This is a genomic window from Rhizobium aethiopicum, assembly GCF_900094625.1.
Lineage (GTDB): Bacteria > Pseudomonadota > Alphaproteobacteria > Rhizobiales > Rhizobiaceae > Rhizobium > Rhizobium aethiopicum.
The window spans coordinates 115,343-170,543 of sequence record NZ_FMAJ01000004.1 but is presented as its reverse complement, the minus strand read 5'-3'; the positions used below and the strand labels follow the sequence as shown (position 1 = coordinate 170,543).

Here is a 55,201-nt window from a genome sequence, read left to right as displayed (position 1 = left end):
TTCGGCTCCATCAGACCGCCGGCTGCGAGCGCCTCATCGAGTTTCTCCTGCGGCCAATCGCTCAGAAGGGCGGTAACGACAGGGCCGGGCGCGACGGCGCCGACCCGCAAGCCATGCTTGGCGACCTGGCGCCGAAGGGTATGGACGAAGGCCTGGACCGCGTGTTTGGAAGCCGTGTAGATTGGTTCCCAGACCACGGGGATCATCCCGGCAACCGAACTCGTCAGAATGATATCACCGCTCTTGCGTTCGACCATATGCGGCAGGACGGCATGCACCGAGCGGAACGCCGCGTTGATGTTGAGGTTGAGCATGCGATCCCAGGCGTCAGGGTCGCCGTCAAGCACTTCCCCACCGATATAGGATCCGGCATTTGCGTGGAAAATATCCAACTGGCCAGTCTTCTCCAGGATTCCAGGCATCATCCCAGCCACGCTTTTGGGATCCAGGAGGTCGACGACCAACGGAACAGCCTTTTCGCCGAGCTGCGCGCAGAGTTCCCTCAATGCCTCTTCGTTGCGATCGATCAGCACGACGCGGGCGCCTGATGTAAGCATGGTCCTGGCGCATTCCAGGCCGATACCCGACGCCGCTCCGGTGACGGCCGCGACTTTTCCAGACAGATCCTGTCCCATTTTCTTCCTCTGCTTTCCTGGTTTATTAGGCTCTGCCGTGCGAAATCCGCGAGCGGCGTGCCAGGGAATCGACGATGACGGCGACGGCAAGCACGGCGCCGGTGATCATGTAGCGAAGCGACGACGACAGATCGAGCAACGTCAGCCCGCTGGCGATCGACTGGATGACGATGATTCCGAGAAGGGCTGAGTAGGCGCTGCCGCGCCCGCCGAACAGGCTCGTGCCGCCGATGACCGCCGCAGCGATGGCATTGAGATTGACGTCCCCAGTGCCGGCCTGTTGGCTGGCGGTCGCCAACCGCGCGGCGGAAAGCACGCCGCCGGTCGCCGCAAGCAAGGCGCACATGATAAAGGCGCTCGCATAGATACGCGGCACGTTGATGCCCGAGCGACGCGCGGCCTCTCTGTTGCCGCCGACGGCCTGCATCGAGCGCCCCCATTTCGTGCGCGTCAGCGCATAGTTCATCGCTGCGACGAGGCCGACGAAGAGGCCGAACATCCAGGGAATGCCGCGCGACTGGTTGAGATAGAAGGCGACTGCTTCCAGGACGACCGTGATGATGACCGCGCGCAGAAGGAGGCCGCTGGTCGATTTCGACGACAGGCCGGCTGCCCGCCGGCGCGCCGCCGTGCGGTAGCTCGCGAGGAAGAAGGCAATGCCGGCCAGCGCAATGAGCGCATAGGAGATGGGATCCGGCATGACCATGATCTGCCCGAAATTCACGAGCCACGAGCCATAGGTCAAATTGATCGAGCCGGTCGATCCGAGGATATAGAGCTGCAGGCCGAGTACAGCGAGGAGCCCTGATAACGTGGAGACGAAGCTTGGCATGCCGAAGCGGTTGAACAGAAACGCGTAGAGCGAGCCGATCAGGGCGCCGACAGCCAGGGCGGCGAGGATGGCGAGCACCACCGGCCAACCCTGGTTGATCCAGAAGACGCCGGTGAGTGCCGAGGCGAAGCCGCTGACGGAGCCAACGGAAAGATCGATCTCTCCCACCATCAGAATGCAAACGATGCCGAGCGAAATGACGCCGACCGTCGAACAGTCGAACAGCATGTTCACGAGGTTGGCGCTGGAGAGAAACACCGGATTGAGCGCCTGAAAGACCGTCCAGATGATCACCAGGCCGACGATGACAGGCAGCGAGCCGAGGTCGCCGGAGCGGATGCGATCCCAGAACGCGCGGACCCAGCCGGCAAGGCTGTCGTCATGGCGCACTCTCTCGTCGCGCCGGTCGAGAAGCGCGGGTGCTGCCGGCTCGTTCTGAATGGTCTTCATCATGGCCTGCCCTCCTCGTTCTGCTGGCCTTGCGCCTTGCGGCGCATTGCACGGCGGGACACGGAATTGTTTGATGCGCCGGTGATCGCACTGACCAGCTCTTCGTTGGATGCGTCCGGCATGAAGGTGCCGTTGTTGCGGCCGAGGCGAAGTACGACGATGCGGTCTGCCACCGCCCGCACATCCTCCATATTGTGGCTGATCATGATGACGCCGAGGCCGCGTTCACGCACACGTTCGATCAGATCCAATACCTCGGCGGTCTGGGCGACGCCGAGCGCGGCGGTGGGTTCGTCGAGCATGATCAGTTTCGGCTCGAGCAACAGCGACCGGGCGATCGCGACGGTTTGACGTTGGCCCCCGGAAAGCGAGGCGACGGGCTCGCGCACGCTCGGGATCCGCGCGGAAAGTTCGTTCAGCAGCTTCCAGGCGCGGATCTCCATGGCGACCTCGTCGAGCTGGAAGGGGTTGAGTTCTTTGCCGAGAAAAATATTGGCGACGACGTCGAGATTTTCGCAAAGCGCCAAATCCTGAAAGACGGTTGCAATGCCAAGATTGAGCGCAGCGCTGGGGCTCGACAAATCTGCCTGTCTGCCCTCGAACAGAATGGTGCCTGAACTCGCCTGGTGCACGCCGGCGAGAATCTTGACCAGCGTCGATTTGCCGGCGCCATTGTCGCCCACCAGAGCCACGACCTCGCCGGCATGCACGTCGAGTTCGATATCGGTCAGCGCCGACACAGCCCCGAAATTCTTCCAAATTCCGCGCAGGCTAAGGACGGGCTGGTCGGAGTCAAATTGATGAGAGTTTTCGGACATCGCCTGGCCTTTCGGAAACAGCGAAATGGGAAACGCGACCGATGGCCGCGCTTCTTATTGGCATTACTTGGTGATGCCGAGCTTCTTGCAGCCCTCGGCGTAACGGCCGGTGCAGAGCTCCTCGGCGGTATTGATCTTCTTATCGATGATCTCGGCCTTCAGGTTTTCGGCAGTGACGACGGCCGGCACGAAAAGCTGGGCGGGCGTGTCGTAGAGCGTCATCTCGGCTTTGATCGTCTCGCCCGCCAAGAGCTTCACGGCGACATTGGCAGCGGCAGCGGCGACAATTTCGCTCGGCTTTGAGATCGTGTTGTATTGATCGCCCGCTATGATCAGCTGCAGCGCGGCGATCGTTGCGTCATTGCCGGTCACCGGCGGCACGGGATCGACACCAGCGGCCTTGAAGGCTGCGATCGCGCCACCGCCGGTGCCGTCATTAGCAGCGACGACGCCGACGATCTGTTTGCCGAAGCGGGTGATCTGTCCGGCGGCCCATTGCTGGGCATTCGCCGGCTGCCAGTTCGGCGTGTCGAATTCAGCAAGCGTCTTATATCCTCCGCTTGCCAGACCCTCGTGAATTCCGTCCTTGATCAGCCCGGCGGCGGCATCGGTTGGGGAACCGTTGATTTGCAGAATGCCGCCGCCATCGGTCGGCACGTTCTTGGCTTTCAGGTGCTGGACGAGCGATTCCGCGATTGCCTTGCCGATAGCCTTGTTGTCGAAGGAGACATAGAAGTCGGCCTTGCCCGTCGGAATCGGACGATCATAGGCGATGACCTTTACACCCTGGCTCTGGGCGAGCTGGACGAGCGATGCGGCCGCAGCCGAATCCACCGGGTCCAGCACGATGACTTTGGCGCCCTGGGTGATGGCCGAATTGAACTGTTGCTGCTGTTTGGCGATATCGGCATCGGCATTCTGATAGATCACCTTGCACGACGCGCAAAGCTTCTTCATTTCCGCGACGAAGCCCGGATGGTCGTGCTCTTCGTAACGGGTCGAGCCCTGGTCGGGCATGAGGAACGCGACGGTTGCATCCGCAACAGCGCTTTGTGCAAGGGCGGAAGTCCCGCCGAGCAAGGACAGCATAAGTGCTGCCGCGCCCGCTGCTTTTATCGAAAATTTCAACATTTCCATCTCCTCCCATTGGAAAAAATCGTGTAGTTCGTGGTTGCAGTGTCCTGCTGTGCCGTTCGGCTGAATGAGCGGCTGTGCCTGTCCCGGCGATTTGCTGTTCTGAGGACAAGCGTCTCCTCTCGCGAGCCGCTCGTCGCGCGCTCACGTTAAGCCTGCTCGGTTTTCCTTCCTCCTCCTTACCCTCCCCTATTGCCGTCTTCGGCGGACCTTATGCCGCCTTCGCCACGTTGATATTGTCGCCGAGCAACCGTCGGAAGCGCGAAGGCGTCATGCCTTTTTCCGCAAGAAACTGCCGGTTGAAGTTGGACAGGTTGTTGAAGCCGACCTCGAAGCAGATATCGGTGATCGAAGCGTGTTCGTCGCTCATCAGAATCTGGCAGGCGAGATTGATCCGCAGGCGTTTCACATACTGCACGAGAGACATGCCGGTATGGCGGCGGAAGGCGCGTGAGAAGGCGCCTGTGGACTGTTCCGCAATCCTCGCCAAGTCGGCTTCGTCGAAGGACTTCGTCAGGTTTTCCCTGATATAGGCGAGTGCCTTGTTGATGCCGGCCGACATATAACCGGACGGGTCGGGCAGATAGCTCGGGCTGGCAAGCAGCTGCGCATCCTGCGCCCGGCTGAGAAGGCCGACGATCATCATGAAGAGTTCGATACGACGCACGCCCTGTGCCTGCTGCACTTCGTCCATCAGGGGCGCCACCTGCCCGCTGGTCTCGGCCCCGAAGAGCACACCGCGGCGCGACGCTTCGAGGACCGGCTCGAAGGGACCGAGCTCTGGCAGCACCTTCATCGTGTCGCTGATGAAAGTCTCGCTGAACTGGATAAGCTGGCATCGAAGCGGAATGCTCGACCCCTTCGGGACGTCACTGATCCAATTGTGGGGAAGATTAGGGCCGGCAAGCACCAGATTGCCCGGTTCGAACTCCCCGATGAAATCGCCGACGAAATAACGTCCGGTAGTCGCCACGACGAGATGCAGTTCGTATTCTGGATGAAAGTGCCAGCGAACGGTGTGATAGGGATAACCGTGCGCCTTCGTTGCGAAGGACTCGCCCGGTCTGATCTGAACGACTTCCAAGTCAGGTTCCATTGTTCCTCCTCCGAGGACGGGTCCCAGGCCCGCATGCCAAATTCCCTTTTTGGCCTTCTTGTTAGAAGCAAGTGTAGTGGGCTCATTTCAAGCGCGCCACCACGATTCCCGCTCAAAACCGATACTTTTTTGACGATTAAGTCTGCACAGGCGGCGCAAAGGCGACAGCAATCCGGCTTAGAGATCGTCCAAGGATATGTCTCAGGCGGCCAGGGCGGCGATGACGTTTCTGACCAGTGCAGACGAAGACAGCCGGCTCGTGGCGCAGCTCGGGGCACCTATGGCGCCGACACGCACGGAAACGCCGCCACGTGCATTGGCGATCGCAAACATCGACTCGTCGGTCAAATCATCGCCGATGGTGATGGGAACGCGATTCTTGAAAGGATCGGACTGGAAGAATCGCTCCAGCGCATCGCCCTTGCTCGACCGTGCCGGTCGCAGCTCGAATACCCTTTTGCCGAGCTGCAACGCCCAGTTCGGTCCGGCGAGCTCCGCATAATGATGCATGCGCTCCTCGAGCACTTTTTCATATTCGGGTGCCAGCCGGTAGTGAGCGGCAACGGCCGCACCCTTATCCTCTATCAGAACCCCAGGATAATGTTCGGCTTCGGCGGTCAATGCATGTTTCAGCGCCTGAAACTCGGGCGTCGCCTCGAGCGTGTGCATTCCAGCGGCGCTCCTGATCTCGGCGCCATGCAGGCCTGCCGTTGGAAATGCAAAGGGTTTGAATAGCGCGTCGGCATAGGCAAGCGAGCGCCCGGTGACCAGCGCCAAGGCACCGCCGAGCTTGTTCGAAAGGCGGTGAAGTTGTCCGGGAAGGGCTTCCGGCACCTCGATCGCATCCGGCGTTGGCGCAAGGTTGAGCAGCGTTCCATCGATGTCGAGAAACATCGCCCAGCGCTCCGGTTCATCCAGCACCAATGAAAGCATTTCCTGCGTAGCGGTATCGTCCTGCACGGCATTCTCCAAACTCTGCAATCATTGAAGCTAGGTCGCCAGCCGGTTAGGACAAGATGACGTGGCCGGCACGGGAACATCCAGAGGCGGGTTCGCGTTTAATCTGGCCGCCCGTTCAAGCACTCGCGCCGTAAAGGTAGATTGATGGCCAAAAGCAGTTCCAAGAATAGCGAGGAGGTCACCGCGCCGTTGGCGCATGGCGCGACTGTTTTGCCGCTGGTGACGATCGACGACTACAACAATGAACTGCGTGACAGGAACGGCTTTATTGGCGACAACGCCAACAAGAAGACTTTTCAGCAGAAGCTCGACGATTGGAGAAAACATGTCCGCAGGTTCGGAGACGACCCGATCGGCAAGGTTCCGACAGCGAAGCTCTCCAAGAAAAAGATCGAGTCTCTGCTGAAGGGAGACGATATGGAGGCCGCTGCCCTGATCGTGGGGGCGGTGGAGGACTTTGCGCAGGACTTTGCCGAGGTCATCGAGAAGTTCCTCGAGGACGAGCGCTGGTTCAAGACCGAGCGCATCGTCGTCGGCGGCGGCTTCAGGCAAAGCCGCTTCGGGGAGCTGGCGATCGCCAGGACCATGGTTCTTCTGAAGGCGGCCGGCATCAATATCGAGGTCGTTCCGATCGTCCACCATCCCGACGAGGCAGGATTGATCGGGTCCGTTCATCTCATGCCGCCCTGGATGTTCAAAGGCTACAAAGCGATGCTCGCCGTCGATATAGGCGGCACGAACGTTCGTGCCGGTGTCGTCGAGTTCGGAAAGGAAAAGAGCCCGCATTTTGCCGATGCGAGCGTCTGGAAATCGGCCATCTGGCGTCACGCCGACGACGAGCCGAGCCGCGGTGCGACCGTAGAGAAGCTGACGGCGATGCTACAGGAGCTGATCGATAAGGCCGAAAAGGCCGATCTGAACCCTGCCCCGATCATCGGGATCGGCTGTCCCGGCATCATCAAGGCTGACGGCTCCATCGAACGCGGCGGGCAGAACCTGCCCGGTGGCAATTGGGAAAGCGACAGCTTTAATCTTCCCGCCGCGCTGATGAAGGCCATTCCCGAAATTGGCGATCACGGGACATTCGTGATGATGCACAATGACGCCGTCGTGCAGGGCTTGTCGCAGATCCCTTTCATGAACGACGTGTCGAGATGGGCGGTACTGACCATCGGCACGGGCTTGGGCAATGCGCATTTCACTAATCGCGAGGGAATGAAGCGCGATAGCGCCTGACATCCATCCGCCGCCATTGCCTGGCCGAGACTTGGGGGGCGTAGCCTTGCCTTAGTGCCAACAATCCTTCGCAAGCGACGATGACGGGCTGCCGCAGGGCTTATGGTAAATAGTCGGTAAATAAGGAGGAATTTGGCACACGGAAGTGAAGCAGCTCATAAGTTCCGCTAGAGATGACCGCACACTAGGCCTAGTTATCTGGATCTCACTGGGGCTGGCAGACTGGCCGTTATTCAGTTGGCCCATGGATGTTGAGCATATCAATCGGCACCTGATTCGCCTAGCGGGAGCGTCTCTCGTCCTTCTCCGTGGCCAATCCTGCCATGTTGCGTGCGTCCCCTCCCCTCCCTCAGCGTCAAACCGAAAAGATGGTGATAACGTCGGCGGGAGGTTCTCCGCGGGTTCAAATTGCGCTTATCTCTCCTTCACGAAAGCTCATACGCAGACGAAAGACAGAAGATGAACTTCAAGGGAATAAGCGCTCCGCTCAATGCCGGCCGCCTCGAACAAATGCTCGGCCTTGCCCCAGCGCGCCGCGATCCCGAATGTCAGGATGAAAATGACAAGTCTTCCGGCACCGAGCCCGTCCGCGGCTTGGAGGCCGAAAACCTCTACCGTTCGTCTTCCTATAAATGAGAACGGCTTTGACGGAGCCCTCCGGTTCTGAGTGACGAAGCGACTCCGCAATGAAGTTCGGCAGTTCGGTTGCTTCCATGGAGTCGAATATCGCCACGATTGTCAGCTGACAATTGGGTTAAGATTCCGGAATTCCATGTATTTTTTTGTCGAGTCCTCATTGTTACCTGTTGGCTAACCAAGAAACCGCTTGACGGAATCGCCAGACTCACGATCATTTGCGCAAAATTACCCGATTTATCAGGATTTGCGTGAATGCCGACCAAGGCCGCGATTGTTGAGAAAGCCAAGAGGGCGAGTCAAGTCTCGATCGATGAGACGATTGCGCAGGACTCGACCATGCTTAGCAGCCAGCTTCAGGTGCTGTTCGAGCGATTGTTTTCGCCCAATGCCCGCAAATCGTTGCGGCGGTTCAGCAGCACCGAGGCCGCCAAGCTGCTCGGCGTTACCGACAGCTATGTCCGCCATCTTGCCGCCCAGGTGGAAAGCATCAACCCCGAAAAGACGGCCGCCGGCCGCCGTGTCTTCTCGCTCGAGGAAATCCATGCGATGCGGCAGCATTTGGGGCGAACCAAACCCTCCTATCTGCCGATGCGCCGGCCGGGCGACCATCTCCAGGTTATTGCCGTCACCAATTTCAAGGGCGGCTCCGGCAAGACGACGACCTCGATCCATCTGGCGCAGTTCCTGGCGCTACGCGGCTACCGCGTCCTCGCGGTCGACCTTGACCCGCAAGCGTCAATGTCGGCGATGCTCGGATATCAGCCTGAATTCGACGTCGGCGAGAACGAGACGCTTTACGGCGCTATCAAATATGACGAGACGCGGCGTGATGTTGGCGACATCGTCCGCCAGACTTATTTCCCGGGTCTCGATCTCATTCCCGGCAATCTTGAACTGCACGAGTTCGAGCACGACACCCCAAGGGCGCTGGCCGACACCAATCGCGACGACAAGGACATGTTCTTCATGCGGGTCGGCAATGCGCTGCATTCGCTGGAGCAGAGCTACGACGTCGTCATCATCGATTGCCCCCCTACCCTCGGCTTCCTGACGCTGTCTGCTCTCTGCGCTGCGACTGCCGTTCTGATCACCGTTCATCCGCAGATGCTTGACGTGGCATCGATGAACCAGTTCCTGACGATGACTTCCGACCTTTTGGCCGTCGTCAAGCAGGCAGGCGGCAATCTCGATTATGACTGGATGCGCTATCTGGTCACTCGCTATGAATCCAATGATGGCCCCCAGGCGCAGATTGTCGCCTTCCTGCGCAGCCTGTTCGGCGAGCGCGTGCTGACCTCTATGATGGTCAAATCGACCGCTGTCTCGGACGCGGGCCTGTCCAAGCAGACGATCTACGAGGCGGGGCGCGAGACGATGCATCGTCAGACCTATGACCGCGGCGTCGAATCCGTCGACAGCGTCAATGCTGAGGTCGAGCAACTCATCCGAAGTGCATGGAGCAGGACATGAGCCCAAAAGGTCGCGATATCCTGAAGAGCATGGTCGGCTCGGTGGAGCCGGCCCGACCGGAGGCGCAAAGCGCGCCGCCGCCGCATCGGCCATCCGGCGCGGTCAAGGCGATGAACCTGTCGCTTGGACGGCTGGGTGAGGAAGCTGCTGCTGCCAAGGCGTTGCGTGAATCGCTCGCCTCAGGCGACAGGGTGCTGGAGATTGATCCGGGTGCCGTCGAAATGTCCTTTATCCGCGACCGCATCCCGGTCGACAGGGATCCCGAGTTCGAGCGATTGAAGCAATCGATGCAGGAAAGTGGACAGCAGGTCCCGATCCTGGTGCGGCCGGATCCTGTTAAACCCGGACACTACGAGGCCGCTTATGGTCACCGGCGCCTGCGTGCGGCCGCCGAGATCGGGATTCCGATCAAGGCTGTGGTGCGCAAGCTCACGGATGAAGAGCTGATTCTGGCACAAGGCCAGGAAAACGGTCCACGCGTCGACCTGAGCTTCATCGAACGGGCGCTCTTCGCACGGCGCATGGATGAGCACGGCTTCAATCGCGACATGATTGCCCAGGCGCTGGCCACGGATAAGCCGGAAACGTCGAGGCTGCTACAGGTGGCGCAGACGATCGATCCCGAGATTATTCTCGCTATCGGGCCGGCGCCCAAGGTAGGGCGTCCGCGCTGGCTGGCCTTTGCCGAAAAATTTAGGGAGACGGGCGGACAAAAGAAGGCGCAGGCCGCCATCCGTGCCGGCGGGTTCCAAGCATTGGAGACCAACGGTCGCTTCGATGCCGTCTGGAAGACTTTGGAGGAAGAGGGGGCGCCGCAGCGTGCCGAGCAGACGCTGCGGACGCAAGAGGGCAAGACGCTTGCCTCCGTGTCCCGCTCCGGCAAGACCTTTCGCATTGCCGTCAAATCGGCGGCGTTTTCAGAATTCCTGGCTCGGCGGTTGGTTGGCCTCGCCGCTGAGTTCGAAGAGGAAAATGAGGGAAAATGAGGCAGTTAGACCGGTTGTCAGCTGACAATTCGGATAGGAGACAACCCGCAAAAGAAAAAAGCCCCCGAACGTCACCGTCACGGAAGCTTTCCTCGTAGTCTTGAACACCTCCGAGAATCGCACTTCCGAGAATCACTGTCAAGAGTTTTTGGCGCCGTTTTGGTGAGCGGATTTCTTTTGCCTCGTTGAGGTGGAAGAGATGGAAACCGGAAGTATAACGACGCCCTTCGGGCGGCGGCCGATGACGCTTGGGATGCTCGCCAACCAAGTCATGGCAGCTGAGATCAAGCCTGATCAGTCGGTCGACAAATGGAAACTGTTTCGTGCGCTGTGCGAAGCAAAGCCGCTGCTCGGCATCGGCGATCGCTCGCTTGCCGTACTCAATGCGCTGTTGAGCTTTTATCCGAAGAACGAGCTAGCCGAGCAAAATGGCCTGATCGTCTTCCCATCGAATACCCAGCTTTCACTGAGGACGCATGGCATGGCCGAACAGACCGTCCGGCGCCATCTCGCCGCGCTCGTCGAGGCGGGGCTTCTGCTGCGCAAGGATAGCCCCAACGGCAAGCGCTATGTCCGCAGGGACAGGGCAGGGGAGATCGACGAGGCCTTCGGCTTCTCGCTGGCGCCGCTGCTTGCCCGCGCCGAGGAGATCGAGCAGCTCGCCGCCGAGGTGATGGCCGAGCGTCTGCACGTCCAGCGCCTGCGCGAACGCATCACGCTTTGCCGCCGCGATGTCGCAAAGCTGATCGAAGCGGCTATCGAGGAAGAGGTTCACGGGGATTGGCAGGGGCTATGCCAGGAATTTCGGGACCTGGTTGAGGGTCTACCGCGGTCGCCGACGACAGCGCAGCTCGAGCAACTGCTGGACGAATTGACAGCGCTTCGGGTAGATACCCTTAACCGGCTGGAAATTCGAATTAAATCGACAAAACAAAGCGGCAATGCCTATTATACCAAGCGTCACATACAGAATTCAAACCCCGAATCCCCCTCTGAACTTGAACCAAGCTTCGAAACGAAGCAGGGCGCGACGCCGGAGCACGATAACGGCAGAGTGGGCGTGACGTTGGAAATGGGGAGGGATGAGACGGCCCGGCCGATCCGACAGGAGGAGCAGCAAAGGCGACGCGCCGGCGACGGCCGCGATGATGCCGGCGGCCTGAAACCCTTCCCGCTTGGCTTGGTTCTGCAGGCCTGCCCGGAAATCCTGGCCTACGGGCCAAATGGGGTGATCCGCAACTGGCGCGAACTGATGAGCGCAGCCGTCATGGTTCGATCGATGCTGGGCGTCAGCCCATCAGCCTATGAGGAGGCGGCAAGTGTGATGGGCGCTGAAAATGCCGCGACCGTGATGGCGTGCATCCTGGAACGCGGGGGCCACATCAATTCCGCCGGCGGCTACCTTCGCGACCTCACGCGGCGAAGCGAAAAGGGAGAATTTGCGATCGGCCCGATGCTGATGGCGCTCCTGCGGGTAAATGCGCCGACCGGCCGAAAGGCTGGATAGGTCTAAGGCGGCTGCCGACCGTCGGGTGGATACCGGCGAGTTCCGCGCAAACGGGGAAGGGACGATGTGCGGAATTTCAGCGGATAAGCCTTCGCTCGAGGAAAGCCTGCATATCTCGGCGTCCGTCCACCACGCAATAGACAACGACGTCGTTACCGATGATGCGGTAGATCATCCGCGAGGGTTTATGGTGCAGTTCCCAGCATTCGGAGATGCCGACGCCAGCAAGTTCCTTAGGATATTTACGCGGGCGGAGAATTCTTCCAAATCGGCGCAGGCACTCTCGATTTCCGCCGGGATGCGTTCTGCCGCCTCGGAGCCATCGCGACCGGCGATGTAACGATAGAGATCCTCGACATCGCGCTCCGCGTCTTCGGCGAAAAGAACACGATAAGACATCAGGACTGGCTGTCGGCCAGACATTTGCGAATGTGCGCGAAGGATTCTGCCGCGGGGCGCGTCTTGCCTTCCTCGACTTGCCGATTGGTGAGCGCCAGCACCTTCAGGAGCGCCAGCGTTTCTTCATACTGGCCGATCCTGAGGGATCGCTTTCGCCTCGCCGTGGAGGGTAATGACGACCGGCTGCGGGTTATCCTTCAGCGTCCGGATGATTTCGGGCGCATGTGCCTTGAGATAGCTGATCGGCTTGACCTGTTCTGACAGCTTCATGCGATGACTCCGTTAGACCAGAATATAGATCGTCAAATGGTCGATCGGAAGAGTTCAGGCCAGCCGTCCTAACATGCGGCCGAGGCGTTCAGGCTCGGCCGTTTTTTCCGCTCAGTGGCTGCGAAAGAGAATGTCATTTCTTATAACGAACTTTGTCTACTGATTTTATAGACTAAGCTTTGCAACCATTGAGCGGATCGGGACGTCATGACCTACCTCCTCAGCCTCCTCGACAAAAGCCCGATCGAACAGGGCCTTTCCGCCGCCGACGCGCTGAGGGCGACGGTGAAGATCGCCACGCGGGCCGAGGAACTTGGTTATCACCGTTTCTGGGTCGCCGAACACCATAACATGTCCAATCTGGCGAGTTCCGCACCGGAAGCGCTGATCGCCTATCTTCTTGCCAGGACCTCGAAGATCCGCGTCGGCTCCGGCGGGGTCATGCTGCAGCACTACAGCGCCTATAAGGTTGCCGAGACGTTCAACCTACTGGCATCACTTGCGCCGGGCCGCGTCGATCTCGGCGTCGGCAAGGCGCCGGGCGGTTTTCCGCTGTCGACGCGGGCACTGCAGCTCGCCGTCGATCCGTCCAGGAAGCCGGATTTTGCGAGCCAGCTTTCAGATCTCAACACTTATCTCGCTGCCGACCCCAATTACACCGGCGCTCAGGCGACCCCATTCCCGCCGCTGGCTCCGGAACGGTTCCTTCTCGGCGCCAGCGTCGAAAGCGCCAGACTCGCCGCCGAGAAGGGCTGGAAGCTCGTCTTTGCCGGCCACCTGAACGGCGATCCTGACAATCTCACCACGACTTTCGAGGCCTATGAGCAGGCATCCGGCGGCAAGCGGCCGATCCTGGCGCTCGCGGCCTTCGCCGCCGAAAGCGAGGACTATGCCCGCGAGCGCGTCGGCAATCTGCGCATCGTCAAGGTGTTCCTGCCGAGCGGCCAGACCGTCAATGTCGGCAGCGAAGAGCAGGCTGCCGAATTTGCCCGCCAGGCGGGCGTCACGGATTACCGCATCGAGGAGAAGGTGCCGAGCGTGCTCCACGGCACGGCAAAGCAGATCCGTGGCGAACTGGACGAGCTTCACCGCCGCTATGGCGTCAAGGAGTTCGTGCTCGACACACCGGCGCTTTCGACTGCCGACCGCCTTGCCTCCATCGAGCTGCTCGCCGCCGATCGGCTTTCCCTCGTCGCCTGACCTTTTTCAAGAAGGATCGATCCCATGGCTCAGAAACACGTCACGTTCGGCATCATGCTGCAAGGCCCAGGCGGCCATATGAATGCCTGGAAACACCCGAGTGGACCGGCCGATGCCAGCGTCAATTTCGACTTCTTCATCACGATGGCGCGCAAGGCGGAGGCGGCCGGCATCGCTTTCGCCTTCGTCGCCGACGGACTTTATATCAACGAGCAGTCGATCCCGCATTTTCTCAACCGGTTCGAGCCGATCGCCATTCTTTCGGCGCTGGCGGCCTCCACCTCGAAAATCGGTCTCGTCGGCACAGTCTCGACCTCCTATAGCGATCCTTTCACCATCGCCCGCCAGTTCGCCTCGATCGATCTCATCAGCGGCGGCAGGGCAGGGTGGAATGCGGTGACCTCGCCTCTCGAGGGCTCGGGGCGCAATTACAGCCGCGAACATCCCGAGCACGAGCTGCGCTACGAGATCGCCGAGGAATATATCGACGCGATCAAGGGCCTCTGGGATTCCTGGGACGACGATGCTTTCGTGCGCAATCGCGAGACTGGCGTCTTTGTCGACAAGACGAAGATGCATCGCCTCAACCATAAGGGCCGTTTTTTTTGCGTTGAGGGGCCGCTCAACATCGGCCGTTCGAAGCAGGGCCAGCCCGTCGTCTTCCAGGCCGGCGCTTCGGATTCCGGCATCAGACTTGCCGGCAAGCATGCCGATGCCGTCTTCACCAATGGCGGACCGTTGGAAGAGGCGCAGGCTTTCTACCGGCAGCTCAAGGACAGCGTGATTGCGCATGGCCGCAGTGCCGGGAATGTCGGTATCTATCCGGGCATCGGGCCGATCGTCGGCGCGACGCCTGAGGAGGCGGAAGCCAAGTACCAGGCAATCCGCAACCTCGTCACGATCGAGGAGGCGTTGGCCTATCTCGGCCGCTTCTTCGATCATCACGATTTCAGCGTCTATCAGCTCGAGGAACCGTTCCCCGAACTCGGGGATATCGGCAGGAACAATTTCCGCGCCACCACCGATCGCATCAAGAGGACGGCGCGCGAAAAGCGCCTGACGCTCCGTCAGGTCGCGCTCGATTCTGCAACGCCGCGCACTGCCTTCATCGGCACTTCCGAGCATATCGCAGACGAGATCATCCGCTGGGTGGATCATGGCGCCGCCGACGGCTTCATCCTCGGCTTCCCCGTCATCGCCGAGGGCTTCGACGATTTCGTCCGATACGTCCTGCCGATCCTCACCGAGCGAGGTTATTTCGATCCGGTCCTGAAGGGCGAGACGCTGCGCGACCATCTTGGCTTGCCCTTCCGCGAAAGCCGCTATGCGGCCGTTACGGATGAGCACCAACGCGGAGAGGCTGTCGGCGCCTGAGGCACCGGCGAACCGCCATGGACGTCATCGCTCAGAACCCGCGCAGCAACGATCCGGTCGAGAAGGGCATCGCCCGTTATCTCGATGAAATCATCGCGCTTCGTCGCGATCTGCACCGATATCCGGAACTGGCGTTCCAGGAGCTGAGGACCAGCAAGCTCGTGGCATCCCGCCTTGCCTCCTGGGGCTACGAGGTGGTGACGGGCATTGCCGGCACCGGCATCGTCGCCACCCTCCGGCGCGGCGAAGGCAAGAAGCGTATCGGCATCCGGGCTGATATGGATGCGCTGCCGATCGAGGAGGCGACCGGCCTTGCCTATGCCAGCAGCAACCCCGGCGTCATGCATGCCTGTGGCCATGACGGGCATACCTCTATCCTGCTGGCGGCTGCCCGCTATCTCGCAGAGAGCGGCAATTTCAGTGGCACGCTGAGGCTGATCTTCCAGCCCGCCGAGGAAATCGGCGCCGGCGCCCGCAAGATGATCATGGAAGGGATGTTCGAACGATTTCCTGTCGATGCGGTCTTCGGATTGCACAACTGGCCGGGTGTCCCGGCGGGTCAGTTCGGCTTCGTCACCGGCCCCGCCATGGCGTCGGTCGACCAGGCGGTCATCCGGATTGTCGGCAAGGGCGGCCATGGTGCCGAGCCGCACCGCGCCGTCGACCCGGTGCTGGCGTCAGCCTCCTTCATCACCGCGCTCCAGAGCGTCGTCTCGCGCAATGTCGATCCGCAGGACATGGCGGTCGCCACCGTCGGCTCGATCCATGCCGGCTCCGCCTCTAACGTGATCCCTGAAAGCGTGGAGATGAAACTCACCATGCGAGCCTTCAGCGAGACGGTTCGCCAGCTTCTGCAGGAGCGCATTCCTGTCCTTGCCCGCGCCCAGGCCGAAAGCTTCGGCGCCGAGGCGGATGTGAACTATCGGCTCGGCTTTCCGGCGCTCATCAACCACGCCAAGGAGACGGCTTTTGCCCGCGACGTCGCCTATGACGCGCTCGGCCTTGTCGCGATCGAGAAGGATTTTCGGCCGAGAACCGCAAGCGAGGATTTCGCCTTCATGCTGCAGGCCAATCCGGGCAGCTATCTCTTCGTCGGCAATGGCGACAGCGCTCCTCTCCACAGCGCCCATTACGATTTCAACGACGCGATCATCGCGCCGGCCGCCCGCTACTGGGTCCGGCTCGCAGAAACCTTCCTCACTGAAGACAACGGGTGATGAACGATATGAGCGATACGTTTCTCTATACGACCCCTCTCGATCCCCGCGCCAAGCCGCTGATCGATGAGCTGATCTACGAATATGACAGCCGCTACGGCAATTATTTCAACACGGAAGGCGCTGCGGCCGAGCTCAACCGCTATCCCCCAGAAGCCTTCGCGCCGCCTCACGGCAATTTTCTGCTGCTGATCCGGAATGGCGAAACAATCGGCGGCGGCGCCTTCAAGCATTACGACGATCGCACGGCCGAGTTCAAGCGCATCTGGACGCGCTCCGATCTGCGCCGCCAGGGCCTCGCGCGAAAGGTGCTGGTGGAGTTGGAGGCTCAGGCGGCCCGCCAGGGTTATGGCAGGATCTATCTGACGACCGGTTTCCGCCAGCCGGAGGCCGTCGGTCTTTATCTGAACTATGGCTACACCGCGCTCTTCGACACATCAGCCGATCCCGAGATCTACAAGAGCCTGCCCTTCGAGAAGGACATCACCCATCTCACTGCGCCGGCTTTCGAAAGCGGATCCCGCTTGAAGGTGGCCGGCGCAAATCTCTGAAACGACGAGACCGACAATCATAAAAGGGCAACGAGAATGGCACTGACGACGGATTTTTCGGGCCTCGAGCCCGGCAGCAGGACGGCAGAACCCAGACAGGACACTTCCCGTTACCGTATCGTGCCAGCGCGCCATCCCGAGCGGCTGGCGGGCACCATATTCGCCGCTGTCGTCATCGTCGCCGTGCTCTATTCCACCTTCACCAATCCGCGTTGGGGTTGGGGCGTCTTTGCCGAATGGTTCTTTGCCGAGCCGGTGCTCGTCGGCCTTGGCCGGACGCTGCTCCTGACCGCGCTCGCCGCCATCTCGGGGTCCATTCTCGGAACCGCCCTGGCGCTCGCCCGGGTTTCGAAGTCGCCGCTGCTATCAGGTCTTTCCTGGGGCTATATCTGGCTGCTGCGCTCGATCCCCATGATCGTGCTGCTCTTGATCTTGAACAATCTCGGCTACCTCTACGAAACGATCAGGATCGGAGTTCCCTTCACCGATACGGTCTTCTTCAGCTATCCCACCGTGCAGCTGCTGACACCTTTCGCCGCTGCTTACCTTGGCCTCACGCTCAACCAGTCGGCCTTTTTCGCCGAGATCGTCCGCGGCGGCATTCTGTCGGTGGATCATGGGCAGCTTGAGGCCGCAGCCGCGCTCGGTTTGCCTCGGCGCCGACAAGCCTTCCGCATCGTGCTGCCGCAGGCGATGCGCGCCATCCTGCCGACCGGTTTCAACGAGCTCATCGGATTGGCCAAGAGCACGTCCGTCGTCTATGTGCTGGCGCTGCCGGAGCTCTTTTACACGGTCCAGGTGATCTATCGCCGGAATCTCGAAGTCATTCCGCTGCTAATGGTCGCAACGGTCTGGTATCTGATCATCATGACGGTGCTGTCGATCGCCCAGCACTACATCGAGCGCTATTTCTCCAAAGGTGCCGTGCGCAATCCGACACCGCTGCCCTTCCAGGCATTCCTGGAGCGCTTCCGCCGTCGGCTGCCGGCGCTCGATAACACGACCGATAGAACGCGCAATCCCAGTTTCTATGACGCGACGGCCCTGCGGACAGGCGGTGCGGTGCGCATCCACGCCGTCTCCAAAAGCTTCGGTTCGCTGAAGGTGCTCGATGAAGTCGAACTCAACCTGCCCGCCGGCAGCGTGACCGCCATCCTCGGTCCCTCCGGTTCGGGAAAATCGACGCTGCTGCGCTCCATCAACCATCTGGAGCGTGTCGACGATGGCTTCATCTCCGTCGACGGCGATTTCGTCGGCTACAGCAGGAAGGGCGATACGCTCTACGAGCTCAAGGAGAAGGATATCCTCAAGCGCCGCGCCGATATCGGCATGGTCTTCCAGAGCTTCAATCTCTTCCCGCATCTGACCGTGCTCGAAAACCTCATCGAGGCACCGATCCAGGTTCGCGGCATCGGCCGCGAGGAAGCCGTACAACTGGCGCAGGAACTCCTCGCCCGTATCGGCCTCAGCGACAAGATCAATGCCTATCCGCGCCAGCTCTCCGGTGGCCAGCAGCAGCGCGTCGCGATCGCCCGGGCATTGGCGCTCCGCCCCAAGGTGCTGCTCTTCGATGAGCCGACCTCCGCGCTCGATCCCGAACTCGTCGGCGAAGTGCTCGATGTCATCAAGGAGCTGGCCCGCACCGGCACGACGCTCGTCATCGTTACCCATGAAATCGGTTTCGCCCGTGAGGTCGCCGACACCGTCGTCTTCATGGAAAGCGGCCGTATCCTGGAAGCCGGCCCACCGCCCCGGATCTTTACGCAAGCGGAACATCCTCGAACACGCGAATTCCTCGCCAAGGTTCTCTAGCGCAGACCAGCGCTGGCGAAATGCCGGGTCGCGACGGGCTGCCCCGGTCGAATGACGATAACCACAACCCAAGAATGAAATGGAGAAGGGGCATGACAGTTACAAATAGAGCAAGGCTTCTGATAGCGGGAGCCGTTACTATTGCGGCGATCGGTATCGGTTCCGCTCAGGCGCAGCAGAAGTTCGATCTCAGCCCCGAACAGCCGAACCGGCTGCGGGTGGAAAAGGACGAGACGCGTATCGCCGAAATCAAGGACTTCAAGTTCGTCGAAAACGGCGTCTTCACCGTCGGCATCAGTTCGAGCGGCAATCTTCCGCTGCACGACTACGCCTCCGATTCCAAGACCGTCATCGGCTATGACGTCGATCTCGCGCAGGCGATTGCCGATAGTCTGGGCCTGAAGCTCAACCTCGTTTCCGTCGCATGGGCCGATTGGCCGCTCGGGCTCACCTCCGGCAAGTTCGATGCGGTGATCTCGAACGTGACGGTCACCGAAGAGCGCAAGGAAAAATTCGATTTCTCGACATACCGCAAGGATGAGCTCGGCTTCTACGTCAGGGTCGACAATCCGATTAGCTCGATCAAGCAGCCGAAGGATATTGCCGGCCTGAAGGTCATCACGGATGCCGGCACCAACCAGGAGAAGATCCTGCTGGAATGGGATCGGCAGAATGTCGCCGCCGGCCTGAAGCCGATCGAGGTGCAATATTACGACGACGACGCGGTCAAGGATCTTGCCGTCCAGTCCGGCAGGGCCGACGCCGTCTTCAGCGTCAACGCGACGCAGGCCTATGCGGCTGGCATCAACGGCAAGACCAAGCTCGTCGGAACGGTCAGCGGCGGTTGGCCGATCACCGCGGAGATCGCGGTCACTACGCGCAGGGGCAGCGGGCTGGCGGCACCTGTGACGGATGTCGTCAACGATCTGATCGCCAGCGGTGCCTATAAGAAGATCCTCGATACGTGGAATCTCGGTCCCGAGGCAATCGACAAGGCGCAGACCAACCCGCCCGGCCTGCCGAAGAGCGGTTCGTAACGTTCACTTGGCGGACCGGCATTCGAGCCGGTCCGTCTCGGCTTTTCGATGCAAACGGAGACATATCGACCGTGACGACCTTTCCCGCGACCCGCACCTTCTTCCTCACAGCGCTGACGGCAGCTTTGACCGGCCTCGGTGCCGCCCATGCGGCCAATGATTTCGACTTGAGCCCGCAGCAGCCGGCCAGGCTCCACGCCGCGAAGAACGATGCGGCCGTCGCCGCGATCCCGAAAGACTTCACGTTCGTCACGCCGGGCAAGTTCACCATCGCCATCAGCCCCGGCGGCCCTCCGCTTTCCACCTATGCCACCGACGCCAAGACCGTCGTCGGAGCGGATCCCGACTATGCTTATGCAATCGCCGATAGCCTCGGCCTGACGCTGGAGATCGTCCCCGTCGCCTGGATCGACTGGCCGCTTGGCCTGACCGCCGGCAAATACGATGCCGTCATCTCCAATGTCGGTGTGACCGAGCAGCGGAAGGAGAAGTTCGATTTCTCCACCTATCGCCAGGGTCTGCATGGTATCTTCGTGAAATCGGACAGCCTCGTTCACTCGATCAAGGAGCCGAAGGATGCGGCCGGCCTCAGGATCATCGTCGGCGCCGGCACCAACCAGGAGCGCATTCTGGTGAAGTGGAGCGAAGAGGACGTCTCCGCGGGCTTCAAACCGATCGAACTGCAATATTACGACGACGAGGCGGCAAGCCTGCTCGCGCTGCGTTCCGGCCGGGCCGATGTCATCGTCCAGCCGCACGCCCAGCTCGTCTTCATTGCCGCGCGCGACAAGAACATCAGGCGGGTCGGAACGTTGAGCGCCGGCTGGCCAGATCGTTCCGATGTCGCCATCGCCACCCGCAAGGGAAGCGGGCTCGCGGACGCGCTGACCATTGCCACCAACGGCCTGATCAAGGACGGCACCTACGCCAAAATCCTCGAGCACTGGCATCTCTCCGAGGAAGCCTTGCCGGCATCCGAAACCAATCCGCCCGGCCTGCCGAAATATTGAGCGGAAGGCATGACATGAGCGGCCGCGATATATCCATCTGCCATATCGGCTTCCTTACCCCCGGCAATTATCCCGACGATGATCCCTTGTCGGGATTGGAGCAGACGCTCCAGCAACTGCAATATGGCGAGGAGCTCGGCTTCGAAAGCGCCTGGGTCCGCCAGCGGCATCTGGAGCCGGGGATTTCTTCGGCGAGCGCCTTCCTGGCGGCGGCCACGCAGCGCACCAACCGGATCGAGCTCGGAACGGCGGTCATTCCGATCGGTTATGAAAGCCCTTATCGGCTGGCCGAAGATCTCGCCACGGTCGATGTCCTCTCGCGCGGACGGCTGAATATCGGTGTCAGCGCCGGCCGGCCGCTGCACGCCGAGCTGATTGGCCCGCTCGCCTTCGACGGGGACTGGACGAGCTACGATTTCTCCCACGATCGCGTTTTGCGCTTCGCCGGCAATCTGCGCGGCAGCTATCTCGGCGACGAACAGACCTTCATCAAGACGCCTTTCGGCCCGCAGCGGCCGCGCCTGCAGCCTTTTGCCAAAGGCCTGATCGATCGCATCTGGTATGGCGGCGGTTCGCAGCGCTCGGCCAAATGGGCCGGCCGCAACGGCTTCAACCTGCTGACCGGCAACGTGATAGCCGGGGAGGGGAGGGATGATTTCTTCGTCGCACAATCCAGGCTGATCGAAACCTATCGCGCCTCCGGGACTGAGCGCCGTATCGCGCTCGGCCGCGTCATCGTGCCTTTCGACAGTGCCGATGCGGCAACGCGCCGCCGCTACCGCGATTATGCCGACGGCCGCCACGAGCGGACGCTCTCGCCGCAGGGCGAGCGGCGCACCTTGTTCGCCCGCGATATCGTCGGCACCTGCGACGAGATATTGGAGCAGCTTTTCTCCGATCCGATCCTGCCCGAGGTCAGCGAGCTTAGGCTGGAACTCCCTTACGAGTTCGAGCACGATCAATATCGCCAGATCCTCCACGATTTCGTGACGGCAATCGCGCCCGCGCTCGGATGGAAAGCGCAACCCAGAATTCGGGCCGCTTCCTGATTTGATCACCGACAATCGACGCCAGAACAATCGCTTTACGAGGGACATTCATCAGTGACCAAAACGGTAGAATACTTCTTTTCGATCGGCTCGCCCTGGTCCTACATCGGCTTCGACGCCTTTACCGAATTGGCGGCGAAGAACGACGTGGTCATTACGCCCTATCTGACGACGGTGGTCGAAGAAAACGGCGGCATCTTCTCACGCAACCGTCCGGAAATCCGCCGCGCCTACTGGACGCGGGACCTCAAACGCTGGGCGCGCGTGCGCGGCAAGGAGCTGTGGCTCGAGCATCGTCCGGAGCTCAGCGATCCGACGCCGGCCTCTCTCTTCGTGATCGCCGCCCATCTCGACCGGCGGGATTGGATCGGCGTCGCCCGTGCCCTGCAGCACGCCTTCTGGCGCGAGGCGAAGGATATCGGCAGGCCCGATGTGCGCGAGGCGATCGTTAACGCCGCCGGTTTCGATGGCGCCGCACTTCTCAGGCGGCAAGCCGACGGCGATGTCCAGAACAAGTGGTCGGCGGATCGGGTGCATGCCCGCAACAGCGGCGTCTTCGGTTTTCCGAGCTACGTTTATGATGGCGAGCTCTATTGGGGCCAGGACAATCTGCCCTTCCTCGAACGCCATCTCGGTGGCGACAGGCCTTAGGCGCGATCAACCGCGGCGAGGACGAAATTTTTTCACCTCGGCAAGCAAGGAGAGACGCCTATTCCTTTAATCTATCAATTTTGTAGACAATAGTTGACGCAATCACAGAGAGGAAAACTGATGTCAGGTTTCAAACTCGTCGGCATTGCTGGCAGCTTCAATCGTCCGTCGAAGACACTGGCCCTCGTCCGGCATGTTGCCGAACGCGCGAGCGATCGTTACGACTTTACGAGCAAGACCTATGATCTCAATGATGTCGGTCCATCACTGGGAAGCTCCTTATGGCGCAAGGACCTCGATGAGCAGGCGAGGCGCGTCCTCGACGACATCGTGCACGCCGATGCCCTGATCATCGGCTCGCCGACCTACAAGGGATCCTATCCCGGCCATTTCAAGCACCTTATCGATCTGATCGACCCGCACGAACTGAGGGCGAAGCCGATCATCATCACGGCGACTGGCGGCGGCGACCGGCACGCGCTGATGGTCGAGCATCAGCTTCGTCCGCTGTTCGGCTTCTTCATGGCCTATACGTTGCCGACTGCAGTTTACGCCTCCGATCGCGACTTTACCGACTACGCGATCTCTTCGGATGCGCTTTCGAGCCGCATCGGCGAAGTGGTCGGGGAACTGGCGGCTTTCTTCCCTGAGGTGAAGCCCGCTTTGGCGGCGGCCGAATAGGATCGCCGCCATGATCAGGTCTCAGGAGGCTGCGGCGAACGATGCGGAAAGATCCGGAGCGGGCGAGCAGATGTGGAGCGTCTTCGAATTCGCGAGGCGCTATCGCCTCGCCAAACGGGAAGAGAACCGCCTGCTGATGCTCTACGGACCGAGCGCGGCGCTTCGCGATCTACTTGCCAATGCTCGACGTCATTCGCTGATTTCCTAGAATGTCGAGCCAAAAGTGCGGCAACGACATGCGGAAAACAAGGATCTACAGCGCGAGGAGCGAATCTGAAAGATCGCGACGCGCTTTAGCTGGAGAGTGTCGGTCCATAGGGAGGTTCGCATGAAGCTTGATTTCGACGTGTGGCTGAAGCTCGCGGTCGACCGCCTTCTCAAGCCGAAGACGGTGGTTACGCGAGGGTCTGTAAACGCGTTGCTCATCCGGGACGATGACCGTGACCGATCCGCCCGCGAATATGAACTCCACTATTGGGGCACGATGCCCGGAATTTGGTATTGAGGAGGTGGCGTGATGGCGATCGTCGTTGAATCCGGCCTCGGTCGGCACAGTGCGAGTAGAGCAACGGGGAGCCGCATGCCGCAATTCCGGCGCGCGGCCGGAATCTGTATGACAACAGGCTCTTTCACGTTTCTGTTCGCTCTGGTGATCGGGCTGATCCGATGAGCGACGTACTTATCCTTCCCGGTCTGTTCGGCTCGGGAGAAGGACATTGGCAACGGCACTGGCTGCAGGACCAGCCCGGCAGTCGTTGCGTTATTCAGGACGACTGGGACAACCCGAACCTTGGTAGCTGGCTGCCGCGGCTGGAAAGCGCGGTCGAAGAGGCGGGCGAGACCTATCTGGTTGCCCATAGTCTCGGATGCCTGCTGGCTGCCCGGCTCGCCGGCCGAAGCGTTGCGCGCCGCGTGAAAGGGGCCTTGCTCGTTGCGCCATGCGACCTGCGGGCCACGGAAATTCTGCATCCCGGGCAAATCTCGTTCGGCGATATGCCGACAGCGCCCCTGCCTTTTCCGAGTATCGTCGTCGGCAGCATGAACGACGCCTACATGCCGGTTGACCGCCTGACCCTGTTCGGCCGGCTGTGGAACGCTGAGACCAGGAATATCGGTCTTGCCGGGCATATCAACGTCGCCAGCGGTTTCGGACGCTGGCGCAACGGCTACCGGCTACTGGAGGCCTTGAAGACGCGTTCTGGCGTTCGAAAGCGCATCGTTTCCATGCCGCCGGCTTTTGCGATGTGACTGGAAGTGCAATGTCCGACATCGTCGCCGATCTGCTACGCCTGAGCGAAGACCCGAACGCCGATCCGAGAAGCAGACGTCGCCAGACCATGGATCGTTTGGTGCAGGCGCTGCTTGCCATGGCCGACAGCCAGTTCGGACCGGAAGATGCGCAGAACCGCCATTCGATCATCCATTTGACGACGGTCATCCGCGATATGACGGGACGGATCGCTGATGCCGACGACGCGACGTTTTCGGCAATCGTAAGGGAGGCGGCTATGTTGATCCGCAGCTTGGAACGGCGCCGGGCCGATGCGGCCAGGTTTACGGTGCATTGAAGGTGGCTGTTATCCGGGCACCTGAGCGGACTGCGATTCGGCCAAGCGAGGTTCGCATGCTCGGGGAAAGAGGAATGGCGCTCACGGATGCGCTCGTATCGCTGAGCCTTCGCCCGGAAGCCGACCCGGGTCCCGAGCCGCATCGGAGCCCGCTGACCGAAGCGGAGCTGGAGACGCTCGCCACAAGGCTGCTGCTTGAATCCGACGCCGGGCCGCTTTGGATTTTCGCTTATGGATCATTGATATGGAAGCCGGATTTCGATGCCGTCGAATCGCAGCAGGGCGCGGCGAGAGGGTGGCACCGGTCCTTCTGCCTGAGGATGACCCGCTGGCGGGGCACGCAGGCTCAACCAGGCCTGATGATGGCTCTCGACCGAGGTGGACTTTGCAACGGCATCCTTTTCCGGCTCGCCGATGAGGACCGCCTTGGTCAGTTTCGGCGGTTGATCCGCCGTGAGGTCGGCTCGATGGAGGACGCTGCGACGGTTCGCTGGATCCCGGTCGAGACCGCAGACAAGCTCGTGCGTGCGCTGGTCTTTTGGGCCGGCCCGAAGGGCGAGCGTGTTTCCCGCAAGTTGCCGCTGGAGACGGTGGCGCAGGTGCTGGCGAGAGCCTGTGGCCACATGGGCTCGTGCGCCGAATATCTCTATCTGACGGTGAAGCATCTGGAGGAGCGCGGCATCCGGGATCGCAATCTATGGCGGCTTCAGAAGCTCGTCGCAGACGAACTTGTCACCATACATGGGCTGAGCGGGGCGGCAGGACGCCATTGATATGGCTGCCCTGCCGCCACTCCCTCAGAGCTTGCCTTTCCACGGCACGAGGAAGGCCTCGAGGAAGCGCACAGCGGCCGAAAAGGTGAAGGCTGAGATTGCGATGATGGCTATGCCGACGAAGACGACGTCGGTCGCCAAAAACTGCGAGGCCGACATGATCATGAAGCCGATCCCACGCGTGGAGGCGATCAGTTCGGCGGCAACCAGCGTGCTCCAGCCGACACCGAGCGCAATGCGGATGCCGGTGAGGATCTCGGGCAGGGCCGACGGCAGGACGATGTCGAGGAAAAGCTGCAGCCGGCTGGCACCGAGCGACCGGGCGGCATTGACGCGTTCGATCGGAAGCGAACGAACACCGGCCTGGGCCGAGAGGCAGATCGGCGCGAACATCGCAAGCACCAGCAGCGTGATCTTCGACGTCTCGCCGATGCCGAGCCAGATGATCATCAGCGGCAGGTAGGCGAGGGGCGGAAGCGGCCAGTAGAACTCGATTGGCGCGTCGAGCACGCCTTTCGCCCAGCGGTTCAGGCCCATCAGCAATCCGAGCGGAATGCCGGCGGAGATGGCAATCAGGGCGGCGACGACGATGCGGAACAGGCTTGCAGAGACGTGCTCGGCAAGCGATGCGCCGGCATAGCCGTCGTGATAGATGACGCCGATCTGCGTCAGCACCTCGTCCGGACGCGGCAGGAACAGGTGCGGGACGACGCCAAGCGCGGCGACGAGCCACCACAGCAGCAATATGGCGAGCGCGGTGGCAATGCTGATCACCACCGTCGATTTCTCACCGGCGCCGAAACTGGCCATTTTCACCAGCTTGACCTGGCGCTCCTCGGCGTGAGCCGCAATCGGAGCCTGTGTTATATCGCTCATGCGACGCTCCTCAAATCTTCGGTGCTGTGGAGAATGGCGCGGATTTCCTCGCGCAGCTCGGCAAATTGCGGCGAACTCTTGATCGCCCGGGCATCACCTGTTTCGGCGAAGCGGCTGATGAAATCGAGATCGAAGCGCGCTACGACGCGCCCCGGTCGAGGTGACATGACGAGGACCTGTGTGCCCAGGAACAGGGCCTCTTCGATCGAATGCGTGATGAAGAAGACCTTCTTTGCCGTCTTATTCCAGACGGAAACCAGCAGTTCCTGCATCTGCTCACGGGTCAGGCTGTCGAGCGCGCCGAACGGCTCGTCCATCAGCAGGATATCAGGATTTGTCGCCAGAGCCCGTGCGATGCCGACGCGCTGGCGCATGCCGCCGGACAGCTCGTAGGGAAAGGCGCCGGCGAATTCGTCGAGGCCGACGAGCCGGAGCAGTTCCAGGGCATGGGCTTGCCGCTCTTTTCGGTTTATGTGGGCGAATTTCAGGCCGAGCGCGACATTGTCGATGACTGACTTCCAGGGCAGCAGCGAGTCCTTCTGGAAGATGACGCCGCGATCGGCACCCGGTCCTTCGACGCTGCGGCCGTCGAGCGTTATCCGGCCGTCGGACAGCGGAAGAAAACCGGCAATCGCGTTGAGAAGGGTTGATTTGCCGCAGCCCGAGGCTCCGAGTGCGACGACAAAACCGCGTTCGGGAATATCGAAAGAGACGCGATCAAGCGCGTGAACGGTCCGCCCGTCGCGGGCGGCGAAGAAAACGCTGGCGTGGTCGACTTTGAGCATATGGGTACTCGCATGTTAGACGCCGGCGCGGCAAGCCGCGCCGGCGTTGGGGAGGATCAGTTGCTGACGCCGGCGAGCGCATCGGCGGTGACGAAGCTTCCGTAATTGTCCAGCACGCCGGACACCTTGCCCTGTTCCTTCAGGAATGATGCCGTGTCCTTGAGGATCTTGCCGGCGCCAGCCTTCTCTCCGCCGCCGAGCCAGGCGTCCGATGCCTGGACTTCGGGGGGGAGCAGCGTCAGGTTCTTCAAGGCCGAAGCCTGCTGCTCGGGCGTTCCGCCGAGAAGCTTGGCGAGCGACTTGGCGTTGTCGCTGTCGGACCCCCAGGCGGATTTATCAGCCGCGAAGGATGCGTAGTATTTGGTAACGACCGAGGCAAAACCCTTCAGGAATTCCGGATTGTCGGCGGCGAACTTTGAGGTCGCGACCCAGGCCGAGAAGGTAGGCGCACCCTTGTCCGCCACGTCCTTGGATGTCACGAGGACTTTGCCGTTCTTCTTCAGTTCGGTCAGCGCCGGATCCCAGACGAAGCCGCCGTCGATGTCGCCGCGGTTAAAGCTTGCGACGATCTCCGGCTGGGGAATTGCGAAGACCTGGACGTCCCTTTCCGTCAGGCCCAGGAATTTGATCAGCGCCAGCAGCTGATAGTGGTCGGTCGACACGGGCGCGGCGGCAAGCTTTTTGCCCTTCAGATCCTTCAGGCTTTCGATGCCGGAGCCGTTGCGGACGACGAGAGCTTCGTCGATGCCCGAGATGGAGGCGAGGTAGAAGGCCTTGACCTCCAGTCCCCGGGATACCGCAGCCGCAAACGGGCTGGAGCCGACATAGCCGACCTGGACATCGCCCGAGGCGATGGCAGCAAAAATCTCAGCTCCCGAATTAAACTTGCGGAAGTCGATCTCGTAACCGGTCGTCTTGGAAAATTCGCCATTGGCGATCGCGACCGAAGACGGCAGTGCATCGGTTTGATAGCCGACGACGACCTTTTTATCTGCCGCCTCCGCGACAACAGCTGTTGCAAGAGTTCCGACGCCGACGGCGATCGCGGCAATCAAATTTCTGAAATTCATCTCGAGCCCCTTTGTTCAGGGCCACATGCGGCCCTTGATCTCACCCTGAAAAGCGTAATGGTTGAGAATGGGCTAGCGGGAGAAATAACAAACTATATTTATAGACTATAGAGACATTTGTTTCCGCGATTCTGCCGGTTGCGCGGGCGGAGGACGAGTGAGCGGCAAAAGCGAAGGTGAGGGACCCTCAGGGAGAATGTGTTGATATACGATGTTATCGTGGTGGGTTCCGGTTTTTCGGCGATATCAGTGACCTGCAATCTCATCGAGCAGCTTCCAGCTTCGGCGATGGTTGCCGTTGTTGGGGACGATCCCGGCTTCGGCCGCGGGACGGCGTACCGGACGGAACTCTATCTCCATCGTCTCAACGTCCCAGCGGGCCGAATGAGCCTGAAGCCGCATCGGCCGGACGACTTCGTCGACTGGTTGAAAAATCGCGGGCGGCGGCTGCAGTCCGGTGATTTCGCCTCGCGCAGCGATTACGGTCTTTATGTAAGGGATACGCTCGCGCAGCTGCTCCGAAGGCGTGATGGCCGCTGCCGGGTTGATTTCATCCGGGCCAAGGCGGCGGGATGCGTGGAACGTTACAACAGCACTCTGGCCTTCCATCTCGGCAATGGCGACGAGATTGCCGGAAGGAACGTGGTGCTCTGCCTTGGCGTCGGCAACGCCAACCTGCCGGTCGATCCAACAGGCGTGCCACTGCCGATGCGATCGCGGATCGTCGAGAACCCGTGGCGGCTTTCCTGGCTGAGACGCGTCGCATCGTCCGATACGGTCTGCATCCTGGGTTCCGGCTTGACGATGATCGATCAGGTTCTCGCGCTGCGTGCTCACGGCCATCGAGGCAGGATCGACGTGCTTTCGCGCCGCGGATTAGCGCCGCTCGGCCATGCGAGGAAGCCGCCTTCGCCTCTGCCGATCGACGTTGCGTCGCTCCCCGGCACGATTAGCGGCATATTGAAGAGCCTGCGGGAAAAGAGCAGGTTGGTCGACGACTGGCGAGGTGTGATGGATGGTCTGCGGCCTGTCACGCAGGCTCTCTGGCAACGGCTTTCCGACATGGAGCGGGCCCGCTTCCTCAGGCATGCCCTTCCCTGGTGGAACATCCATCGTCACCGCGTTGCGCCTGACGTCTTCGACAGGTTCGCCAAACTCGTCTCGGAAGGAACTGTTCGCTTCCATGCGGGCTTCCTGAAATCGCTCGGGGCCGAGAAGGGCAGGCTTCTTGCGGGCTATCGGGTCAGAGCAACACATGATTTCGCCGGGATCAGGACCGATTGGCTGGTCAACTGCACGGGAATGGAACGTGCAGGGATCAGCCATTCACCGCTTTTGAAGGAAATGAGCCGGTTTCAGCTGATCGCCGCCGATCCGCTGGGCCTCGGGATCCAGGTAGACGCCAATTCCGAGGTCGTGGCGCCATCTGGGATCTCCCCCGCCCGGCTGTTTGCAGTAGGCGCCTTGACGGCGGGTCAATTCTGGGAAATTACGGCCGTCCCCGATATTCGGGTGCAGGCGAAGGCCGTGGTCGAAGAAATCATCGCGCAGGGGGCGGCGCCCGAGGCATAGAGTGACAATCGTCAGGGTCACTCGGCGCTGTTGAATTGCCGGCCGCCGACAGCTACAGTGCGTGGTACGCCATAATACGATGATCGAATTCGGCTGCCGCGGGATTTTGAGCGTGCAAAGTCGGTCCAACTCTGAGGTGCAGAATGAGCGGTGCTCTGAAGGACGCAGCAATCAGGGTCGAGCGTCCTGCAAAGACATTGCGGGAACTGGCGCTCGACAAGGTGCGCGAAGCCATCGTGAGCGGATACTTCCTTCCCGGAGACCGCCTCGTCGAACGTGACCTCTGCGCCCAACTCGGCGTCAGCCGCACTGTGGTGCGCGAGGTTCTCAGGCATCTGGAATCGGAAGGGCTCGTCGCCAATCTGCCGAACAAGGGACCGATCGTCGCGCAGCTTGATATCGACGAAGCCAAACAGATCTATGAGATCCGCGGGGCGCTTGAGGGCATGGCGGCGCGGCTATGCGCGGAACGCAGCAATCCCGAAATCGTCGCCGCGCTGGAGGCATCCCTGACCGGCATACGCAACAGCTATCGCGACAGCGATATGGCGGGTGTGCTGGCGAAAACGTCTTCCTTTTACCAAACGCTGTTCACGATGGTCGATAGGCACGTCGCCTGGGGCGTCGTCAACCTCCTCACCGTCCGCATAAATCACCTGCGATCGATGACGATCAAGACGGAAAGGCGCGGCATCGAGGGGCCGGCGCAGATGTCGAAAATTGTCGACGCCATCCGCCGCGGCGACGGCGAGGGGGCCCACCGGGCGGCAATGGATCACGTCGCTGCAGCCAGCGCGATTGCCGAAGCTGTGCTCTCCGCAAAGAAGACCTCCGAATAGGCGCTGACGTCTTTCCTAGGACGCAAACAGCCGGCAGCTTGTCGATCGTCCGTCGCTCCATTCAATCAGTACCGGCGATTTTTGAAGAACCCGCAGCTCCACGTTTGACTCCAACGTGGGTGGTGTGATGGTATGCCATAATCAATAATATAGCCAGCGCCAGGCTTTGAGCATTTATCTCATCGCTCGCCGCTGCCGTCTTTGAGAAAACTTGTCAGCTGACAACCTGCAAAATCTCCTCAGGAGCGTTCGCGTTATTTCCCTTTCAACTAGTGACAAAGGCGGCGTGAGCGCAAATTCGACCGAGAACTAACGGTTTGTTCTCACACCTGAAATGCAACGGCACGTGTCCCACTGTCCGTTCACCTTAGGAACCAACTTGACAGCTGTATATTATGGCATACCATAATACCAACGACGAAAGGACGAGGTATTGGGATGGCCATTGAAATTCGCAAGACGGGATTGCAGATCGAGACGACGCTGATCGAAGGCGGCAAGGCCGCGTCCGTGCCGCTGAAGCTGTTTTCCGCCTACGCTGTCGTGAAGAACCCCTGGGCAGGGCAGGGCTTCGTCGAAGACCTCAAGCCCGAGATTCATGCGGGCGCGCCGGTGCTCGGCGGACTGCTGACCAAGATGATCATCGATGCCGTCGGATCGGGTGAGGCTGTGGAAGCCTATGGAAAGGCCGCTGTCGTCGGATTGAATGGCGAAATTGAACATGCGTCCGCGCTGATCCACACGCTGCGCTTCGGCAACTTCTATCGCCAGGCCGTCGGCGCCAAGTCCTATCTCGCCTTCTGTAATACCCGCGGCCCTGCCAACGCGCCGATCACGATCCCGCTGATGGACAAGAACGATGAAGGCCGCCGCTCACATTACCTGACCATCCAGACCTCGATCCCCGACGCGCCGGCCGCCGACGAGATCGTCGTGGCTCTCGGCGCTTCGGTCGGCGGACGTCCGCATCACCGCATTGGCGACCGCTACCAGGATCTGAAAGACCTGGGGCAGGACGTCGCAAATCCTGCGGGCGTTTGAGGGAGCGCAGAGATGCTGACAGCCGGATCGACCAAAGGCACCGCTGCAGCAACGAACGCGGCCGCTGCCTTGCCCCGAAAGAGGACTACAAGCGGAACGGCCTATCACGAGGCGGGCAGAGGTGAACCCCTGGTTCTGATCCATGGCGTCGGCATGCGGCTCGAGGCTTGGGCGCCGCAGATCGCCTTTCTATCGGCTGGTCATCGCGTCATCGCTGTCGATATGCCGGGACACGGCAAGAGCGCGAAGCTGCCGGCCGGCAGCCGCCTTGAGGAGTTCGTCGCCTGGTTCGGACGGTTTCTCGATGAGATGGCGATCGATACAGTGAATGTTGCCGGCCACTCCATGGGAGCGCTGGTATCGGGAGGGGCGGCGGCGACGTTCGGCGAACGTATCAGACGTGTCGCCTACCTCAACGGCGTCTACAGGCGCGACCCTGAAGCGAAGGCTGCCGTCCTTGCGCGGGCTGCCGCCATTCCGGTCACCGGCGTCGATAAGGAAGGTCCCCTGGCGCGCTGGTTCGGGGACGATCCCGAGAGCGTTGTTGCGCGTGAACTGACGAGGAAATGGCTCAACCTCGTCGATCCCCAAGGCTATGCCGTGGCTTATGCGGCCTTCGCCGGAGGAGACGAGACCTATGCCGATCGCTGGAAGGACGTCCGCGGCCCGACGCTGTTCCTGACGGGATCGGATGATCCGAACTCGACGCCTCTGATGGCAACGCAGATGGCGGCGCTTGCACCCAAGGGCTGGGCCCGCATCGTCGAAGGTCATCGTCACATGGTGAACCTGACCGCGCCTGACATCGTCAATTCGCTGCTCGTCGAGTGGCTGTCGTTCGGGGAGGATGAACGATGACAATCCAGACTTGCGATCCAAGAGCATTGCGAGATGCATTCGGAGCTTTTCCGACCGGCGTGACCGTCGTCACCGCCTGCGACGGGGAGGGAAATCCTATCGGGTTCACCGCGAATTCATTCACCTCAGTCTCCCTCAACCCGCCCTTGCTCCTCGTTTGCCTTGCCAAGACCTCGCGCAATTTCGCCACCATGACCGGCGCGCGGCATTTTGCGATCAACGTGCTGTCGGAAACGCAGAAGGACGTGTCAAATACCTTCGCGCGCCCTGTTGAAGATCGATTTGCGGCAGTCGAATGGACCAAGGGGTCGACAGGCTGCCCGGTCTTCTCGAACGTCGCGGCCTGGTTCGAATGCGCGATGGAAGAGGTCATCGAGGCCGGCGACCACGTGATTCTGATGGGACGCATCGAATCCTTCGACAATAGCGGCCGCAATGGCCTCGGTTATGCGCGTGGCGGCTATTTCACCCCGACGCTCGCAAGCAAGGCGGTTTCGGCGGCGGCCGAAGGCAATATCGAACTTGCGGCCGTCGTCGAACGCCGCGGCGAGGTTCTGCTGCTCGGAGAGGAGGTGCTCGCTCTCCCGAGCATCGACGCCCATGACGGCAATCCGACCGAGGCGCTGGAACAATATCTTGAGGCGCTCACCGGGCTGAAGGTCAGTATCGGCTTTCTCTACTCGGTTTACGAGGGCAAGAGCGACGGCAAGCAGCACATCGTCTATCACGCAGTCTCAGGCGATGGGGACCCGGCGAGCGGCCGGTTTGTGAAACCCGACGCTTTGTCGGGCGCGCAATTCAAGACCAGTTCGACAGCCGACATTGTCAATCGTTTCGCGATGGAAAGCTCGATCGGCAATTTCGGTGTCTATTTCGGTGACGAGACCGGCGGCAAAGTTCATCCCATCCCAGCCAAGGGCGCAAAAGCATGAAGTTCTCCCTCTTCGTCCATATGGAACGGCTCGACGCCAGCCAGAGCCATAAGAGCCTCTACGAGGAATTCGTCGCGCTCTGCGAGATCGCCGACAAGGGCGGCATGCATGCGATCTGGACGGGTGAGCATCATGGTATGGATTTCACCATCGCCCCGAACCCGTTCGTCACCATCGCCGATCTCGCGCGCCGCACATCGCGGGCAAGGCTCGGCACGGGGACGGTGATTGCCCCCTTCTGGCATCCGATCAAGCTTGCCGGCGAAGCTGCCATGACCGATATCATCTGCGACGGCAGGCTTGATATCGGCATCGCGCGCGGCGCCTATTCCTTCGAATATGAACGCCTGCTGCCGGGTCTCGACGCCTGGGGTGCCGGCCAGCGCATGCGCGAGCTGATCCCGGCGGTCAAGGGCATCTGGAAGGGCGACTACGCCCATGACGGGGAGTTCTTCAAGTTTCCCGCGACCACCTCTGCGCCGAAGCCGCTGCAGCAGCCGAACCCGCCCATCTGGGTTGCGGCGCGCGATCCGAACTCGCACGAATTCGCCGTCGCCAACGGTTGCAACGTTCAGGTCACGCCGCTCTGGCAGGGTGACGACGAGGTTCAATCGCTGATGGACCGCTTCAACGATGCCTGCGCCAAGAATCCCGATGTCGAGCGGCCTAAGATCATGCTGCTGCGCCACACCTATGTCGGCTCATCGGAAGAAGACGTCGCCCAGGCTGCCCATGAACTCAGCGTCTACTACAATTATTTCTTCGCCTGGTTCAAGAATGAGAAGCCCGTTACCCAAGGGTTGATCGAACGGATTCCGGACGAGCAGATCAGAGCGAATGGGATGCTCTCGGATCAGGTCATGCGCACCAACAATGTCGTTGGTGACGCCGAAACCGTCATTGACCGGCTGAAGGCCTATGAGGCGCTCGGCTATGACGAATATTCCTTCTGGATAGACACCGGCATGAGTTTTGAGCGCAAGAAAGCCTCGCTCGAACGCTTCATCGCCGAGGTCATGCCGGCATTTCAGGAGTAGGACCATGCGGCGTTTCCAGCATTACATCGACGGCGAATTCTCTGATGGCGAAGCTTCCTATCCGAGCATCGATCCGGCCACCGGCGCAGCCTGGGCTGATATGCCCGAAGCGCGCGAGGGTGATGTCGACCGGGCTGTGAACGCTGCCGAGAGGGCGCTCTACGAAGGTCCCTGGGGGAAATTGACGGCAACGCAACGCGGCAAGCTGCTCTACAAGCTCGCCGACCTCGTCGCCGCCAACGCTGAGATTCTCGCCGAGTTGGAGACGCGCGACACCGGCAAGATCATCCGCGAAACATCGGCGCAGATCGCCTATGTGGCCGAATATTATCGCTATTATGCCGGCATATCAGACAAGATCGAAGGCTCCTACCTGCCGATCGACAAGCCTGACATGGATGTCTGGATCCGCCGCGAGCCGATCGGCGTCGTCGCCCTGGTGGTGCCGTGGAACAGTCAGCTCTTCCTGTCTGCAGTCAAGATCGGCCCGGCGCTCGCGGCCGGCTGCACCATGGTGGTCAAGGCCTCGGAAGACGGGCCGGCGCCGCTTCTCGAATTTGCGCGTCTCGTCCACGAGGCGGGCTTTCCCGCCGGCGTCGTCAACATCATCACCGGGTTCGGCGCCTCCTGCGGCGCAGCGCTCGGCCGTCACCCGAAGGTCGCGCATGTCGCCTTCACCGGCGGTCCTGAAACCGCCCGGCACGTCGTTCGCAACTCGGCCGAAAACCTCGCCTCGACCTCGCTCGAACTCGGCGGCAAGTCACCCTTCATCGTCTTTGCCGATGCCGACCTCGAAAGTGCGGCCAACGCTCAGGTCGCCGGCATCTTCGCGGCGACAGGCCAGAGCTGCGTTGCCGGATCGCGCCTCATCGTCGAACGCAGCGTGAAGGACAAATTTGTCGCCCTGCTGCGGGAGAAGGCCGAGGCGATCCGCATCGGCCCGCCGCTCGACATGGCGACCGAGGTCGGCCCGCTCGCCACCAAGCGTCAACAGGACAATATCGGCGCGCTCGTCGCAAAGTCGATCAAAAGCGGCGCCCGCCTCGTCACCGGCGGACGCAAGATCGATGGCGAAGGCTTTTACTTCGCGCCGACGATTCTGGATTGCGATCATGTCGCTTCCCCCTCGCTGGTCGAGGAATTTTTCGGGCCGGTCCTCTCCGTTGTCTCGTTTGAAACGGAAGCCGAGGCGCTGAAGCTTGCTAACGATACCCGCTATGGCCTGGCGTCGGGCGTCTTCACCCAGAACCTGACCCGGGCGCATCGGCTGATGAAGGGCATCCGCGCCGGCATCGTCTGGGTCAATACCTATCGCGCCGTATCGCCGATCGCGCCGTTCGGTGGTTTCGGCCTCTCCGGCCACGGCAGGGAAGGCGGCATGGCCGCAGCACTCGACTACACCCGCACCAAGACGATCTGGCTGAGGACCTCGGACGATCCGATCCCCGATCCTTTCGTGATGAGGTAGTGCTGATGTTTTACGAAATCCGCACCTATCGGCTGAAGAACGGCGCCATTCCGCAATACCTCAAGGTCGTCGAGGAAGAGGGGATCGAGATCCAGAAGAGCCACCTCGGCACGCTCGTCGGCTACTTCTTCTCCGAGATCGGCACGATCAACGAGATCGTCCACATCTGGGCTTTTGCGAGCCTGGACGACCGCGAGGCGAGACGCCAGCGGCTTCTGGCCGACCCCCGCTGGCAGGCCTTCCTGCCCAAGATTCGCGATCTCATCGAGGTGGCGGAAAACAAGATTATGAAGCCAGCAAGCTTTTCTCCCAAGGGCGAGGCGCACTGACGGCATAAGGCATACCCGTAGGACAAACCAGAACAGGATAAGGGAACATGAAAACAACATTTGCTTTCGCGGCAGTTGCCGCATTCGTGGCGGTATCCGCCCCGGCCAAGGCCGACAGTTTGGTTTTCTCGAGCTGGGGGGGAACGACCCAGGACGCACAGAAGGCCGCATGGGCAAGCCCATTCACCGAGAAGACCGGCATCACCGTCGTGCAGGACGGGCCGACGGATTACGGCAAGCTCAAGGCGATGGTCGAGGCCGGCGAAGTCAACTGGGATGTCGTCGACGTCGAGGGCGATTACGCCGCCCAGGCCGGCAAGAACGGCCAGCTCGAGAAGCTCGACTTCTCCATCATCGACAAGTCCAAGCTCGATCCGCGTTTCGTCACCGATTATTCGGTCGGCAGCTTCTATTATTCCTTCGTCATCGGCTGCAACGCCGATGCCGTCAAAACCTGCCCAAAGACATGGGCCGACCTGTTCGACACCGCGAAGTTTCCGGGAAAACGCACATTCTACAAGTGGTCGGCCCCCGGCGTGATTGAGGCGGCGCTGCTTGCCGACGGCGTACCTGCCGACAAGCTTTATCCGCTCGATCTCGACCGCGCCTTCAAGAAGCTCGACACGATCAAGTCCGATATCATCTGGTGGTCGGGCGGCGCCCAGTCGCAGCAGCTCCTGGCCTCCGCCGAGGCGCCCTTCGGCAGTGTCTGGAACGGCCGTATGACGGCGCTTGCGGCGACCGGCATCAAGGTGGAGACGTCCTGGGAGCAGAACATCACCGCTGCGGATGCGCTCGTTGTGCCGAAGGGCGCGCCGAATGCCGAGGCTGCGATGAAGTTCATTGCGCTGGCAACCTCGGCCGAACCGCAGGCCGCTCTGGCAAAAGCCACCGGCTATGCGCCGATCAATATTGACTCGGCCAAGCTGATGGACCCTGAAACGGCCAAGACCCTGCCGGACCAGCAGACAGCAAGCCAGGTGAATGCCGATATGAACTATTGGGCGGACAACCGCGATGCCATCGGCGAGAAGTGGTACGCCTGGCAGGCAAAATAGGCTGAGACTTCATATGGACGGGTACGGCGAAATGTTCGCCGTACCTCCCGCAGCGGTACTCCTTATCGGATGGCGCCTGTGGAATTGACGGGTGGGAAGGACTGTCATGTCGACATATAGCGATGCCTCCGGCGCGATCATGCCTCTGCCAAAGTCGCGCAGGGCAACAGGTTTTGGCGGGGTCGTTCCGGCTCTGGCCTTCGTGGCGATCTTTTTCGTCGTGCCGGTGGCAGTCCTGCTGCTGCGAAGTGTACTGGAACCCGTCCCGGGTCTTGGAAACTATGCGCAGCTGATCGGGTCAGCGACCTATCTCAAGATTTTCGCCAACACCTTCATCGTCTCGGGTTTCGTGACGGTGATATCGCTGCTGATCGGATTTCCCGTCGCCTGGGCGCTGGCGATCATGCCCGGACGGCTGACGTCGGTGATTTTTGCGATCCTGCTCCTATCGATGTGGACCAATCTGCTGGCCCGCACCTATGCCTGGATGGTCCTGCTGCAGCGGACCGGGATAATCAACAAGATGCTGATAGCAACGGGCTTGATCGACCAGCCGCTCGCACTCGTCAACAATCTCACGGGCGTGACGATCGGCATGACCTACATCATGCTGCCCTTCATCATCCTGCCGCTCTATGGCGTGATCAAGAAGATTGACCCGTCGACCCTGCAGGCGGCAGCCCTTTGCGGCGCCAACCGCTGGCAGTGCCTGACCCGCGTTCTGGTGCCCTTGGCGCTGCCCGGCATGGCGGCCGGCGCGCTCATGGTCTTCGTCATGTCGCTCGGCTATTTCGTTACGCCGTCGCTTCTCGGCGGCACTGCCAACATGATGCTTGCAGAACTCATCGCGCAGTTCGTGCAGTCTCTGGTCAACTGGGGAATGGGCGGTGCCGCGGCGCTGGTGCTCCTGGTGGTGACCTTGTCGCTCTATGCCGTGCAGCTGCGCTTCTTCGGCAGCCAGAACCCGGGAGGGCGTTGACATGTTGCTCAATTTCGATCGTCTCGGCTGGTGGAAATATGTCCTCCTCGGCATAACCCTTCTGACCGCAGCCTTCCTGCTGCTGCCGATCGTCTTTATCGCCGCGCTTTCCTTCGGCTCCTCGCAGTGGCTGATCTTTCCGCCGCCGGGCTGGACATTACAGTGGTATAGGGAGCTCTTGGCCGACCCGCGATGGCTGGAATCGGCTTTGACGAGCTTCAAGATTGCAGTCATCGTGACAATCCTGTCGGTGCTGCTCGGGCTCGTAACCTCCTTCGGGCTGGTGCGCGGTTCTTTCATGTTCCGCGATGCGCTGAAAGCGTTGTTCCTCACGCCGATGATCCTCCCGGTCGTCGTTCTCGCGGTCGCCCTATACGCCTTTTTCTTGAGGATCGGCCTCGGCGGCACCTTGGTCGGCTTCGTCATTTCCCACCTCGTGCTGGCGCTGCCCTTCTCGATCCTGTCCATATCGAGTGCGCTCGAGGGTTTCGATAAGTCAATCGAGGACGCGGCGGTGCTCTGCGGCGCCTCGCCGTTGGAAGCGAAGATCAGGGTCACGCTTCCGGCAATCAGCCATGGGCTGTTTTCAGCCGCCGTCTTCTCTTTCCTGACATCCTGGGACGAGGTCGTGGTGGCGATCTTCATGTCCAGCCCGACCTTGCAGACGCTGCCCGTGAAGGTATGGGCGACGCTGCGGCAGGATCTGACACCCGTCGTCGCTGCGGCCTCGACCCTTCTCATCCTCTTGACGATCATCTTGATGGCGCTGGTTGCCGTCGTGCGCAAGGTACTGAAACAATGAACGAACCGTTCCTTCAGATCCGCGGAATACGCAAGGAATACGGCCCTGTCGTCGCCGTGCACGACGTCAATCTCGATGTCCGGCGTGGCGAGTTCCTGACCTTTCTCGGGCCGTCCGGCTCCGGCAAGAGCACGACGCTCTACATTCTGGCCGGCTTTGAGAACCCGACGAAAGGCGACATTACGCTGGAGGGCAGAACCCTGCTCGCCACCCCGTCGCACAAGCGCAATATCGGCATGGTGTTCCAACGCTATACGCTGTTTCCGCATCTGACGGTGGGCGAAAACATCGCTTTTCCGCTGAAGGTCCGGCGCAAGTCCAGGGCCGAGATCGACTTGAAGGTGAAGGAGATGCTGCGCCTCGTGAGGCTCGAAGGTTTCGAGGATCGCAAGCCCTCGCAAATGTCCGGCGGCCAGCAGCAGCGTGTCGCCCTTGCTAGGGCGCTTGCTTATGATCCGCCGGTGCTGCTGATGGACGAGCCGCTCTCGGCGCTCGACAAGAAGCTGCGGGAGGAAATCCAGCATGAGATCCGCCGGATCCACCAGCAGACGGAAGTGACGATCCTTTATGTCACGCACGACCAGGAGGAGGCGCTGCGGCTGTCCGACCGCATTGCGGTCTTTTCGAGGGGCGTCATCGACCAGATCGGAACCGGGCCCGAACTTTATGCCAATCCCAAGACCCGCTTCGTAGCCGAATTCATCGGCGACAGCGACTTCATTTCATGCGACCTGGTGTCTTCCTCCGATGGACAAGCGACGATCGCGCTCGGAGGCGGAACCATCTTCAACCAAATTCCGGTGCATGGAAAAGGGATCTCCGGCGCAAGGGCGGCGCTGATGCTGCGGCCGGAGCGCATACGATTGTCGCGGGCGAGAGCTGCCGGCGCGGGTCTTGCCGCGACGGTCAGCGATATTACCTTTCTCGGCAACAACATCCATGTCTCCACAGAGACGGCAACAGGCGAGGCGCTTTCGGTTCGCTTGCCTTTCGGTCATGAGGCTATTGCCGGGCTCAATCGCGGAGATATAGTCCATCTGGATTTCGATCCAGGCGCCGCTCACGTATTCTGCTGAAAGTTGTCCCATGAAGCTCAATGACCCCTCGCTGTTCCGTCAGGCATGCCCGATTGCCGATCGCTGGATCGAAGCGGAAGGCCGTCCCGCGGCCATGGTCCGCAATCCGGCGACCGGTGAGGTGCTGGGTGCGGTCCCTGACCTCGGCGCAACGGAAACGGAAGACGCCATCGCCGCCGCGGTCATCGCCCAGAAGCTTTGGGCGAAGAAGACCGCAGGAGAACGCGCCGCCGTTCTCAAGGCTTGGCATCGCCTGATGATCGAAAACCGCGACGATCTGGCGATGATCCTGACGCTGGAGCAGGGAAAACCTTTGGCCGAAGCCAAGGGGGAAATCACCTATGGTGCGAGCTTCATCGAGTGGTTTGCCGAAGAGGCAAGACGCATCAACGGCGAGACCATCCCGGGACATCAGGCGGATAAGCGCATCCTTGTTCTGCGCCAGCCGGCCGGCGTTGTGGCGGCGATCACGCCCTGGAATTTTCCGAACGCGATGATCACCCGCAAGATCGGCCCAGCGCTTGCCGCCGGCTGCGCCGTCGTTCTCAAGCCGGCGCTGCAGACGCCCTTCTCCGCAATTGCGATTGCCGTTCTCGCAGAGCGCGCCGGCCTGCCGGCCGGGCTACTCAACATCGTCACGGGTGATGCCGCCGCAATCGGCGGGGCGCTGACTGCGAGCCGCGACGTCCGGGTCCTGACATTCACGGGCTCCACCCGGACGGGCGAGCTGCTTTACCGGCAATGCGCGCCGACGATCAAGAAACTTGGTCTCGAGCTCGGCGGCAACGCGCCCTTCATCGTGTTCGACGACGCCGATCTCGACGCTGCGGTCGAAGGCGCACTCATCGCCAAGTTCCGCAACAACGGCCAGACCTGCGTCTGCGCCAACCGGCTTTATGTCCAAGACGGCGTCTACGACGCGTTCGCCGCCAAGCTCGCTGCGGCCGTTTCGGCATTGAAGGTCGGCAACGGGCTGGAACGTGACGTCGTGCTAGGCCCGCTCATCGACGACAACGCCGTCGCCAAGATCGAAAGCCATATTGAGGATGCCGTTGCAAAGGGTGCCGGGATCGTTTCGGGCGGCAAGCGCCACGCGCTTGGCGGTTACTTCTTCGAACCGACGATCCTGCGTGATGTCGACGCCGGCATGCAGGTCGCGCGCGAGGAAACCTTCGGGCCGCTTGCCCCGCTTTTTCGTTTCCGCGACGAGCAGGATGTCATCGAACAGGCAAACGATACCGAGTTCGGCCTTGCTTCGTATTTTTACGCGCGCGACCTGTCGCGGGTGTTCCGTGTCGCCGAAGCGCTTGAATATGGGATGGTCGGCGTCAATACCGGTCTTGTCTCGACAGCCGAGGCTCCGTTCGGCGGCGTCAAGATGTCGGGTCTCGGCCGCGAGGGGTCAAGGCACGGGTTGGACGAATATACCGAACTCAAATATGTATGCCTCGGCGGCATTGCCTGACCTGGAGCAGGTCGCGCAAAACTGTTTGGCGGTGTGGCGACGGGGACATACAAAACGAAGACCTAAAGCGCGAGGCGCGAATCTTAAAGATGCGACACGCTGTAGTTTGTGTCTGCGCTTCGCCGCGGGGAAGACCGGAATGGCCCTCGTCAGCATCGGCATGTATGTCACATCCGAACCGCTCGCGAATGCGACGGCCGAACTCTGGTCGTTTCTCCGGCAATATCGCTCGCATGCAGGACTTCAGGATCTGCCGGAAAAGCTTGGCCAGACCGTTGGCTATGACGAGGCCTGGCTGCGGCCGGATCTGATCCTGTCCCAGACATGTGGTTATCCGTTACCGAGGCGCCTGCGCGGCAGGGTCCGCCTGGTGGCGACGCCCATAATATGGTCATCCAGGCTGCGCCGGCGCGCTGATGCGCAGCTTCATCATCGTTCGCCAGGGTTCTCCGCCTCGGTCGCTGGAGGATTTGCGCGGCAACACCGCGGCGATCAACAGCCCCGACAGCAATTCCGGCAGCAATTTGTTTCGCGCGGCAGTCGCTCCACTTGCTCGCAACGGCCGCTTCTTTGGCCGGATTATCGAAACCGGCAGCCACGGCGGCAGCATTGCCGCCGTGGCTGAAGGCCGCAGACAGCGCGGCGATCGATTGCATCACCTATGCCAATGTCAGGCGTTTCGATCCCGGCCATATCGATCAGGTTCGCATCATCGCCGAGACACCCCAAGGTCCCGGCTTGCGTTCATTACTTCGGGCGAGGTAGCGGACGAGAGAGTCCAGCTGCTGCGTGCGTGGCGACCTGGCGAACGACCTCGCGACTGGCGTCAGCTCCCGACCGCTGCGACAATGCCAATCTCTATGGCGAATTCAGACCCGGCTAGTCTTGCTTCGACAGTGGCGCGCGCCGGCGCATGGCCCGATGGCACCCAGGCGTCCCAGACGGCGTTCATCTCTTCGAAGTCGGACATATCCGCAAGCCAGATGGTTGCGCTGAGGATTCGTGTCGAATCGCTGCCGGCGCTTTCCAGAAGCCGGGTGATCCGTGACAAGATGTTGGTCGTCTGTCCGCGGACGGACGATCCCGGCGCGTCGAAGGCGACCTGACCCGCGAGGAAGACAAAGCCGCCGTAGATCACGGCCTGGCTCATCCGCTTTCCGGTTTCGTAGCGCTCGATCTGCATGCTCAATCTCCCCCGTGTGCAATCTTCTGGCGTTCCGCGCGGCGCTGCAGCCACTGGAGCGTGGCGAGAAACAGCGTCGAAAACAGGATAAGGAGGGTGGCTACGGCGGCAATTGTCGGGCTCAGCGTTTCCCGCACACCGCTCCACATCTGCCGTGGCAGCGTGCGCTCCTCGGAGCCGGCGATGAAAAGCGCAATCACCACTTCGTCGAATGAGGTCACGAAGGCGAAGAGGGCGCCGGATGCCACGCCCGGCGCGATGACCGGCAGCATGATACGCAACGTCGCTTCGACCGGGGCGGCGCCGAGGCTGGATGCCGCCCGCATCAGATTGTGATCGAAGCTTGCAAGCGTGGCGGTCACCGTGATCACCACGAAGGGAGCGCCGATTGCCGTATGCGCCAGCACCAGCCCGGTCAGGCTGTTGAGCAGCCCGACGGCGGCGAAGGCATAATAGATGCCGACTGCCGAAACGATGACCGGCACGATCATCGGCGAAATCAGAATGGCGGTCAGAATTGCGCGCGCCGGGCATGAGGGTCGACTGAGGCCGATTGCGGCAAGTGTTCCAAGGAGGGTCGACAGGAGGGTGGCAAAAACGGCGACGATGATGCTGTTTGTCAGCGCCAGCTGCCACACATCGGAATCGAAGAATTCGCGATACCATCTGAGCGACAAGCCGGGCATAGGGTAGGTGAAGAATGGCTCGGCATTGAAGGAGAGCGGCACAATTGCCACGATCGGCGCGATCAGGAACAGGATCACCAGGCCGCCGGCCAGCCACAGGAGGATCGAAAACAGCCGCGGGAAAGAAAGGAAGTTGGTCATCAGCCGATCCTCAGCCTGTCGATGCCGACGATGCGATTATAGACGGCGTAGAGGATCAGCACCGCAACCAGCAGGATCGTGCTCAAGGCCGCTGCCATCCCCCAGTTGGTGACCTGGTTTGAATAATAGGCGATGAAATAGCTGACCATCTGGTCTCCCGGTCCGCCGACCAGAGCCGGGGTGATGTAATAGCCGAGCGCCAGGATGAAGACGAGCAGTCCGCCGGCGCTGACGCCGGGCATGCTCATCGGCAGGTATACCCGGAAGAAGGCCGCAACCGGCGGCGCGCCCAGCGACGAGGCCGCCCGCAGATAGACCGGGGGAATGCTCTTCATGACGCTGTAGATTGGCAGGACCATGAAGGGCAGCAGGATATGGGTCATGGCGATCAGCACGCCGATGCGATTGTAAATCAGGTTGAGCGGTTGCGAAGGATCGACCAGGCCAAGCCAGATCAATGCCGTGTTGATCACGCCGCGCCCCTGCAGCAGCACGACCCAGGCACTGGTGCGGACCAGCAGCGAGGTCCAGAACGGCAGCAGCACGAGAATCAGCAGCGTATTGGCGACCGCTCCTTTTGATCGGGCGATCAGGGCGGCGAGCGGATAGCCGAGGAACAGGCAGATCACGGTTACCGAAGCGCTGACGACGAATGTGCGGATCAGGACGTCGACATGCACGGCATTCTCCGCCGATACCTTGCCGATCGCGCCCGAAGCGTCGCGTTCCAGATCGAGCGAGGCGAGCAGATAATAGTCGGTGACGGGCGCAGAGGCGTTCTTGATAATCGTCCAGTAGTGCGGGGTCTCCCACTTCGGATCGATGGCGAGAAAGGCGGCCTTGTAGGGCGGCCCGGCGTCGCGGATCGTGCGTGCGGTCTTCAGGAGCATCGAGCGCATGCCCGTCTCATAATAGTTGAGACGTTTGGCCACCTCGGCGATCTGGTCGCGGGGCGACTGTTTCAGATCGGCGGCAAAGGCGGCAAACAGCGCCTCGTCCGGTGGCGACTGCTCGTCCCAGGATGAAAGAGCCGACATCGTGTGGGACAGGGCGGCGGAAGCCGCCCTGTTGTCGACGGCCCGCGTCAACAACAGGGCGATCGGGAGGACGAAAACGAGCAACAGGAAGATAAGCAGAGGCGCGACCAGCAACAGCGCTTTCAGCTGCGCCTTGCTTTTTGCGCTGCCGAGGCTTTTCACCCGCACGTGGGTGGCAGTCGCCGCTTCTTCTCCGTCATTCATTGTCGCGATCACCATCGATCATGCCTTCCTGCGGTAGAGAAAGGGGCGAGCGAAGTCGGGGGACACTCACCCGCCCGACGAGGTTACTGTGCGAGCCACTTGTTGAAGCGCTCGGTCAACTCCTCATCATGGTCGGCCCAAAACTCGGAGGAGACGACGAATGCGTTCTTCGTATTGTCCGGCGCAGTCGGCAGATCGGCGAGAATATCCGGCGGAACCTTGGCGATGGCCGCCTTCAGGGTCGGGCCGTAGGAAATATATTTGGACTGCTGCGCCATCACCTCGGGTTCGACGGTGAAGGCGACGAATTTATCTGCCAACTCCTTGTTCTTCGAACCTTTCGGCTCGGCCCAAAGGTTGAAGTCCATGCCCTGGCCGTCCCAGACGATCTTGAAGTTTTTGCCGCTGTTCTTGACGGCATCGTAGATACGGCCGTTCCATGCCGTGGTCATCACCACTTCGCCATCGGCGAGAAGCTGTGGTGGCTGCGCCCCGGCGGTCCACCAGACCTTCACATCCTTCTTGATCGTGTCGAGCTTCTTGAACGCGCGATCGACGCCTTCGGGAGTCCCGAGCACCTTATAGACCTCGGAGGGTTTGACGCCGTCTGCAATTAGCGCGAATTCCAGCGTTGTTTTCGGAGACTTGCGCAAGGCGCGGGGGCCGGGGAATTTGGCGGTGTCAAACAGATCGGCCATCGTTTGCGGCCCGCCGTTCGGGAACTTGGCGGCATCATAGGCATAGATGGTTCCGAAGACGATCGTCGCGACCGCGCAATCCATCGCGGCCCCATCGATGAAGGCGTCCTTGCCACCGAGTTTCGCATAGTCGATCGCCTCGAGCCAGCCTTCGTCGCAGCCTTGCAAAGCGTGACTGGGCTCGACGTCGACCACGTCCCAGGTCACCTGGCCCGTCTCGACCATGCCTTTCAGCTTGGCGGTCGAGCCGTCCCATTCATCCTGGAGGATCTTGGTGCCGGTCTCCTTGGAGAAGGGTTTGAAGAAGGCCTCCTCCTGGCTCTTCGTATAAGCGCCGCCCCAGGATGTGACGGTCAGCGTATCCCCGGCAAATGCTGCTCCTGCTGTCGCAAGAGCCATGACGGAGCTGAGAAGCATGCAGTTTAAACGCATCATGGTGGTTCCCCTTTTTGTTGCTGCGTTTTACGAAAGAACGGGCTCGATCAGGAGAGCGCGAGCGCGCGGCAATCCTCCGGTGCCCAGCCGATGAGGGCGTTCGCGCCCGGCGCCAAGGCCGGAATCTCCTGGCCCGCGGCGACCTTGATGAAGACATCATCGCAGCCGCAGGCCGAAACGCGCAGCCTCACGTGATCGCCATGGTAGATGATTTCCTTGAGCGCCGCCGTAAACCGGTTCGGCACATCGTCGGCGGGCGACAGCTGGATCCGCTCGGGCCTCAGGACGAGCGTCGCGCGCGCGCCTTCCTTCAATCCCTCTCCGGTCTGGCCGATGATGATCGAACCGTCGGGCGCGCGGATTCGGCAGACAGAATGCTTCAGTGCGACGACTTCCCCCGAGATCGCGTTGTTTTCGCCGATGAAGGTTGCGACGAACGGATTTGCCGGTGTCTCGTAGAGCGCATGTGGGGCCGCGACCTGCTGCAGGATGCCGTCATTGAACACGCCGACCCGATCCGACATGGTAAGCGCCTCGCTCTGGTCATGGGTGACGTAGACGACATTGATGCCCAGACGGGCATGCAGGTGTTTGATCTCGAGCTGCATATGCTCGCGAAGCTGCTTGTCGAGGGCTCCCAGCGGCTCGTCCATCAGCACCAGCTGCGGCTCGAAGACAAGGGCACGGGCGAGCGCAATGCGCTGCTGTTGTCCGCCAGAAAGCTGGTTGGGTCGCCGCGTTTCGAAGCTCGCCATGCGCACCATGTCGAGCGCGCGGCGAACCCGTTCGGCTATCTCCGCTTTGCCGAGCCGACGCATTTTCAGCGGGAACGCGACATTCTCGCCGACGGTCATATGGGGAAAGAGCGCGTAATTCTGGAAGACCACGCCAATATTGCGACGATGCGGCGGGACACTGTCGATCCTGCTGTCGGCAAGGGTGATCGTTCCGTCGGTCGGCGCCTCGAAACCTGCAAGCATCATCAGCGTCGTGGTTTTGCCGGATCCGGAAGGGCCGAGGAGGGTCAGAAACTCTCCCTTGGCGACGTCGAGGTCCAGGCCGCGCACGACATAGCTGACGCCGTCATAGGATTTCCGCACGCCTTCGAAGGTGATGAAGCGCTCGCTCATGAATTCCTCCTGTTTGCATCGGCCGGGTCCCTGCCTCTTTGTCTCGATGCGAGCCCATATTGTCTCGGTCAAATTCTAGTTGTCAAGCCATACAAATAATTTTGTATGGCGAGGGCTGCGGGCCTCGAAAATTGAAGAAAAGCGTGATATGTGGCACAAAGCCATGCGGAATCGCCGGGTCGCCGTAGAATGAGCCGCTTTAGCCGATGCGATTTGTACTTCGATTACAGGAATTGTATGTCTGAACAATCAGATCTGACCCAGACAAATCAGGAGCGGGGAACCCGCATGCCGGCCTATCTGGAGCTGGCGAGCGAACTCGAAGCGCGGATCCGTTCAGGCGCTTTGCCTCCTGGTAGCCAGCTCCCGCCGCAGCGCGACCTTGCACGGGAACGATCGCTGAACGTCTCCACCGTCACGCGCGCCTACCGCGAATTGCAGAACCTCAATCTCGTGATGGGCAGCACCCGGCGCGGAACGATCGTTATCGGCGATGGCGCCATGCCGCGGGTCGACCGGGCGACAAGCCCGGCCGGCGTTATCGACCTGACTGTCAACCGGCCGGCCGTCGACGATTTCCAGCAGCGCCTGGCGCAATCCCTGCCGGATCTGTCAGCGGACCCGCGCTTCCGTCAGATGCAGGAATATCAGCCGCCGGAGGGTCCCGCCTGGGCGCGTGCCGCCGGGCGAAAATGGATATCGCTCAATGGTTTCGATCCGTCCGAGGACGATATCGTCGTCACCAGCGGAGCCCAGCATGCCTTGCTGGCTGTCATCAGCAGCCTGATCGAGCCCGGCGACACCATCGTCGGCGACCGGCTGACCTATTACGGCCTGATTGCGCTTGCCCAGATGTTCCGCTTCCGCATCATCGGTATCGGAAGTGACGGTCAGGGCATGTCGGCGGCGGAACTTGACGATACCTGCAGCCGGGAGAACGTGCGCGCAGTCTTCACCGTACCCTCGATGCACAACCCCACGGTTGTCACAATGAGCGAGGCACGCCGGCGGGAACTGGTCGAGGTTGCGGAAAAGCACGACCTCGTCATCATCGAGGACGATGTCTACGGACCGATGCTTGGAACCCGGGCGAGCGCTCTTTTCACGCTTGCGCCGATGAGGACCTATCATATATCGGCACTTTCCAAAGCCTTGGCGCCGGGGCTGCGCGTCGGTTATCTCACTTGCCCGCCCGGCCGCGCGCTGCTGTCTGCCGAGGCGGTCCGCACGACTGCCTGGATGCCGTCTCCGCTGCCGCTGCTGCTGGCAACCCGTTGGCTTGAGGACGGCACGGCCGAAGCGATCCTGAAGGCCCAGCTTGCGGAACTGCGCGCCCGCCATGCGATCGTCATGACGATCCTTGCGGGCCATTCCTTCTCCGCCGATCCGCGCTGCATGTTCCTGTGGCTGAGCTTGCCGGCGCCGTGGCGATGCGAGGATTTTGCCGCCAACCTGCGAGCCCACGGCGTTGCCGTCATGCCGGCCACCGCCTTCGCCTCTGACCGCCAGCCTGTCGAGCATGCCGTCCGCGTCAATATCGGCTGCGCCTCGTCGCGGGAGGAGCTCGCAACCGCGCTGCGCATCATCGCTGCGACTTTGAACGATCGACCCCGCGCCCTGGCCGGCCTGGTTTAGCCTATGAACAAGCCGCTGCCCCAGCTTCAGCCTTTGCCGGAAGCCGAGCGTCGGCACGTGGCGGTTGTCGGTGCGGGGCTGGTCGGCCTCTGCTCGGCCCTCTGGCTACAAAGGATGGGGCATCGGGTCACGATCATCGATCCGGCGCCGCCATTGGGCGATGCATCCTACCGGCAGGCCTGTTCCTACGGCAACGCCTGCACCTTTGCGCCGCACGGCGTCGTTCCCGTCGCAACGCCAGGCGTCATCTGGCGCGTCCCAGGAATGCTGCTCAATCCGCTCGGTCCGCTGGCGATCGTCTGGAGGTACCTGCCGCAACTGGTCCCGTGGCTGCGTGCCTTCCTGGCATCGAGCTCGAAAGCCGAGGTCGACAGGATCGCCGGGACGTTGGCGGTGCTGCTCTCTCAAGCCGATGCGGCCTGGCAACCGCTGGTGACACTGGCAGGCGCCGAGCGGCTGAAGCAGCGCGAAGGCTGTCTCTATCTCTACAAGACGGAAGCTCAATTCCGCGCGGCTGATGCCGAAAACGGGCTGCGTGAACGCCACGGCGTCGCGATGGACCGGCTGGAGCGCGCCGATATCCAGAGCATGGAGCCCAACCTTGCGCCGCTCTACGAAAGGGGCGTGCTGTTCCGTGACGCTTATGTTTTTTCCAGCCCCAAACAACTCGCTTTTGCGCTGGCGCAGGCATTGGTAGAGGGCGGCGGAGAGATCGTCCGCGGCGAAGTCTCTGCCATCGAACCGCGCGACGACGGCATCGGCCTCAGGACGGCGGGAAAGCAGATCGTTGCCGATCACGCGGTCGTGGCCGCCGGTGCCCATTCGCGCAAGCTCACGGCGTCGGTCGGCGATCGCGTCCTGCTCGATACCGAGCGCGGTTATCACGTTCTGTTTCCGAACGCGGGCAATCTGCTGTCGCGCCCGGTCTGCTATCCCGAGCACGGCTTCTACATGGTGCCGATGGCCGATGGAATGCGCGCGGCCGGCACCGTGGAACTCGGCGGGCTTGCCGCTGCCTTGAACCCCAGGCGGACCGCGATGATCCGCGAAGGCGTGAAAACGCTCCTGCCGGGAGCCGGAGAAGGTAGCGACGAGTGGCTTGGTTTTCGCCCGTCCATGCCGGATTCACTTCCCGTCATCGGCAACTCCCGCCGCTTGCCGCGCGTCACCTATGCCTTCGGCCACGGTCATCTCGGCCTGACGCTATCCGCTTTGACCGGCTATCTGGTTTCCCAGATCGTCGCGGGACAAAGCTCGGTCATCGATCTCACGCCGCTGCGCCCCGACCGGTTCTAACCAGGTTCAACTTCCTCATGGCGCCTGTATCGGCTCTTGAGTTTGCCGTTCAGCAGCTTCCCGGCGGCTTCACGAGCCTCGACGGCCGTGTCGAACAAATCGACCTTCCGCTGCCCCTTCGTTCCGATCCGTCCCCAGCAACGCATGAGCGAGCTGCCGCCGAAGAGGTGTGGTTCGATCGCGAGCAGATAGAAGCGCGCCATATTTTGCGCGGGATCTATGCGAAAAAGCAATGTCGGATGGATCGCCTGGCTCATGTCCCAAGAATCCTACGCAAGGGCCGGCGCGTCCAATAAATATGCTGAATCGATCGCGTGGCAGCGATTCCATCGCGTGATGTTTCGCGAGGCGGGGCTTGCCCGTTCCGGCCAACTACACTCAGGTGCTGCTACGCGCCCGCTGTCTGCTTCTATCTATCTTTCCACGGATTGATAATTTGCAGATCAATCCCTGTGAAATCGGAGACATTGCGTGTCGCAAGCGAAGCCCCGCGCGAAATTGCGATAGCGGCGATCTGAGCGTCGAATTGGCTGATCGGTCGGCCCGCTCTACGGCGGTCGCTAGCGATGGTGGCATAGACGTTTGCGGCGTCGCGATCGAACGGCAAAACGCGCCCGCCCATATCCTCGCTGAAAATCGGAAGGATTGCCGCCTCCAGATCGCGTCGCCGACGCCCCTCGGGAAGAAGGCGCAGTCCGTAAAGGATCTCCGCCTCGGTGACGGCCGTCGTGAAAATAGACGAGGGATGTCGTGCCGCGAGCCAATTGACTACGGCCGTATTCGGGACCGGCGTCAGCAGCTCCGAAATGACGTTGGTATCGAGAACGATCACGGCGCGAAGTCCGGCGGCTCGCGGATCGGCTCGCGGGGCGGAATATCGAGTTCGACGCCGCCGGCCGAGACTACCCGGGCTCGGATGGCATCCGCGAGATTGGGCGCCGGCGATTCGCTGGTCGCAAGTGCTGTGCGCAGGATATCTCGCGCTTCGTCCTCCATGGAGCGGCCATGCGTTGCGGCCCGCAGGCGCAGGCGCTGTTTCAGGCCGTCATCGAGATTGCGGATCGTCATGCTTGCCATCTCTATCCTCCATACATCAATGATTGCATGTTAATCATTGATTGCAGACGGTTCAAGGGTGAGGCGGCTGGCATTGTCCGTCCCCAACCGGTTCGGAGTCGCTGATTGGCCCAAATGTGATGAATATTAGACAATATATACTACGCCCACCCGTAATAAAGATGGATCGAAAGGGATATGCTGATGGCATCGGGTAGCATTCATGTGAAAGTCAGTGGGCTGTTGCAGAATCACACCCAGCAGCAAATCGGCGACCACGGCCTTTATGAAAATGCCAGTGAATATATACGTGCTCTCATTCGCCGCGACTTACAAACGCGTGATGCTGAGTGGGATATGCTGCAAAGGGAGCTCGCGCCCGCGATGTTGGCCGACCGCGAATTTGTCGCCGTTTCGGCTGAAGACGCAATAAGGCGTAACGAGCGCACCGGTCCGGCTCAAAGAGGACTTGACGGCTCTTTCAAGAAAGCGTCACACTGGATCTTCGGTTGGGGAACTGCTCCTCGAGGCGGGGCTTCGATGTGGCCTCAGAACCGATGTTCTGCTCCCTTTACCGGATTTGCCCAGACCGTCATGCCTGGCCCGAAGGGCGTCTCGCCTTCGGCGCGCACGACCATTTCGCCGAGTTCGGGGACGTCGAGATAGAGGATCGCGTCGGCTCCGAGCCGTTCGACATGGCGGATTCTGCCCTGCCACTGGCCGGACCCTTCCGAAAGCCTGATATGTTCAGGGCGGATGCCGTAGGTCGTGCAGTTCATCCGCCGGGCCGTCTCGCCGCCATAGAGGTTCATCTTCGGGCTGCCGATGAAGCCGGCGACGAAGGGTGTGGCGGGATTGCGGTAGAGTTCCATCGGGCTGCCTATCTGTTCGACCGCGCCGCCGTTGAGGACGACGATCTTGTCGGCCATCGTCATCGCTTCGACCTGATCGTGGGTGACATAGATCATCGTCGACTTCAGCCGCGCGTGCAGGTCGGCGATCTCAAGGCGCATCTGGGCTCGGAGCGAGGCGTCGAGATTGGAAAGCGGCTCGTCGAATAGGAAGACCTTGGGATCGCGCACGATTGCCCGGCCGATCGCGACGCGCTGTCTCTGGCCCCCGGAAAGCGCCTTCGGCTTTCGCTGCAAGAGGTGGCTGAGCTGCAGTGTTTCGGCAGTCGCCGCGACCTTTTCGGCGATTTCCGCCTTCGGGCGGCCGGCAAGAGAAAGGCCGAACCCGATGTTTTCGGCGACAGTCATATGCGGATAGAGCGCGTAGCTCTGGAACACCATGGCAATGCCGCGGGCAGACGGTTCCGCATAGGTCACGTCCTTGCCGCCGATGGTCAGCCTACCCGAAGTCGTCTCTTCGAGGCCGGCGATGATACGCAGCAGCGTCGACTTTCCGCATCCCGACGGGCCGACGAAGACGACGAATTCGCCGGAGGCAACCTCCAGGTCGACCCCCTTGATGACTTCGAGGGCGCCGAAGCTCTTGCGAACCTGTTTGAGAGTAAGTTCAGCCATTCTGCTACCCTTTTACTCCGCCCGCCGTCATGCCCGCGACGATCTGACGGTTGAAGAAAATGAAGACGATCAGCGGTGGGATCGTCACGAGGAGGATGTTCATGAAGAGCAGATTGTACTGGCTCGAATACATGCTCTGGAAATTATAGAGCGTCAGCTGCACCGTGACGTTCTCCTTGCCCGGAAGGTAGTAGAGCGGATTGGTGAAGTCGTTGAAGATCGCGATCGACTGTACGACGATATTGGTTACCGTCACCGGCTTCAGGAGCGGCAGCACCACCCGGAAGAAGATCTGCCGCGGCTTAGCGCCATCGATCAGCGCCGCCTCGTCGAGATCGCGCGGGATGGTCGAGATGAATGAGCGGTAGAGCAGTACCGAAAAGGAGAGATTATAGGCGACCTGGATCAGGATCATCCCCGTCATGGTCTTGAAGAGACCGATATCCTGCAAGAGGCTGATGGTCGGCACGACAGCCGGTGGCATCATCAGGCCCATGAAAAGCGCGATCAAGGCAGCCCGGTTCCAGGCGGTCTTGCGCCGCTGCATGACATATCCGACCATTGCCGACAGGAGGATCAGGATCGTGACGGAGACGACCGTGATCAGGGTAGAGTTGAAATATGCGAGCACAAGCTGATAGTCGCGCGCCTTGAAGACAGCGACGAGATTGTCCCAGAACAGCCACTGGCCGGGCAATTCGAAATCGAGGCGGGAGGCCTCCGATTTGGATTTGACCGCCTGGAGCGCTACGAAAACGAACGGCATGACGAAGATGACGGCCGCCACCGCCATGGCTATCGCGCCGGTCAGATAGGGGCGGACGCTTCTCATTCCTCGACCTCGCGCCGGTTGAACCACAGGGTGAATGGCAGAATGATTACGGTAATCAGCGCGAACAGGATGACGTTTCCGGCCGTCGACAGACCATAGAAGCCGGCCTGGTACTGCTTGTAGATCACCGAGGCGATCACATCCGAGGAGAAGCCCGGACCGCCGCGGGTCATGGCCCATATGAGATCGAAGGAGCGAAGCCCGCCGATCAGCGACAATGTCACGACGATGACGGTGGCCGGGCGCACGAGCGGCAGGGTGATCCGGAAGAATTGCTGGAGCCGCGTGGCGCCGTCGATTCTGGCGGCTTCGTAATAGTCGGGGCTGATGGCAGCAAGACCGGCGATGAAGATCAGGGTGGCAAGGCCGACACCCTTCCAGACGTCGACCAAGGCAACGGAAAAAAGCGCGAGCGCCGGGTTGGTCAGCCATCCCGGCCCCGCAACGCCGAGCATTTCGAGCGTGACATTGATGATACCCTTCGTCGGATGCATCATCACCGCAAAGGTAATGCCGATGCCGATCGTCGACACCAGGACTGGGAAGAAGACCAGCGTTCTCAGGAACCCACGGGCAAAGATATTCCCGGTCAGGAGCACGGCCAGAAGCAGCCCGCAGACCGTCTTCAACCCGGATGTCGTCACGGCATAGATCAGGGTGTTGATCAGTCCCTTGATCAGGAACGGCTCGGAGAAGAACTGCTGAAAGTTTTCGAGCCCGATGAATTGCGCCGTCGAAAGATCCCAGCGCGTCAGGCTGAACCACAGAGACGAAACCGTGGGAACCAGAAACAGCACGCCATATATGACCGCAGCCGGAAGGAAAAACCACAGCGGGTAGGGCGATTTGCGCGAGCGGGGGCGGGTCTCGATCATGACTACCTCTTCGATCGGGTGGAACCTCGCTCCGTCAGGAGCGAGGTAATTGGCCCGAAAGACCGCTACCAGTTGGGCAGACCGAGCTGCTTGGCCTGTTTGCGCACATCGTCGTCGTAGAGTTTCGCCGCGTCGGCGGGCTGGCGGATGCCGGAGCCGACTTCGACGGTGATCTGTTCGAGTGACGGCCCCTTGACCGGCGAAACGAATTCCAGCGCCGGTGTCGTCTTGCCCTTGGTTTCGAAGTAGGGGGTCATATCCTTGACCACAGGCGGCACATCGGCGGGCAGATCGCAGCCATCGACGAGCGAAGGCCCCTGAACCGTGTTGGTGTCGACCATGATCTTGCAGCCCTCAACGCCTCCGGCGAAATCGACGAATTTCTTCGCTTCTTCGATATGCTGGCTGGCAGCGGGAATGTAGAGGGCAGGCGGCATCCAGACTGTCAGGCCATTGACCGCGGCATCGTCGCTCGGCTGGGCAAAGAAACCGACATCGCCGAGGTTTTCAGGATAATTCTGTTTCAACACGCCCACTGCGAAGGTCAGCATCGGATAGTGCGCCGCCTCGCCGGTCGCGACCATTCTCAACCCGTCGTCATAACTTGCCGCGCCGAAGTCCTCGTTCATCAGGCCGGCATCGTGAACATCCTTCAACCGCTCGAAACCTTTCATGGCCGCCGGCGTCTCGGCATATTTCGCCTTGTTGGCGGTATAGTCGGCGGCGAAGTTCGGCACTGCGGCATGCAGATTATAATAGTCGGCCAGCACGAAGAGCTGCGAGGTCCAGGTGTCGCGATAGGTTTGTGCGACGGCGACTTTGCCCGCAGCCTTGACCTTTTCATTGTTCGCCATGAACTCCGCCCATGTTTTCGGGACGGAGAGGCCGAGGTCCTGGTAGATCTTTCTGTTATAGAGGATCCCGC

At 61.1% G+C, this 55,201-nt stretch carries 56 protein-coding genes and 4 pseudogenes (2 of these 60 cut by a window edge); 37 read left to right on the top strand and 23 right to left on the bottom strand.

The genetic code is table 11. The features are described from left to right. The 6 genes from GA0061105_RS10585 to otsB form a co-directional block, all read right to left on the bottom strand. Positions 1-635, bottom strand: the 5' portion of a protein-coding gene (locus tag GA0061105_RS10585; RefSeq protein WP_064695070.1) for an SDR family oxidoreductase. It extends 94 nt beyond the left edge of the window; the window shows 635 of its 729 coding nt (coding positions 1-635); its start codon is at positions 633-635; its stop codon lies off the left edge, out of view. A 25-nt stretch (positions 636-660) separates the two neighbouring features. Further along, positions 661-1,920, bottom strand: coding sequence for a sugar ABC transporter permease (locus tag GA0061105_RS10580; RefSeq protein ID WP_064695069.1), 1,260 nt, complete (start codon positions 1,918-1,920; stop codon positions 661-663). Continuing rightward, entirely contained in the window at positions 1,917-2,735 is an 819-nt protein-coding gene (locus GA0061105_RS10575; protein WP_092750018.1) for an ATP-binding cassette domain-containing protein, read from the bottom strand. The genes GA0061105_RS10580 and GA0061105_RS10575 overlap by 4 nt, the downstream gene beginning before the upstream one ends. 63 nt (positions 2,736-2,798) lie before the next feature. Next, a complete protein-coding gene (locus GA0061105_RS10570) occupies positions 2,799-3,872 on the bottom strand; it encodes an ABC transporter substrate-binding protein (RefSeq protein ID WP_092750016.1) in 1,074 nt (357 codons plus the stop codon). A gap of 208 nt (positions 3,873-4,080) precedes the next feature. After that, positions 4,081-4,965, bottom strand: coding sequence for a helix-turn-helix domain-containing protein (locus tag GA0061105_RS10565; RefSeq protein ID WP_092750014.1), 885 nt, complete (start codon positions 4,963-4,965; stop codon positions 4,081-4,083). A 201-nt stretch (positions 4,966-5,166) separates the two neighbouring features. Then, entirely contained in the window at positions 5,167-5,946 is a 780-nt protein-coding gene (gene otsB / locus GA0061105_RS10560) for a trehalose-phosphatase (RefSeq protein ID WP_208601638.1), read from the bottom strand. A 123-nt stretch (positions 5,947-6,069) separates the two neighbouring features. Here otsB and GA0061105_RS10555 point away from each other — a divergent pair, with 123 nt between their 5' ends. The 5 genes from GA0061105_RS10555 to repC all read left to right on the top strand — a co-directional run bounded on the left by GA0061105_RS10555 (position 6,070) and on the right by repC (position 11,763). Beyond that, positions 6,070-7,161, top strand: a complete 1,092-nt coding sequence (locus tag GA0061105_RS10555) for a glucokinase (protein ID WP_092750012.1) — start codon at positions 6,070-6,072, stop codon at positions 7,159-7,161. Between the two features lie 459 nt (positions 7,162-7,620). Next, positions 7,621-7,797, top strand: coding sequence for a hypothetical protein (locus GA0061105_RS32820; RefSeq protein ID WP_167358537.1), 177 nt, complete (start codon positions 7,621-7,623; stop codon positions 7,795-7,797). A 255-nt stretch (positions 7,798-8,052) separates the two neighbouring features. Further along, entirely contained in the window at positions 8,053-9,270 is a 1,218-nt protein-coding gene (gene repA, locus GA0061105_RS10550) for a plasmid partitioning protein RepA (protein ID WP_092750010.1), read from the top strand. After that, positions 9,267-10,256, top strand: coding sequence for a plasmid partitioning protein RepB (gene repB / locus GA0061105_RS10545; RefSeq protein WP_092750008.1), 990 nt, complete (start codon positions 9,267-9,269; stop codon positions 10,254-10,256). Before repA ends, repB begins: the two co-directional genes overlap by 4 nt. Before the next feature lie 199 nt (positions 10,257-10,455). Continuing rightward, on the top strand, positions 10,456-11,763 hold the full coding sequence (gene repC, locus GA0061105_RS10540) for a plasmid replication protein RepC (protein ID WP_092750006.1): 1,308 nt from the start codon (positions 10,456-10,458) through the stop codon (positions 11,761-11,763). Between the two features lie 76 nt (positions 11,764-11,839). Here the strand turns inward: repC and GA0061105_RS10535 are convergent. Together GA0061105_RS10535 and GA0061105_RS10530 are read right to left on the bottom strand one after the other, a co-directional pair. Next, positions 11,840-12,162, bottom strand: a pseudogene (locus GA0061105_RS10535) (type II toxin-antitoxin system RelE/ParE family toxin). After that, positions 12,162-12,432: pseudogene (locus GA0061105_RS10530) on the bottom strand (type II toxin-antitoxin system Phd/YefM family antitoxin). Before GA0061105_RS10530 ends, GA0061105_RS10535 begins: the two co-directional pseudogenes overlap by 1 nt. A 207-nt stretch (positions 12,433-12,639) precedes the next feature. Between GA0061105_RS10530 and GA0061105_RS10525 the strand changes: the two are divergent. From GA0061105_RS10525 to GA0061105_RS10460, 15 genes are all read left to right on the top strand, one after another. Next, complete coding sequence (locus tag GA0061105_RS10525) at positions 12,640-13,632, top strand: LLM class flavin-dependent oxidoreductase (protein ID WP_092750004.1); 993 nt, start codon at positions 12,640-12,642, stop codon at positions 13,630-13,632. A gap of 24 nt (positions 13,633-13,656) precedes the next feature. Beyond that, positions 13,657-15,006, top strand: a complete 1,350-nt coding sequence (locus GA0061105_RS10520) for an LLM class flavin-dependent oxidoreductase (protein WP_092750002.1) — start codon at positions 13,657-13,659, stop codon at positions 15,004-15,006. 17 nt (positions 15,007-15,023) lie between these two features. Continuing rightward, positions 15,024-16,223 carry a M20 aminoacylase family protein gene (locus GA0061105_RS10515; RefSeq protein ID WP_092750000.1) on the top strand — a complete coding sequence of 400 codons (1,200 nt, stop codon included), beginning with the start codon at positions 15,024-15,026 and terminating at the stop codon, positions 16,221-16,223. Then, positions 16,220-16,774: a GNAT family N-acetyltransferase gene (locus GA0061105_RS10510; protein WP_092749998.1), complete on the top strand. Its 555-nt coding sequence runs from the start codon at positions 16,220-16,222 to the stop codon at positions 16,772-16,774. The genes GA0061105_RS10515 and GA0061105_RS10510 overlap by 4 nt, the downstream gene beginning before the upstream one ends. 36 nt (positions 16,775-16,810) lie before the next feature. Then, complete coding sequence (locus GA0061105_RS33740) at positions 16,811-18,586, top strand: amino acid ABC transporter permease/ATP-binding protein (protein ID WP_092749996.1); 1,776 nt, start codon at positions 16,811-16,813, stop codon at positions 18,584-18,586. 92 nt (positions 18,587-18,678) lie between these two features. Continuing rightward, positions 18,679-19,623, top strand: a complete 945-nt coding sequence (locus GA0061105_RS10500) for an ABC transporter substrate-binding protein (RefSeq protein ID WP_092749994.1) — start codon at positions 18,679-18,681, stop codon at positions 19,621-19,623. 71 nt (positions 19,624-19,694) lie between these two features. After that, the gene (locus tag GA0061105_RS10495; protein WP_092749992.1) at positions 19,695-20,633 is read left to right on the top strand and encodes an ABC transporter substrate-binding protein; all 939 of its coding nucleotides are present in this window, start codon (positions 19,695-19,697) and stop codon (positions 20,631-20,633) included. A 14-nt stretch (positions 20,634-20,647) separates the two neighbouring features. Continuing rightward, a complete protein-coding gene (locus GA0061105_RS10490) occupies positions 20,648-21,682 on the top strand; it encodes an LLM class flavin-dependent oxidoreductase (protein ID WP_092749990.1) in 1,035 nt (344 codons plus the stop codon). 54 nt (positions 21,683-21,736) lie between these two features. Further along, complete coding sequence (locus GA0061105_RS10485; protein WP_092749988.1) at positions 21,737-22,333, top strand: 2-hydroxychromene-2-carboxylate isomerase; 597 nt, start codon at positions 21,737-21,739, stop codon at positions 22,331-22,333. Between the two features lie 120 nt (positions 22,334-22,453). Continuing rightward, on the top strand, positions 22,454-23,014 hold the full coding sequence (gene msuE, locus GA0061105_RS10480) for an FMN reductase (RefSeq protein ID WP_064695054.1): 561 nt from the start codon (positions 22,454-22,456) through the stop codon (positions 23,012-23,014). 10 nt (positions 23,015-23,024) lie between these two features. Further along, the gene (locus tag GA0061105_RS10475) at positions 23,025-23,222 is read left to right on the top strand and encodes a hypothetical protein (protein WP_092749986.1); all 198 of its coding nucleotides are present in this window, start codon (positions 23,025-23,027) and stop codon (positions 23,220-23,222) included. 120 nt (positions 23,223-23,342) lie between these two features. Further along, complete coding sequence (locus tag GA0061105_RS32815) at positions 23,343-23,519, top strand: hypothetical protein (protein WP_167358536.1); 177 nt, start codon at positions 23,343-23,345, stop codon at positions 23,517-23,519. A 161-nt stretch (positions 23,520-23,680) separates the two neighbouring features. Beyond that, positions 23,681-24,262, top strand: a complete 582-nt coding sequence (locus GA0061105_RS10470) for an RBBP9/YdeN family alpha/beta hydrolase (protein ID WP_092749984.1) — start codon at positions 23,681-23,683, stop codon at positions 24,260-24,262. Positions 24,263-24,273: 11 nt separating this feature from the next. After that, positions 24,274-24,582 (top strand): hypothetical protein, encoded by a 309-nt coding sequence (locus GA0061105_RS10465; protein WP_064695051.1) that lies wholly within the window; start codon positions 24,274-24,276, stop codon positions 24,580-24,582. Between the two features lie 74 nt (positions 24,583-24,656). Continuing rightward, positions 24,657-25,355 carry a gamma-glutamylcyclotransferase gene (locus GA0061105_RS10460; RefSeq protein ID WP_245304257.1) on the top strand — a complete coding sequence of 233 codons (699 nt, stop codon included), beginning with the start codon at positions 24,657-24,659 and terminating at the stop codon, positions 25,353-25,355. Between the two features lie 24 nt (positions 25,356-25,379). On the opposite strand, the gene GA0061105_RS10455 is transcribed toward GA0061105_RS10460, so the two are convergent. Genes GA0061105_RS10455 through tauA form a run of 3 tightly spaced genes read right to left on the bottom strand, consistent with a single transcriptional unit; the run spans position 25,380 to position 28,086 of the window. Then, entirely contained in the window at positions 25,380-26,231 is an 852-nt protein-coding gene (locus tag GA0061105_RS10455; protein WP_064695049.1) for an ABC transporter permease subunit, read from the bottom strand. Next, positions 26,228-27,016: a taurine ABC transporter ATP-binding protein gene (locus GA0061105_RS10450; RefSeq protein ID WP_064695048.1), complete on the bottom strand. Its 789-nt coding sequence runs from the start codon at positions 27,014-27,016 to the stop codon at positions 26,228-26,230. The genes GA0061105_RS10455 and GA0061105_RS10450 overlap by 4 nt, the downstream gene beginning before the upstream one ends. A 56-nt stretch (positions 27,017-27,072) precedes the next feature. After that, positions 27,073-28,086: a taurine ABC transporter substrate-binding protein gene (gene tauA, locus GA0061105_RS10445; RefSeq protein WP_092749980.1), complete on the bottom strand. Its 1,014-nt coding sequence runs from the start codon at positions 28,084-28,086 to the stop codon at positions 27,073-27,075. A gap of 201 nt (positions 28,087-28,287) precedes the next feature. Between tauA and GA0061105_RS10440 the strand changes: the two genes are divergently transcribed. The 14 genes and pseudogenes from GA0061105_RS10440 to GA0061105_RS10375 all read left to right on the top strand — a co-directional run. Next, complete coding sequence (locus GA0061105_RS10440; protein WP_092749978.1) at positions 28,288-29,658, top strand: FAD/NAD(P)-binding protein; 1,371 nt, start codon at positions 28,288-28,290, stop codon at positions 29,656-29,658. Between the two features lie 143 nt (positions 29,659-29,801). After that, positions 29,802-30,497: a GntR family transcriptional regulator gene (locus tag GA0061105_RS10435; protein ID WP_092749976.1), complete on the top strand. Its 696-nt coding sequence runs from the start codon at positions 29,802-29,804 to the stop codon at positions 30,495-30,497. A 438-nt stretch (positions 30,498-30,935) separates the two neighbouring features. Further along, positions 30,936-31,538: an amino acid synthesis family protein gene (locus tag GA0061105_RS10430; protein ID WP_092749974.1), complete on the top strand. Its 603-nt coding sequence runs from the start codon at positions 30,936-30,938 to the stop codon at positions 31,536-31,538. A 12-nt stretch (positions 31,539-31,550) separates the two neighbouring features. Then, complete coding sequence (locus tag GA0061105_RS10425) at positions 31,551-32,396, top strand: alpha/beta fold hydrolase (RefSeq protein WP_092749972.1); 846 nt, start codon at positions 31,551-31,553, stop codon at positions 32,394-32,396. Continuing rightward, a complete protein-coding gene (locus GA0061105_RS10420) occupies positions 32,393-33,328 on the top strand; it encodes a flavin reductase family protein (protein ID WP_092749970.1) in 936 nt (311 codons plus the stop codon). The genes GA0061105_RS10425 and GA0061105_RS10420 overlap by 4 nt, the downstream gene beginning before the upstream one ends. Then, positions 33,325-34,365: an LLM class flavin-dependent oxidoreductase gene (locus GA0061105_RS10415; RefSeq protein WP_092749968.1), complete on the top strand. Its 1,041-nt coding sequence runs from the start codon at positions 33,325-33,327 to the stop codon at positions 34,363-34,365. The genes GA0061105_RS10420 and GA0061105_RS10415 overlap by 4 nt, the downstream gene beginning before the upstream one ends. 4 nt (positions 34,366-34,369) lie before the next feature. Next, complete coding sequence (locus tag GA0061105_RS10410) at positions 34,370-35,833, top strand: aldehyde dehydrogenase (RefSeq protein WP_092749966.1); 1,464 nt, start codon at positions 34,370-34,372, stop codon at positions 35,831-35,833. Between the two features lie 5 nt (positions 35,834-35,838). Next, entirely contained in the window at positions 35,839-36,162 is a 324-nt protein-coding gene (locus GA0061105_RS10405; RefSeq protein WP_064709370.1) for an NIPSNAP family protein, read from the top strand. 47 nt (positions 36,163-36,209) lie between these two features. Then, positions 36,210-37,220, top strand: a complete 1,011-nt coding sequence (locus GA0061105_RS10400; protein ID WP_092749964.1) for an ABC transporter substrate-binding protein — start codon at positions 36,210-36,212, stop codon at positions 37,218-37,220. Between the two features lie 106 nt (positions 37,221-37,326). Next, positions 37,327-38,199: an ABC transporter permease gene (locus GA0061105_RS10395; RefSeq protein WP_092749962.1), complete on the top strand. Its 873-nt coding sequence runs from the start codon at positions 37,327-37,329 to the stop codon at positions 38,197-38,199. Position 38,200: 1 nt separating this feature from the next. After that, a complete protein-coding gene (locus GA0061105_RS10390) occupies positions 38,201-39,001 on the top strand; it encodes an ABC transporter permease (protein ID WP_092749960.1) in 801 nt (266 codons plus the stop codon). Further along, on the top strand, positions 38,998-40,077 hold the full coding sequence (locus GA0061105_RS10385; RefSeq protein ID WP_092749958.1) for an ABC transporter ATP-binding protein: 1,080 nt from the start codon (positions 38,998-39,000) through the stop codon (positions 40,075-40,077). Before GA0061105_RS10390 ends, GA0061105_RS10385 begins: the two co-directional genes overlap by 4 nt. Before the next feature lie 10 nt (positions 40,078-40,087). Beyond that, entirely contained in the window at positions 40,088-41,542 is a 1,455-nt protein-coding gene (locus GA0061105_RS10380) for an NAD-dependent succinate-semialdehyde dehydrogenase (RefSeq protein ID WP_064709375.1), read from the top strand. Between the two features lie 139 nt (positions 41,543-41,681). Then, positions 41,682-42,333 (top strand): annotated as a pseudogene (locus tag GA0061105_RS10375) (phosphate/phosphite/phosphonate ABC transporter substrate-binding protein); the annotation flags it as partial. Positions 42,334-42,368: 35 nt separating this feature from the next. Here GA0061105_RS10375 and GA0061105_RS10370 read toward each other — a convergent pair. From GA0061105_RS10370 to GA0061105_RS10350, 5 genes are all read right to left on the bottom strand, one after another. Next, positions 42,369-42,725, bottom strand: coding sequence for a RidA family protein (locus GA0061105_RS10370; RefSeq protein WP_092750336.1), 357 nt, complete (start codon positions 42,723-42,725; stop codon positions 42,369-42,371). A gap of 2 nt (positions 42,726-42,727) precedes the next feature. Beyond that, positions 42,728-43,552 carry an ABC transporter permease gene (locus GA0061105_RS10365; RefSeq protein ID WP_092749956.1) on the bottom strand — a complete coding sequence of 275 codons (825 nt, stop codon included), beginning with the start codon at positions 43,550-43,552 and terminating at the stop codon, positions 42,728-42,730. Beyond that, positions 43,552-44,808 carry an ABC transporter permease gene (locus tag GA0061105_RS10360; RefSeq protein ID WP_092749954.1) on the bottom strand — a complete coding sequence of 419 codons (1,257 nt, stop codon included), beginning with the start codon at positions 44,806-44,808 and terminating at the stop codon, positions 43,552-43,554. Before GA0061105_RS10360 ends, GA0061105_RS10365 begins: the two co-directional genes overlap by 1 nt. Positions 44,809-44,876: 68 nt before the next feature. After that, entirely contained in the window at positions 44,877-45,926 is a 1,050-nt protein-coding gene (locus tag GA0061105_RS10355; protein WP_092749952.1) for an ABC transporter substrate-binding protein, read from the bottom strand. Between the two features lie 47 nt (positions 45,927-45,973). Continuing rightward, positions 45,974-47,056 (bottom strand): ABC transporter ATP-binding protein, encoded by a 1,083-nt coding sequence (locus GA0061105_RS10350; protein WP_092749950.1) that lies wholly within the window; start codon positions 47,054-47,056, stop codon positions 45,974-45,976. 237 nt (positions 47,057-47,293) lie between these two features. On the opposite strand from GA0061105_RS10350, the gene GA0061105_RS10345 reads away from it, so the two are divergent. Further along, the gene (locus tag GA0061105_RS10345; RefSeq protein ID WP_092749948.1) at positions 47,294-48,691 is read left to right on the top strand and encodes an aminotransferase-like domain-containing protein; all 1,398 of its coding nucleotides are present in this window, start codon (positions 47,294-47,296) and stop codon (positions 48,689-48,691) included. A gap of 3 nt (positions 48,692-48,694) precedes the next feature. Next, complete coding sequence (locus GA0061105_RS10340; RefSeq protein ID WP_092749946.1) at positions 48,695-49,987, top strand: NAD(P)/FAD-dependent oxidoreductase; 1,293 nt, start codon at positions 48,695-48,697, stop codon at positions 49,985-49,987. On the opposite strand, the gene GA0061105_RS10335 is transcribed toward GA0061105_RS10340, so the two are convergent. The 3 genes from GA0061105_RS10335 to GA0061105_RS10325 form a co-directional block, all read right to left on the bottom strand. Then, a complete protein-coding gene (locus GA0061105_RS10335) occupies positions 49,984-50,244 on the bottom strand; it encodes a WGR domain-containing protein (protein ID WP_092749944.1) in 261 nt (86 codons plus the stop codon). The genes GA0061105_RS10340 and GA0061105_RS10335 overlap by 4 nt on opposite strands. A gap of 152 nt (positions 50,245-50,396) precedes the next feature. Further along, positions 50,397-50,819: a type II toxin-antitoxin system VapC family toxin gene (locus tag GA0061105_RS10330; RefSeq protein ID WP_092749942.1), complete on the bottom strand. Its 423-nt coding sequence runs from the start codon at positions 50,817-50,819 to the stop codon at positions 50,397-50,399. Then, positions 50,816-51,064 carry a FitA-like ribbon-helix-helix domain-containing protein gene (locus GA0061105_RS10325; protein WP_092749940.1) on the bottom strand — a complete coding sequence of 83 codons (249 nt, stop codon included), beginning with the start codon at positions 51,062-51,064 and terminating at the stop codon, positions 50,816-50,818. The genes GA0061105_RS10330 and GA0061105_RS10325 overlap by 4 nt, the downstream gene beginning before the upstream one ends. A gap of 183 nt (positions 51,065-51,247) precedes the next feature. Here GA0061105_RS10325 and GA0061105_RS33880 point away from each other — a divergent pair. Further along, positions 51,248-51,490: pseudogene (locus tag GA0061105_RS33880) on the top strand (ribbon-helix-helix domain-containing protein); the annotation flags it as partial. 101 nt (positions 51,491-51,591) lie between these two features. On the opposite strand, the gene GA0061105_RS10315 reads toward GA0061105_RS33880, so the two are convergent. The 4 genes from GA0061105_RS10315 to GA0061105_RS10300 form a co-directional block, all read right to left on the bottom strand. Beyond that, the gene (locus GA0061105_RS10315) at positions 51,592-52,569 is read right to left on the bottom strand and encodes an ABC transporter ATP-binding protein (RefSeq protein ID WP_092749938.1); all 978 of its coding nucleotides are present in this window, start codon (positions 52,567-52,569) and stop codon (positions 51,592-51,594) included. Between the two features lie 4 nt (positions 52,570-52,573). Beyond that, complete coding sequence (locus GA0061105_RS10310; RefSeq protein WP_092749936.1) at positions 52,574-53,401, bottom strand: carbohydrate ABC transporter permease; 828 nt, start codon at positions 53,399-53,401, stop codon at positions 52,574-52,576. After that, positions 53,398-54,276 (bottom strand): carbohydrate ABC transporter permease, encoded by an 879-nt coding sequence (locus tag GA0061105_RS10305; RefSeq protein WP_092749934.1) that lies wholly within the window; start codon positions 54,274-54,276, stop codon positions 53,398-53,400. The genes GA0061105_RS10310 and GA0061105_RS10305 overlap by 4 nt, the downstream gene beginning before the upstream one ends. 65 nt (positions 54,277-54,341) lie before the next feature. Beyond that, positions 54,342-55,201, bottom strand: partial view of an ABC transporter substrate-binding protein gene (locus tag GA0061105_RS10300; protein WP_092749932.1) — the 3' portion only. The gene runs 424 nt beyond the window's last position; 860 of the gene's 1,284 nt are visible here — the last part of the coding sequence; the start codon falls outside the window, past its right edge; the stop codon is at positions 54,342-54,344.

What these genes read in the sequence shown, in the direction of transcription:
- GA0061105_RS10450 (WP_064695048.1), bottom strand. Translation starts at nt 27,016, where the DNA reads ATGCTCAAAGTCGACCACGCCAGCGTTTTCTTCGCCGCCCGCGACGGG.
- GA0061105_RS10425 (WP_092749972.1), top strand. Translation starts at nt 31,551, where the DNA reads ATGCTGACAGCCGGATCGACCAAAGGCACCGCTGCAGCAACGAACGCG.
- GA0061105_RS10315 (WP_092749938.1), bottom strand. Translation starts at nt 52,569, where the DNA reads ATGGCTGAACTTACTCTCAAACAGGTTCGCAAGAGCTTCGGCGCCCTC.
- GA0061105_RS10500 (WP_092749994.1), top strand. Translation starts at nt 18,679, where the DNA reads ATGACAGTTACAAATAGAGCAAGGCTTCTGATAGCGGGAGCCGTTACT.
- GA0061105_RS10565 (WP_092750014.1), bottom strand. Translation starts at nt 4,965, where the DNA reads ATGGAACCTGACTTGGAAGTCGTTCAGATCAGACCGGGCGAGTCCTTC.
- GA0061105_RS10400 (WP_092749964.1), top strand. Translation starts at nt 36,210, where the DNA reads ATGAAAACAACATTTGCTTTCGCGGCAGTTGCCGCATTCGTGGCGGTA.
- GA0061105_RS32815 (WP_167358536.1), top strand. Translation starts at nt 23,343, where the DNA reads ATGAAGCTTGATTTCGACGTGTGGCTGAAGCTCGCGGTCGACCGCCTT.
- GA0061105_RS10525 (WP_092750004.1), top strand. Translation starts at nt 12,640, where the DNA reads ATGACCTACCTCCTCAGCCTCCTCGACAAAAGCCCGATCGAACAGGGC.
- GA0061105_RS10305 (WP_092749934.1), bottom strand. Translation starts at nt 54,276, where the DNA reads ATGATCGAGACCCGCCCCCGCTCGCGCAAATCGCCCTACCCGCTGTGG.
- GA0061105_RS10470 (WP_092749984.1), top strand. Translation starts at nt 23,681, where the DNA reads ATGAGCGACGTACTTATCCTTCCCGGTCTGTTCGGCTCGGGAGAAGGA.
- repC (WP_092750006.1), top strand. Translation starts at nt 10,456, where the DNA reads ATGGAAACCGGAAGTATAACGACGCCCTTCGGGCGGCGGCCGATGACG.
- GA0061105_RS10490 (WP_092749990.1), top strand. Translation starts at nt 20,648, where the DNA reads ATGAGCGGCCGCGATATATCCATCTGCCATATCGGCTTCCTTACCCCC.
- GA0061105_RS10520 (WP_092750002.1), top strand. Translation starts at nt 13,657, where the DNA reads ATGGCTCAGAAACACGTCACGTTCGGCATCATGCTGCAAGGCCCAGGC.
- GA0061105_RS10390 (WP_092749960.1), top strand. Translation starts at nt 38,201, where the DNA reads ATGTTGCTCAATTTCGATCGTCTCGGCTGGTGGAAATATGTCCTCCTC.
- GA0061105_RS10475 (WP_092749986.1), top strand. Translation starts at nt 23,025, where the DNA reads ATGATCAGGTCTCAGGAGGCTGCGGCGAACGATGCGGAAAGATCCGGA.
- GA0061105_RS10555 (WP_092750012.1), top strand. Translation starts at nt 6,070, where the DNA reads ATGGCCAAAAGCAGTTCCAAGAATAGCGAGGAGGTCACCGCGCCGTTG.
- GA0061105_RS10365 (WP_092749956.1), bottom strand. Translation starts at nt 43,552, where the DNA reads ATGACCAACTTCCTTTCTTTCCCGCGGCTGTTTTCGATCCTCCTGTGG.
- GA0061105_RS10435 (WP_092749976.1), top strand. Translation starts at nt 29,802, where the DNA reads ATGAGCGGTGCTCTGAAGGACGCAGCAATCAGGGTCGAGCGTCCTGCA.
- GA0061105_RS10515 (WP_092750000.1), top strand. Translation starts at nt 15,024, where the DNA reads ATGGACGTCATCGCTCAGAACCCGCGCAGCAACGATCCGGTCGAGAAG.
- tauA (WP_092749980.1), bottom strand. Translation starts at nt 28,086, where the DNA reads ATGAATTTCAGAAATTTGATTGCCGCGATCGCCGTCGGCGTCGGAACT.
- GA0061105_RS10335 (WP_092749944.1), bottom strand. Translation starts at nt 50,244, where the DNA reads ATGAGCCAGGCGATCCATCCGACATTGCTTTTTCGCATAGATCCCGCG.
- GA0061105_RS10575 (WP_092750018.1), bottom strand. Translation starts at nt 2,735, where the DNA reads ATGTCCGAAAACTCTCATCAATTTGACTCCGACCAGCCCGTCCTTAGC.
- GA0061105_RS10345 (WP_092749948.1), top strand. Translation starts at nt 47,294, where the DNA reads ATGTCTGAACAATCAGATCTGACCCAGACAAATCAGGAGCGGGGAACC.
- GA0061105_RS10355 (WP_092749952.1), bottom strand. Translation starts at nt 45,926, where the DNA reads ATGATGCGTTTAAACTGCATGCTTCTCAGCTCCGTCATGGCTCTTGCG.
- GA0061105_RS10350 (WP_092749950.1), bottom strand. Translation starts at nt 47,056, where the DNA reads ATGAGCGAGCGCTTCATCACCTTCGAAGGCGTGCGGAAATCCTATGAC.
- repA (WP_092750010.1), top strand. Translation starts at nt 8,053, where the DNA reads ATGCCGACCAAGGCCGCGATTGTTGAGAAAGCCAAGAGGGCGAGTCAA.
- GA0061105_RS10570 (WP_092750016.1), bottom strand. Translation starts at nt 3,872, where the DNA reads ATGGAAATGTTGAAATTTTCGATAAAAGCAGCGGGCGCGGCAGCACTT.
- repB (WP_092750008.1), top strand. Translation starts at nt 9,267, where the DNA reads ATGAGCCCAAAAGGTCGCGATATCCTGAAGAGCATGGTCGGCTCGGTG.
- GA0061105_RS10405 (WP_064709370.1), top strand. Translation starts at nt 35,839, where the DNA reads ATGTTTTACGAAATCCGCACCTATCGGCTGAAGAACGGCGCCATTCCG.
- GA0061105_RS32820 (WP_167358537.1), top strand. Translation starts at nt 7,621, where the DNA reads ATGAACTTCAAGGGAATAAGCGCTCCGCTCAATGCCGGCCGCCTCGAA.
- msuE (WP_064695054.1), top strand. Translation starts at nt 22,454, where the DNA reads ATGTCAGGTTTCAAACTCGTCGGCATTGCTGGCAGCTTCAATCGTCCG.
- GA0061105_RS10580 (WP_064695069.1), bottom strand. Translation starts at nt 1,920, where the DNA reads ATGATGAAGACCATTCAGAACGAGCCGGCAGCACCCGCGCTTCTCGAC.
- GA0061105_RS10420 (WP_092749970.1), top strand. Translation starts at nt 32,393, where the DNA reads ATGACAATCCAGACTTGCGATCCAAGAGCATTGCGAGATGCATTCGGA.
- GA0061105_RS10325 (WP_092749940.1), bottom strand. Translation starts at nt 51,064, where the DNA reads ATGGCAAGCATGACGATCCGCAATCTCGATGACGGCCTGAAACAGCGC.
- GA0061105_RS10310 (WP_092749936.1), bottom strand. Translation starts at nt 53,401, where the DNA reads ATGAGAAGCGTCCGCCCCTATCTGACCGGCGCGATAGCCATGGCGGTG.
- GA0061105_RS10380 (WP_064709375.1), top strand. Translation starts at nt 40,088, where the DNA reads ATGAAGCTCAATGACCCCTCGCTGTTCCGTCAGGCATGCCCGATTGCC.
- GA0061105_RS10460 (WP_245304257.1), top strand. Translation starts at nt 24,657, where the DNA reads ATGGCGCTCACGGATGCGCTCGTATCGCTGAGCCTTCGCCCGGAAGCC.
- GA0061105_RS10395 (WP_092749962.1), top strand. Translation starts at nt 37,327, where the DNA reads ATGTCGACATATAGCGATGCCTCCGGCGCGATCATGCCTCTGCCAAAG.
- GA0061105_RS10465 (WP_064695051.1), top strand. Translation starts at nt 24,274, where the DNA reads ATGTCCGACATCGTCGCCGATCTGCTACGCCTGAGCGAAGACCCGAAC.
- GA0061105_RS10385 (WP_092749958.1), top strand. Translation starts at nt 38,998, where the DNA reads ATGAACGAACCGTTCCTTCAGATCCGCGGAATACGCAAGGAATACGGC.
- GA0061105_RS10360 (WP_092749954.1), bottom strand. Translation starts at nt 44,808, where the DNA reads ATGGTGATCGCGACAATGAATGACGGAGAAGAAGCGGCGACTGCCACC.
- GA0061105_RS33740 (WP_092749996.1), top strand. Translation starts at nt 16,811, where the DNA reads ATGGCACTGACGACGGATTTTTCGGGCCTCGAGCCCGGCAGCAGGACG.
- GA0061105_RS10430 (WP_092749974.1), top strand. Translation starts at nt 30,936, where the DNA reads ATGGCCATTGAAATTCGCAAGACGGGATTGCAGATCGAGACGACGCTG.
- GA0061105_RS10370 (WP_092750336.1), bottom strand. Translation starts at nt 42,725, where the DNA reads ATGCAGATCGAGCGCTACGAAACCGGAAAGCGGATGAGCCAGGCCGTG.
- GA0061105_RS10415 (WP_092749968.1), top strand. Translation starts at nt 33,325, where the DNA reads ATGAAGTTCTCCCTCTTCGTCCATATGGAACGGCTCGACGCCAGCCAG.
- GA0061105_RS10410 (WP_092749966.1), top strand. Translation starts at nt 34,370, where the DNA reads ATGCGGCGTTTCCAGCATTACATCGACGGCGAATTCTCTGATGGCGAA.
- GA0061105_RS10455 (WP_064695049.1), bottom strand. Translation starts at nt 26,231, where the DNA reads ATGAGCGATATAACACAGGCTCCGATTGCGGCTCACGCCGAGGAGCGC.
- GA0061105_RS10340 (WP_092749946.1), top strand. Translation starts at nt 48,695, where the DNA reads ATGAACAAGCCGCTGCCCCAGCTTCAGCCTTTGCCGGAAGCCGAGCGT.